This window comes from Klebsiella sp. GFKo11 (assembly GCF_056490265.1).
The window spans coordinates 3,095,369-3,151,246 of the sequence record NZ_CM151369.1; the positions used below are offsets into that span (position 1 = coordinate 3,095,369).

Here is a 55,878-nt window from a genome sequence, read left to right on the forward strand (position 1 = left end):
GAGCGTGGGCCTGTGCGTTGCATCACTTCAGTGCTGGGCGGTCACCGCCAGCAGCAGCGGCTCAGGCAAAAACGACTATATGTTTATTGAAAACCATGTCGATAACGAATATTTCGTGACTCCCGGAAGCCTGGACCCGCGCTTTACCGGCGCTAACGTCTGGACCCGCTACTCGACCAAACAGCGCAGTCTGGGATATATGGGCTACGTCAGCTGGAGCTATCGCTCCTATTACTATGACATGTGGCTATCGGACTCCCCGGTGAACTCACCGTTTATCGGGATTCGCTGTATGACGACCGGGGCTAACTGTCCAACACAGGGATATATCTCCGGTGAGGTTATTGATAATGAAGGATTTTATCATACGATGGCCGGTAGCAGCCTGGCAAACGGGGGGACCGGCTACGCCACGTTCTCCCCGGCAATGTATGAATATCTGCGTAATCGTCAGCCGGGAGAAACCGACGCTTTCGTACTGAATCTTTGTTATACAAAAACGGACTACGATGCGGCATCCGGCCAGCGTTGCCGGGATCTCGCATCCGGAGCGACATGGCGTTATTACACCATCAACGCCACCAAAGTCGGGCATTTGACGCTCAACAGCACAGGCGCGCTGGCGGAGATCTGGATTGCCAGCGATGGGACGCCCAGCGTGAATGTTGGCAGCGAACACTGTGAGGTGAGCATCGTTGCGGGCGAAAGCGGAATGACCTGTAAGATGGTGTCGTATCGCTACCGGGAAACCAAGCGCGTGACATCCTCTTTGTCATTTGAGATGGTGGTTGATACCGCTACGCTGGGCTTTAGCCCAGCGGCCAGAACGATCAAATATAGCGGCAATGGCTCAACCTGGTATAACTGGAGTTCTTCAACCACCTATTCCAATGTATTTACCGCCGAAGGTCAGTATGTTTATGTTTTCCTGTCGAAAACCTTTTTTCAGAATCTGATCCAACGTGGAATTAGCATTACCAATAATGATGAGCTGTTCACCTTTTTCTTTGATAACAGCAACACCGCGCAGTCAGGTTTTTATCAGTTTACGGCATCGAGTACGATCAATATTCTGCCGAAAGAGTACGGCATCAGTATTGTGTCAACGGATGGCAATTCTGCGCCAAAAGAGTCGGGTAATATCGGCGACCCGATGCCAATTGAATTTGAATATCAGGTGACGGTATCTTCAGCTCGTATGGCCGATGCGGTGACAGCTCAGGTGACGGGTGATGGAACGACAATTGATGGGATTTCGTACTGCCTGTTCACCTCGCAAGAGGGAGGCTGGCAGGTGCCGATCCCCGCACTGCTTTCGTACACTGCTTCTACGGGGGAAACGCTCAGCGCTCGTAATAGCTGCATCGATGCTGAGATCGACATGACCGACGCGCGCTGGACGCAAACGCCATGGAATGCGGCGATCGATGACGGCTACTTCTTCTCTACCCGCCTGAAGTTACAGTTTCCAATGGACGATCCGCGCTCAAGGCGCACGCTGGACGGCAGCGACTGGATGGGAACGGTCAACGCCAGCGGCGAGGTAAAAGTCACCGCAAAATGGCTGGGCGTCGACTGATGGCTATGCGAACGCAAGCGCCTGTCATGCTGGTGGCCGTCGCGCCGCTGGCAGTATCGGGGGCGTTTTTTAACGCTGTAATTTATGAGATGCCCTCTGACCAGACGTTTATCTCACAGCCGATGTATAACGACACGCCGCGCAATAATATGTACACGATCTCCGCATGGAAAATTGCGAAACCCGGTGCGGGGGATGAACCGGTTCTGCCCAATCAGGGCGAGCTGCTCTACGCGCCGCTGCGTTTCAATTTACCGCCGGGAAGCAGTGAATATTTCCGCCTCTATTACAAAGGTCCTGAGGATAACCAGGAACGTTATTATCGGGTGGTGTTTAAAGAGACGCCGATGACGCTATTGCCGCTCAGGGATACGCCGAAAAAAATGGATGTGCTGCCGGTGGTGGCCATGAGCACCATTCTGGTGGTCAGGCCGCGCCAGCAGCGGCTTGAATGGCAGCTTGATGAGCAAAAGGGGATACTTCACAATAGCGGAAATACGTTTTTCCGCGTGATTATTCACCAGGGATGCGCAGGTGATGACGAACGCTCCACGCAGTTTTATATGCTGCCTGGCGAACGCTATCGCGATGCTGCCTTGAGCGGGAAAAACAGAAAGTTCGTTGTGGCCAATCAACGTTACTTTACGCTAGGGAATGCCTGCGCTGAGGCTCGGTAACGTCTGATATAGCAATGTTTATTCCGATAGCAGCAGCGATTCAACTGCCAGTTGTACCAGGAGTAGCAGGACGGCAAGAAACGCAAGCCATTTCGCAGGACGAAGTTTGTTTTCCGGGATAGATGTGTTACGCAAGCGATTGAACCATTTTTTCTTTTTCATTGATGACGTCCTGTCTTTGATGTCTGTCGGCGATGTCGGCAGAAAATGAACTAATCATCTGATATTAATGGATTAGACGACAATATCCATTAATAAATTACGCTGGTTTAGGTTTCATTCAATAATTGGACTCCAATTAATATATTTAATAAATAATATTGATGGTCTGTATATAGCCGGCTATTTCAGACCATCATCCGCGTCCGATAAAAGATTAATCAGAATTCAAAGTTCATGATCCCACGGCGGATTCGCTCCTGGCCTTGAGACCGTCACTGCCGCCGCCCGCATACCGAGGTCAACGGCATGACGCACCTGCTCACGTGACAGCGTCACTAATTTGCTTTTCTCAAGGCATTGCGCCTGAGACAGGCTGGCTAAAATCCCGGCATTGACCGTATCTCCGGCACCGACGGTGTCAGCAACGTGCACGCTAACGCCGGGAACATGCAGTTTGAAGTTAGCCGTCCACGCATCAGCACCATCCGCACCACGGGTCACAACGATAAGTTTTGGACCCAACGTCAGCCAGCGGGCAATAACCTCATCTTCGCTTGCGCGCTCGCCAAACCAAGCAAGGTCTTCATCCGACAGTTTGACAATATCCGCCAGCGCTATCATCCGCATCATACGGGCCAGATGCTTCTCCCGGTCCTGGATAAAGATTTCACGGATATTGGGGTCGAGGAACATCACCCGGCGCGGGGCTTCTCTCACCATCAATGATTCATAAACGCTGCCGCACGGTTCAGCTATCAGGCTGATGCAGCCGAATAAAACGGCGGTAACGTCGTCGCCCAAATTGGGCAGATTGCTTTCTGCCAGCATTCTGCCCGCGCTGTTTTCATCGTAAAAGGTATAGCGTGCCTGTCCGTGTACCAGCCTGACGAAGGCCAGCGTCGTCGGCAGCGGCGCTCGTGTGGAAGGTGAGAAATCAACCCCGGAAGCTTCAAGAGACTGGCGCAGCATATCGCCCATAAAGTCATTTGAGAGACCAGAAAACAGGCTCACCGGCATTCCCTGGCGACCCAATGCGATCGCGGTATTAAACGCCGCACCGCCGACGCAGGGAATAAATGCTGAGGCATTCTCGCGGGTTCGACAGGGCAGCATATCGATTAAGGCTTCTCCACAGCACAGAATCATTGGTCGTCTCCTTTGCTCACTGATATGTACGGCGGCGTTTCCAGTTGATTGGCAATATGCATCCAGTTATCGGCAAATATTCCGCAGGCAGTTTTGATATCAACCCCGACAGGCAGTTCTGGGCACTCGTTTTCGCCGTTACTTCCCCAGTTGACCCATCCTGACTGACGGCGTTGGACTATCTGAAAAGCGCCGGAGGGTTGAGAAGTCCACCAGATCATTGCCCGACCGCTTGCTGAATCATATTCGACGGTTTTACTGGCCGGACCGGGAAAAATGGTTTCATCGGGCACGGCGGAAACATCCACAGGCGAATCGGTGAGTATCCACTCCCGTTCATTCAGATCGGCCCTGAGGTGCGCTCTGGCGCGGACTAAGCCAAGTCTTTCACGGATCTCAGCTTCATCGAGCACGTTCTCCCAGCGACAGAACATTCTCCAGTAAAGATCCCAGTGAGCAGATGCCATATCACAAAGCTGTTCGCGGAATTCGGCAAATTTCGAGCTTTGATTCTCTGAGGTAGTGACGGTATGGGCGACCATCGCGACCAGCTCTTCGGCGTAGGGGTCGCCTGCGCGATAGCGGGTGCCGCCGTGAGCGGCGAAGCGATCGAATACCAGCTTTCCGGGGCCGCTTTCAAACTCGTCGCCAACGGTAATTTTATTGGTCACCGAGCGTCCGTTAATCACGGTTGAAAAATCATCTACGCGGTAGCGGCGCTGAAACCAGGGGGTATTCCAGCTGAACTTCCAGTCAATAGAAAAGCGCTTACCGCGCAGTTCCGGTAATAAACCATCGGGGATCGTTCCATGCATTCGATAGTGATGATAGACCGGACCTTCTTCGATCGTTTCAATATCAACGAGGGTATGTTCAGGCGGGTTAATCAGGCCGTTTTCGGGGGTAAAGAACGGGCCGTAAAATCCGCCGATGGCATTATTTCCGGAAGGAAGGAGTTCGATGTTGTCCTCCCGGCGGCGGAAGTGGCGCAGACCCCACTTGGATGAACCCACCCCCTGAGCGGTTCCCCGGCACATTTCCAGATCAAAGCAGCCGGTATTAAGACGGGCAAAGCAATCTGCCTCTTTACCGTTCAGTTTTTGAATGCCCGTGGCCTCACGGGTTTCGGCATCAGTGCAAGGACGCTCAAGTCGTAAACGAAGCGTGCCGGTAAAGCTGACCGTAGCGATGAACGTTGTACTATTTTCCACCACCGAATGGTTAAGCCGTTGGCAAAGGATCCGCTCTCCCGTTTCGGCAGTGGCCCACCACAACGGTTCTGGCAAAATGTCCGGGATAGTGAACGTAATGGGTTCATGATCCCGAAGGCCGTTGAGCGGGTCTTTTAGCGTAATTTGGTATGTCATGGCCATATACTCCATCAGAATTTAAGCAAGCGAAAACCCGCCGCCTGAGCGGCGGATAAACAAAGCGTCATGGAAAGTTAGCGTGGTCGGGCGATCTCTTTTTTCCGCCAGAAGGTGAACAGCTCCGGATGCTGCTTCAGCCCGTCTATCGCCACGGCGAGTATGATGACGATGCCTTTGATTAAAAGTTGGGTGAAGAAGGGGACGCTCAACAGGATCAGTCCAGTGCTAAGTACGCCAAGGATCACTGAGCCTATCAGGGTGCCAATAATCCGCCCGCGTCCACCGGCAAGGCTGGTGCCCCCCAGGACAACCGCCGCAATCGCGTCCAGTTCATAGCCTGTCCCGGCGGTAGGTTGGGCGGAGATGACCCTCGCGGCAAAGATAATGCCAGCCAAACCTGCGCAGACACCGGCAATCATATAGACGGCGGCAAGAACACGTTTCACCCGTACACCGGCCAGACGAGCAGCCTGAGCGTTGCCGCCGACGGCATAGATATGACGCCCGAATCGGGTACGCTCAAGGATGAACCACGCCAGCAGATAAACCACCAGCATGATAATCACTGGAACAGGGATACCGGCGATATAACCATTTCCCAGTTCACGGAAGCTGAGACTACTCGAAACAATGGGTTGTCCTTCGGTAATGGTGTAGGCCATACCGCGCAGAAACGTCATCGTGCCGAGGGTCACAATGAAGGGGGCGAGGGCGAGATAAGCGGACAGGACGCCATTGAGCAGCCCGCAGAGAGCACCAACGCCGATGCCGGCCAGAATCGCCAACGGTGCCGGGATACCGGCCATCGCAGCAACGACCGAGACCACGCCGGAGACGGCGACGATAGAACCGACGGATAAATCAATGCCGCTGGTTAAAATCACGAAAGTCATGCCTGCTGCCAGGATGGCGTTAACGGAAATCGATCTGGCAATATTCAACAAGTTATCGACCCGATTGAAGTTAGGGGCAAAGGTCGACATCAGGATCAGCAGTACCAGCAGAACGATCAGGATCCCCACCCGATCCCACCATTTTGCAAAATCAAACGGCGCGTTGACCGGCAGTTCCGTCACTGGTTTATTGTTGTCCATGGCATTCTCCGGGTTGACTGGTGAAGGTTCCTGTTGCGTGCAGCATCACTTCTTCTTCCGTTGCTGAATGTGAAGGTAACTGGTGAACGATACGGCCAGCGCGCATGACCAGTAGTCGGTCGCTGATCCCAATGGCCTCGGGCAGGTCGGAAGAGATAACCAGAATGGCTTTTCCGGCGCGGGCGAGCTTGTCGATCAGTTCGTATATTTCTCTTTTCGCGCCAATATCGACGCCGCGCGTGGGTTCATCGAGGATCAGCAACCGTGAGTCGCGTAGCAGCCAACGCGCCAGCGCCGCTTTTTGTTGGTTACCGCCGGACAGGGCGCTGACCGGCAGCTCAACTGCATTTTCTCGCAACCGAAGTCTGCGCATCTGTTCGAGAACCGCCGTGCGGATGGATTGACGTTTGACGACACCGCTGGCGACAAAGTTATCGAGAGAGCTAATATCAATGTTGTGCTCAACCGAGTGCCCCAGGAACAGCCCCTGCGTTTTTCGGTCTTCAGTCACCATCCCAATACCTTCTGCGATGGCGGCGGTAGGGTCTGAAGGGTGGATCGCCTTGCCATCAATATGCACGCTACCGTGGGTTCGCGGATCGGCACCGAACAATAGCCGGGCGACTTCGGTGCGCCCGGAACCGACCAGTCCGGACATGCTGACCACTTCCCCCGCCCTGACGTCAAAAGTCACCGGGCCGGTTGCGCTACCCGCGAGTTCTCTGACATCCAGCAGCACATCTCCAGGCGTGCGGGGGTCGTGTTGATACAAGTCGACAATTTGCCTTCCCACCATCATGCGCACGATATCAGTGGTGGAGACGCTGCCCATGGTTTCCGTGCCGATCCAGGTGCCATCGCGGAACACCGTGACCCGATTGGCCAACTGCCATACTTCTTCCATGCGGTGTGAGATATAGACCATCCCGACGCCGTCCTGACGCATCTGTTCAATCAAGCGAAATAACTGCAGCGTTTCCGTTCGCGACAGGGCCGCTGTTGGCTCATCAAGCACGAGCACTTTGGCGTTTTCACTGACGGCGCGGGCGATTTCCACCATCTGCTGGCGCCCGATACTGAGCGACCCGAGCGGTGCATGCGGGTCAATATCCGCATTGATGCGATCCAGCTTATGCTTTGCTTCCCGGTACATCCGTTTCCGGTCGAGAATACCGGCAAAGGTCGTAGGCTCCTGACCGAGAAACAGATTTTCCGCCACCGTCATATCCGCAACCGTATTCAGTTCCTGGTGGATAATGGCGATACCCTGCTTGCGAGCATCACGAGGTGTGCGTATATCAATCTCATGCCCATCTTTAAAAATGGCACCGCTGTCGCGCTGCTCATTTCCGGAAAGAATTTTCATCAGCGTGGATTTACCCGCCCCGTTTTCACCCATCAGGGCGTGAACCTCTCCGGCAAATAAATCAAAACGTACATTGTTCAGCGCCAACGTCGCGCCGTAGCGTTTTGAGATCCCCTCAAGCCGGAGCAGGGGTTGTGATGATCTGTCGGCCATTGTCTTTACCCTCCGGGATGAACCTGAAATTCATCCCGTTTATCGCATCTTGAAGTGATGTTTTTACCAACCCGGATAGCTACTCACGTTATCGCGCGTGACCAGTACGCTGGGGATTAAAATGGTATGGGAAGGTACGGGTTTATTCGCCACGATATCCTGAGCAAGCGATATGGCCTGGCGTACCATTTCTCCGGGGTTTTGCGTTGCGGTACCGATAAACGGTGAGCCGCTGCGTTTTAGCTCATCAACTGCTTCCGGGCTGCCGTCTACGCCAGTGACTTTGATGGTGTTTGCCTTGCCCGCCTGTTCAACGGCCAGTACGGCGCCCAGAGCAGAGGGATCGTTCATGCCGAAAATACCGGAGACATCCGGGTTGGCGGTGAGCATATCGGTGGTGACCATCAGGCCGGAAGCACGGTCGTTGCGTGATGCCTGCTGACCGACGATTTTGATATCCGGGTATTTTTTAGCGACGTTTTTACACCCTTTAATACGGTCGATAATCGTCTGGATCGGCGTTCCATCAACCAGCAGCACTTTGCCTTTTCCGCCCATCTGGCTGAACAGATATTCACAGGAGGTTTCTCCGGCCTGGATGGCGTTGGTCATGATGGCGGCGTCAGCACCTTTAGCGGGCGTATCGACCGCAATAACGATGATGCCCGCGGCTTTTGCCCTTTGAATTGCGGGCTCAATCCCGGATTCGTCAACCGCAGAGATAATAATGAGATCCATTTTTTGCTGAATAAAGGCATCAATCTGGGTGTTCTGATTTGCCAAATCGACCTGCGCGTCTTGTACGTTAATGGAGGCACCGATCTCACCAGCGGCTTGCTTAGCATTTCTCTCCATTGCCGAAAAGAACGGGTTGGACATGTCCTGCACCATTAGTCCAATACGGGCAATTTTTTTGCCCTCCTGGGACGCGGCGCTGGCGATGGGAGAAAATCCGGTCATGGTGGCGATGACCGCTGTAACCGCGACAGCCAGCCATGCTTTGCGAAGTTTAGTCATGTTCTGCTCCTGTAATTATCTCGTTGTATGACGGTACGGCCAGGTATGGGGGAACCTCAGAAATAATCCCCTGATGTTGTTTTGTAATATTGGCTGAACGCTCAGCCATTATTTAAATAGATGAAAATGCGTCTTTTATTTCTTATTAGTTTTGCTACAGCCGCAGGACTGGCGAACAACCAGCTCGGCGGGCACTCTGAGTTGCGTTGTGGTGTCTCCTTTTCCTTCTTCTTTTATTAATCGGATCAGCATTTCTGCAGCCTGCTTGCCAATTTCTTCACTATTTTCATTCAGTACGGTGAGCGGTGGATTTAGCAGCGGCGCCCAGTCAAATTCGTCATAGCCAATAAGGGCTATATCGTCGGGAATGGCGATTTGCCGTTGCTGAAGCTGTTGAAGCGACCCCAGCAGAATAGGGTTGTTACCGGCAATAAGTACGTCGGGCAACTGCGCCTGGCTATCGAGGTATTGACTCAGTTTTTCAGAAGCTGAATGCGCGTCATTTTCGGTTTCCAGCACCCGCAGCGTTGCGCCGCAGCGTTCTGCCGATTCGCGGATCCCGCGTTCGCGTTCAAAGCGTGTCGTCCAGCGTTCGGGGTAGATAAGCAGCAGCCAGTTTTTATATTCGTGCTGCGCCAGATGTTCACCGACTAACAGGCTGGCATGATAATTATCGGTGGTCACGCAGGGAAAATTATGATCGCCCCGAGGAGGGGAATCGACAAAAACCACCGGAATATCCCATTTAGCCAGCAGACTCAGGCTCTCCGGATGGAGCGTCACCGTCGAAATGATGCCCGCCATTCGGGATTCAATCAGACGGTTAATCATGCGATCTTCCTGGGTCCGATCGTAGATACCGTTTACTGCAATATCCCCAAGAACCACGGTCCATTGCGAAGGTTGCAGCATATGCTGAATCCCGGACATCAGGTTGAGGTAGTAGGAGTTGGAGGCGTGTGCGGTGATAACTGCCACGGAATCCCTGCTGGAACGGCGTAGCGCCTGGGCTGCACGATTAGGGACATAGCCAAGTTCCCGCGCCACCTTGAGTATCAGCTCCCGGCTGTCATCCGCAACGCCATCTCCGCCGTTTAGCGCACGTGAGACGGTAAACATTGAGAATCCTGTTGCCTCACTGACGTCCCGCATTGTCGCTTTTCGCATTTTCCACTCTCTATCTTTATGTGTATCAACTGGCGATATAAACGATTATTCCATTAACCTAAACGTTTATGATGTAAAACATAAACGTTTAGGTTTGTTAGATCAGTGAGCGGTTTCTCGTTTTGTGAACAAGATGTAATCAAGGTGGTTTGTGAATGAAATTTGATATTTATTGATTTCATGCATGATTGAACGCTCAATCATTTTGTTACTCTTGGCCTATTCGTTCGCAATCAGACAGGGTAGTCGCGTTGGAAATCTTTTTTTAACCCACTGAAAAGTATTCTCTAAATATTTTTCACATCGCAAAAAAATCACGGTCCGTTATAGACGGATCCGCTTTTGTATGGGTTAAAAAAAGGGTTACCATGAAAGTCACATGGAACGTCAGTCCTGTGGGCTACCAGCTGATTAGCAAACGCTGTCCCTCATGTCATGGGGCGCAGGATTTCACGCCATCCGGAGCCTTCCGGATCAATTCGCAAAAAAAGGTACTGGATGTCTGGAGTATCTATAAGTGCGTGCGCTGTGCCTACACCTGGAATATCAGCCTGTTCTCTCGTTTGCCGATCGGTAAAATCAATCCGCAACTCTATGGGCAACTTGTCGCTAACGCTGAATCTGCCGTTCAGCACTATTCTCACGATCTGCAGGTTCTGCGGCGCAACGGCGCAACGCTATCAGGTTCGCCTGAATTCGTTGTTGAAGAGCGGTGGCAAATCAGCCTTCTTCGCACTTCTCGCGTTAGGGTAAGAGTCAGACTGGAACGTACTTTTCAGGTCAGTTTGCTGGCGGTGCTGCGCAGTCATCTGGGCCTGAGCGGCAACGAAATCCGCAAGCGCCTTGATTCGGGAGATATTGCGGGTATTACGTTGAAGACGTTGAAAGCAAGAAGATTAAGGCCAGAAGGGTATACGCTTTATATCGCTACGGAAGTTCTCCTGGCGCACAGGCGTATTCAATTATCTGCAGGATCTGACCTGAGGAGAAAATAGCCAGTACCCCGGATAGTTATTCTATCCGGGGAGCTGCCTCGCAAAAATTAACTCTGGTTGCTATGAGAGGAAAAATAACCTTGCCTTTATTACTGGGTATTTATACAGTTTTAGCGCGTGTAACAACACGCCAATTGCGTCGATTGCAAGAGCGACGCCAGGCAATCCGAACGCCGTCACGGCGGAATCTGTGTTTACCAGAGTTTTCGCGGAAAGCCCCTTCCTTTGAGGTAGGGGATGTAGAGCGAAGCGCCCGCCAGGGCGCTAATGAGGCCGGTTCTGCTCTTCAATGTATTTCTTAATCACCTCAAGGGGCGCACCGCCCACACTGCCAGCGAAATAAGATGGCGACCATAGCGCGTCTGACTTCCAGGCGGGCTTGTGCAGGTCTGGATGATGCAATTTCATCTTGCGGCTACTAACCCCTTTCAGGCTGTTAACCAGCTTGCTGATTGACACCTTCGGCGGGAAGTTAAGCAGCATATGAACGTGATCCGACTCGCCATTAAATTCCACCAGTTCGCACTCAAACAGCTTGCAAACGTTGCGACAAATCCCCTCAAGCGTTTCCAGGTGCGTGTCATTAAAAACACGTCCGCGATACTTCGTAATGAAGATTAAATGACAATGCAGCATGAAAACACAATGCCGCCCCGTTCGATATGCCAAGCTCATAGACCAACCTTGTAAATATGTTTTAGGTGTGTAGTGTAGAGTGCTATGAGCATTCAGACCAAAACTTTATCAGTCAGAATTAAAGACCGCCACACCGCTATTTTGAGGCAAATGGCCTTTGAGGTTAATCAGGTCTTCAATCTGGCAAATGAGATAACCAGCGCGGCATACAGCAACGCTGGCGCTTTTGGTGCGCAGGTTCCAAAGTGGTTAACCGCGTTTGATGTTCAGAAGATGACAACCGGTATACAGCGTGAGCGCGGCTATTCCATCGGCAGCGCTACGGTACAGGAGGTGATCGCGCACCACGGCAAGGCACGCAAACAGTTTAAGCGTTCCCGCCTGCGCTGGCGTGTTAGTGGTGGCGCTCGCCGTTCACTGGGCTGGGTGCCGTTCAAGTCAAAACAGGCGCAGTTGCAGAATGGCTGCGTTAAGTTCGCCGGCCACTACTTTAAAGTTTGGGATAGCTACGGCCTGGCGGGATACAAATTCCGCGCTGGTAGCTTTTCAGAAGATAGTCGGGGGCGCTGGTACTTCAATATCTGCGTAGAGGTTGTGACCGTCCATACCACGGGCGCGACCGCTGTCGGCATTGACCTCGGATTAAAGGATACCGCCACAGTATCCGATGGTAGCAAGCTGGTAGCTGGTCGTTTTTATTGTGACCTGCAACCAGCGTTAGGCAAGGCGCAGCGGGCAGGTAAAAAAGCCCGTGTACGCGCCATCCACGCAAAAATTAAGAACCGCCGCAAAGATGCCCTGCACAAGTTCAGCACGGCGCTGGTAAACAGCCATGCGGGGATATTCGTGGGCGACGTGAGCAGCAGCAAGTTAGCCAAAACCAAAATGGCTAAGAGCGTTTTAGACGCTGGCTGGGCGATGCTCAAAACACAACTGGAATACAAAGCGATTGCGCGGTCAGTGGTGTTTGAAGTAGTCAACGAAAGGTATTCCACCCAGGCTTGTTCGTGTTGCGGAGCTATCTCCGACAACAGTCCGAAAGGTAGAGTAGGCTTGCGAATAAGAGAATGGACTTGTTGTGAGTGCGGAACCGCTCATGATCGCGACGTTAACGCCGCAAAGAACATTCTCGCGGCAGGACATTGCCGTCTGGCTGTAGGAATCCCCGTCCTTTAGGCGGGGAGGATGTCAAAAAGGAGAGAACGATGTCTTTGGATACCCGCAAAGAAGTGTTGTTTGTGCTGATCCCAGAGTATGCCGACTGGGAGTTTGCATTATTAGCGCCGGGGTTACGTCGGGGATTTGGCGTATGGGAACCGCAATATGACGTCAAAATCGTCGCACCGGATGAGGGCCCTGTCACCTCTATCGGTGGTGTTCGCTGCCTGGCGGACTATACCTTCCAGACGATGCCAGAAGATTACGCCGCCCTGGTGTTGGTTGGCGGGCTTAACTGGTGGGGTGAAGAGGCACTGCGAGTGGTGCCTCTGGTCAAGCAGGCGCTTGCCCGGCAGCTAGTGGTTGGGGCTATTTGTGATGCATCGGCATTTTTAGGTGCCAACGGTTTTCTCAATGAGGCCGCTCATACATCAAACGGTCTGGCCTATCTCCAGGGCAAAGCGGGGTCAGCCTATCGTGGCGAAGCGCGGTACCAGAACGTCCCTTCCGTGCGTGACGGCAACCTGGTGACTGCCAACGGTGTCGGTTTTGTCGATTTTACCTGCAATATGCTGGCCGCATTAGACGCGGCGCAGGAAAAGGAGATTGCAGCGATGAGAGCGGCGTTTACATCAGGAATGTTTCCTGAAGGTTGATGCGATACAAAGCGCGTCGGAAAGAGGGGCCTGGTTTTGCGTGCTTAGTGCACATCAGCATAATAAACGAACGCCAGCTTATTGCCGTCGGGGTCTCTGACGTAGGCGCTATAGAAACCTTCACCGTACTGCGGGCGGTGTCCTGGAGCCCCTTCATCGGTTCCCCCCAGGCTTAGCGCCAGCGCATAAAGCTGCTGAATGTGTTCAACGGAACGCGCATTCAGCGCAACCATCACGCCGTTGCCGGTTGTTGCCAGCTGTTGGTTAAACGGCCTGCCAACGCACAGGCCGGTGGTGCGGTTTTCGCTGAATGTCCCCCATGATGCGCCTTCATCGCTCCGACCGCTCTGCGGGTGTCCCAGCATTTCCATCAACGGGTCGTAAAAACGGATAGCACGAGGCAGATCGTTGGTGCCAAGCATGATATAGGAAAACATGGAGCCTCCTGGATTTTCGCCTGAGTAACATGTCAATCTAGCAGCTATGGCGGTGACGCAGGGCCTGGCGGGCCAAAAGTTCTACATTGCTCGTGATTAATCAGCGCGGGTTGTTATCTGTGGCAAGGTATTTGAACGCAGGTAAAGAAATTAACCTTATGAAATATAATGGTAAATGGATGTTTCAATCTTTTTGTTTATCGTAAAACGATAAATTATTATTGTTTTGCAGTGATTCTGTGTATTCTGTCATCACTTACTCAGAGAAATCACGAGGGATTGAATGTCTACTGATGCACTTGCGCGGTTCAGCCAAAGGATGGTTAGTATCACCCTGTTATTGATGGTGGCGATTATCGTGATGAATACGGCCGTTCTGTTCTTTCCATCGATATCATTGACCCATGAGCTGGCGGGGATCAATCTCTCGCTATCGGATCGACTACTCTCGACGCTTAACATTCGCTTACCGGATTTACCATGGTGGCAAGCCGTTGGTGCCGGGGTCATCAGCTTTCTGGTTGTGCTCCCTCTTTGCTACAGCCTGTTCCACCTGCGGGCGCTATTTCACTCCTATGCGCGCAGGGACTACTTTTCTGCCGGTGCGGCACAGCATATGCGCAAAATTGGCGCTTCACTGGGGGCCTGGGTCATCATGACGATCGTCGTGGACCCGCTACTCAGCTATTGGCTAACGATGCTAAAGCCCGCAGGCGAACGTGAGATATTATTCGGGTTTGAGCTGCAATCAATAGCCTGGCTTTTTGTTTCTGCCTGCGTCATGGCGGTGGCGAAAATACTGGAAAAGGCAACTGCGATCAATGAAGAAAATAAACTCTTTCTTTGAAAAATTGCAATAAGCGATGATTATTATAAATCCGGGTGTAATTTCCACCCGGAATACTCCAAACTCTCTCGTTATGGTGTTTTTTAATAATCAATGAAATGCATTATTTGAAACCAGTCTATTTTGCTAACAGGATGTTATTTATCCATTTGATATTGGCAATATTTTTCTATTGCCAACAGGAGTTCCTATGCTCGTAAAATATGCAGGCCTGGCTATATGTATTCTGACAATAACATTCGCCTCGGTAAGCGCAAGAGCCTTAACCAATCAGGCGGTCAGTGTCTCAGAAACAGGAAAATATGAAATATTACATCGGGGAGACTATCTCCTGTTGATGGCGGAAAAGAAACAGCGACTGGCCGAAGAACCGCACAACAACGCGCTGCGCTGGGAACTATCCCAGGATGAGCTGATGAGCGGAAACCTGGAGGATGCGGAAAAAAGCCTCGAGCCGCTATTGGCAGTGGCTGCCTGGCAGGGGAATGCGACTTATTCTATGGGACTCATTCACTATTCGCGTGGACAATATAGTGAGGCAGAAAAAAATTTCTCCGCTATCAAAATGGATTCGCCGTTTTATCAGAAAAGTCGCTCAGGACTTCTCTACGTCTATTACCAAACCGGGCAATATGCAAAAGCGCTACAAATATTCAATCACGACACTGAATTATCACATCTTTCCGATAATGAGAAAGCGCTCGTGCAATTAATGAGAGACTTTGGCGATATAAAATCTTATCAACTGCTGTGGCGGGAAAATAAGGCCAAACTTCCCTTTATTTCGATGAATAATCTGCCGGTGGTATCCGTCAAGGTGAATGGGCAACCCATTAATGTCTTCATCGATACCGGAGCCGATCTTTTTGTCATTAACTCTACGCTGGCTGAGAAAATCGGTATTAAGCCCATCGCCAGCTATGCCGGGATTTATGCTGGCGGTAAAACAGCAGAAACCCGCTATTCGCGTCTGGAACGTCTCGACTTAGGGGCGGTGACGCTGGGTAACGTGCCTGTCGACTTAGCGGAATTTCCGCCAGAGTGGATTTTTACCGATGAGAAAACGGGAGAGACGATAGAAGTTGACGGTATTTTATCGACCGGGGTGTTCCATCAGTTCCTCACCACACTGGATTATCCACAGAGACAGCTCGTTCTGAAACCCAGAAGCGGAACTACAGCTCATGTCAGCCCTGATGCGACAACAGCCGCCAGGCTCCCGTTTATTCTTGATGGTTCGCATTTCATGATTGTGAAAGGGGCGGTCAACGGTAAAGAGGGAATGACCTTTTTCCTCGACTCCGGTCTGGACGACCCGGAGGCTTCGATTCTACTGCAGCAAGGGGCTCTGGATTATGTCGGGATTAAGCGCGATCCGCAGGATGCCTTTATGCCGGATAACAGTAAAGGCGGGCTTGGCGGCGGTGGCTTTGAGATAACCCGATTAAGCATTGATAGCGTTGCTTTAGGTCCGCTAAAGCAGACAGGGTTAACCGGTCTCTTTGGTGTTCTGCCTGACGCGTTGTACCACACTGAGTCGGGGATGATTCTGGACGGTTTTATAAGCCATCAATTCCTCAGGCACTATAAGTGGACGATTGATTTTGATTCGATGGCTATGACATTTGAGTAGAAGCAGAGGCGGGAGGGTGCCCTCCCGGCGTCTCAGCTCAGGTCGTGCAAATCTTTACCATTCGGCGGCAGCAGCGAAAGGTCGTGGAAATCGACCTTAAGTCCACTGCGTTGCGGCGTACAGCACATCACGCCGACCTTTGCCATCCCGGTTGGAAAAGGGCACAGGCGCAGCAGCGGCCAACGGTGACCGTCTGTGGAATATTGCAAACGTAGTGCTTCTCCCTGACGGGTCAGGCGCAGCCAGAACTCTCGGGGATCTCCTGAATAGTTGCCGGTTGCCCAGTCTGATTTCCCCAGCGTCAGTACGCTGCCGATGGCGGGTGCGCCGTCGTTATACTCAATGCCGGCCTTAAGCCAATGTCGCTCATCCTGCATCAGCATAATCCCCGCCTGGTCATACAGGGTGTCGAAATCAGCGCGAACCCGAACCTGGAAGGTGAAATCGCTGGAGATTTCCGTTGCGTAGATATGCCCGGAAAAGCGCTCAAACCCGTACCAGGTTTCACGCCAGAAGTCAGTTTGCGCGTCGGTTACCACGCTGAGGACGCCATCCTTATCGGCCCATGTTGTCGGTTCGTTAATCCAGTGACATGCCTGATGCATCATGCCTCCTGTTTCTGCTGAATAAGGGATATGAATAGTTCTGCGGCCTCGGCTGCCTGCTGCGCAAGGCATGCGTCCCACGCCTGGCTATCGGCATCACAAAAGCCGTGCTGTGCATTGAACATTCGACAGGACACAGACGGCTTTTTCTTAAGTTCATTTTGCATTATGCGGGGATCGAACGCGGGCTCATCGCTGGCAATAATAACAAGCGTCGGGCAGGGCGGCGCAATGTCACTGTGCTGACGGATCCGTGAGCCATAATGGCAAATGACACCGTCGCAGAGTCCGCTTCTGGCGGCCAGCCAGCCTAAGGTTGCGCCCACGCTATAGCCGATCACCAGTACCGTGCCATATTTTTCCCTTAGCCCGGCTAGCAGGGACTCGACACCCGCCGTATCAAAGCCGACGTTATCGCTAAAGTGGCGGTAGGCTTCATCCTGCTGGTCATAGCGGAAAGGCGCTGAATGGGGAAAGAGCATTGGGGTATAAACATCGAAACCGCGTCTTTTCCATATATCAGCGGTTCGCTGAATATGCGCATTGATGCCATAGATTTCATGCAGCAGAACGATGGCTTTATCGCAATCAGGTAACATAAACGCGCCTCTGTTGGATAAAAATGAGTTTGTCAGAAATTGAGAACCATCCCGAACTGGGTCAGTGTATCAGAGCCCGTCAAGATGGTTGCTCGCTTCTGATTGTTTCTTGCCTGTACGCCTACCTTTCCGGCGCAACCGTGCGCGACATTGCAGCAACGATAAGCATCAACAAGGTGATAAAAATAAACGCATAGGTCAATGAGCTAAGATGCGCGACATAACCAATCAACGCAGGTCCCGCCAGTACGCCCAGATACCCCATGGTGGTAATCGCAGGAACGGCTACGGATTGTGGCATGACCTGCTGACGCCCCACGGCTGAGAACATCGCCGGGACAATATTGGCACAGCCTGCGCCGACCAGCACGTAGCCAAGCAGCGACAGCGACCAGGCGGGGACGAACGTCACCAGGCAAAAACCGATGGCGGCCAGAATGGAACCGCCAAATACCACCGGTACAAAGCCGAGGCGAGTGATAAGGCGGTCGCCGCTCAGGCGGACTGCGGTCATCGCTATGGCAAAGAAGGCAAAACCCAGCCCGCCCAGGTTTTCCGGCATGCCGCGAACTTCGGTGAGAAAGACGGCGCTCCAGTCGAGCACCGTGCCTTCGGCCAGAAAGACCGCAAAGCAGATTATGCCGATCAACAACACGATGCCTCGCGGGATAGCAAATGCAGGCCCGCTGGACGGGTTGGCCCACGGTAAAAGCCCTTTGGTACAGATGAGTAACAGCCCGGTGACGATCAGTGCAACAGTGATGGTGGCGGAGAGAGCGGCAAGTCCGGCGGTCAGCAGGAGAGTCATCACCCCGGCACCGGCAATTCCCCCGACGCTGTACATCCCATGAAAGCCGGACATTAATGGTTTGTTTGCCTGGCGTTCGACGATAATCGCCTGAATATTCATGGCGCAGTCCGTCACGCCGATGCCCACACCAAATATCAGCAGCATAAAACCGAGCAGCCGGGCATCGCTAATGATGGCCAGTAAAGGCATGGACACGATAACGATAGCCACTGACGACACAATCACCCGACGACAACCGTAGCGACTGGTCAGTATGCCGGTCAGCGGCATGGCAATAAGCGCGCCCATCCCCAGGCACAGCAGCAGGGTACCGAGCATGGCGTCGTTAACTGCCGTGTTGCTTTTGGCGAATGGCACGATCACCGCCCAGGTTGCGGTGGCAAAGCCTGAAATGAAAAACGCGATACGTGTTGCCAGGGACTGGCTGGCATTTAGAGCAGAAGCGTGCATTGATGTTCCTTGTCGTAAGATCGTAAGGCTTCCCTGTACTCAGTTGGCATCACGCCGATACCTTCAGAGAGGACTAATCATTCAGGTGCTCAATATTGCTCGAATGGTGTTTTCAGGGTGGTTTTGTTGCTCGATTTTGCAATATTAGCGCAAGGGCAGCAAGCGTTGATTAGCTGAAGGCACTGGTCAGGATGTCCGTAGTATCACAGTCTGTTGCATGCTAAAGGGGGATTATCATAATAACTGTGAATACTCTGAGCATGACTCCTGCGGTAACTCACAGTAAAGGAACATCTTGCTTATTTTTCAGGGAGAAATTCATGTTCGATCATACCGGCATCACCGTGACTCATTTTGAACGTAGTAAAGTTTTCTATACCTCGGCGCTCTCGGCCCTGGGCCTCGGGATCAGTAAAGCTCCACCGGGCGAGCGGGTGGGGTTTGGCAATTTACAAAAGACCGGGCTGGAGCTGGCGGCGGAAACCTTCTGGATAACCGTCGGGATCCCTTATGTACCCCGAACCCATATTGCCTTTCGTGCGTATTCGGAAGAAGAGGTCGTGGCGTTTTATCACGCCGCTCTGAAAGCAGGTGGCCGTGACAACGGTTTGCCCGGTCTACGGCCCCAGTACGGCGCCGGCTACTATGCTGCATACGTTCTCGACCCCGATGGCTACAATATCGAAGCCGTTTATCGATACTAATGCGTCTGGATCTCTGGTCGCGCCAAATGGATATACAAGTTGTGAATCGGGATAAATTACTTCAGCTACTTAATAATCTGCATATCGATTATCGCTATATTGAACATCCGGCAATGAACAGCGTCAGCGATCGAGAGCGCTATGCGGTGAAGCTTCCTGCGCAACTGCTTAAAAATATGCTCTTAAAAAACAGCAGCGGACGCCATTTCTATCTTTATATTCTCGATGGTGAAAAGAGGGCCGATCTGAAGGCGTTAGCCAGAGAAATTGGTGACTCCCGTCTCTCCTTGGCAACGCCTGGCGAGCTAAAGCAGCTTTTGGGACTGGAGCCGGGCGAGGTCACTCCCTTTGCGCTGCTAAACGATCCGGCTCATAAAATTAAGGTGCTGATTGATGCCTCGGTTGATGAACTGGGACCATTAGGTATTCACCCATTGGTGAATACCGCCACAGTGTGCATTTCACTCAGCGCGCTCCATCAATTTTTACACTACTGTACGCATGCATCTCAGCAGGTCGGCGATGTTGCCGGTCACTGCGGCTAACCGCAATGACCGGTATTTTTAATACACTAACGTTGCGTGATGCTGATCAGACGGTTGCAGCTTTCAGACGGGCAGCAAAGGCTTTCAGTTCTGTCAGCATGGCATCACGATCGTCAACATGTTGCTCAATGATCTTCACAATAGCAGAACCAGAAATCGCTCCGGCGGCGCCCGCTTCTAATGCATCCGCAACCTGGCCCGGGGTTGAAATTCCGAATCCCTGTAGCGCCGGGACAGCCTGGTATTCTTTAAGCTTCGCCACCAGATGTTGCAATGGCACTGCGCCACGATTTTCCGCACCGGTTACGCCCGCTCGCGACAGCAGATAGGTGTAACCGCGACCGTGCGCGGCAATCTGGCGCAGTAGCTCATCGTCAGCGTTGGGCGGACAGATAAAAATAGGCGCAATGTTGTGGCGTATTGCCGCCTGGCGGAACGGGGCTGATTCTTCGAACGGGACGTCCGCCACCAGTACCGAATCGACTCCGACGCGGGAACAATCGGCATAAAATGTATCGATCCCTCGGTTATAGACCAGATTGGCGTACATCAGCAGGCCGATGGGGATAGTCGGATATTTCGCGCGGATAGCCGCCAGCATCTCGAAGCAGCGGGCAGGGGTGACGCCTGACGCAAAAGCACGCAGAGCGGCGTTTTGAATGGTCGGGCCATCAGCCAGCGGATCTGAAAACGGGATCCCCAACTCCAGCGCATCAGCACCTCCGGCAACCAGCGCGTCAATGATTTGCAGCGATAGCCCCGGTTGCGGATCGCCCAACATGACAAAAGGAACAAATGCGCCTTCTCCACGGTTTTTCAGCTGCGTAAACAAATCGTTATAGCGTTCCATCACATTTCTCCTCGCGCTTGCAGAATGTCGTGTACGGTAAAGATGTCCTTATCGCCGCGACCGGAAAGATTCACCACCAGCAACTGCTCTTTGTCCGGATTTTCGCGCATCATCCTCAAGGCATGAGCCAGCGCATGGGATGACTCAAGTGCCGGAATAATCCCTTCAGCGCGGCTCAGGGTTTTAAATGCTGCCAGCGCTTCATCGTCGGTCACAGAGACGTATTCTGCGCGACCAATGCTGTTCAGATAAGCATGTTGTGGCCCGACTGATGGGAAATCGAGGCCAGCGGAAATAGAACAGGACTCTTTGATCTGGCCGTCATCAGTCTGCATCATGGGCGACTTCATGCCGAAGTAAATGCCGGTGCGACCGTGTTTTAACGGTGCTCCGTGCTCACCGCTCTCAATGCCATGTCCCGCAGGCTCAACGCCAATCAGCCCGACCTGTGGGGTATCGATAAAGTCCGCAAACATGCCGATGGCGTTGGAGCCGCCGCCCACGCAGGCGATAACGGCATCCGGCAGGCGTCCCTCTTTTTCCTGTATCTGTACTCTGGTCTCTTCGCCGATCATGCGCTGGAATTCACGCACGATGGTTGGAAAAGGATGCGGCCCCGCGGCGGTGCCGAGCATGAAGTGGGCGGTTTCATAGCTTCCGGACCAGTCGCGCAGAGCCTCGTTCGACGCATCTTTCAGGGTGGATGAACCGCTGTGAACGGGGATCACTTCCGCACCCATCAGGCGCATACGGAAGACGTTAGGCGACTGGCGTTCAATATCTTTCGCGCCCATATAAATGCGGCATTTCAGGCCCAGCAAGGCACTAGCCAGGGCCGATGCTACGCCGTGCTGTCCGGCACCGGTTTCGGCGATAATCTCCGTTTTGCCCATACGCTTTGCCAGCAGCGCTTGGCCAAGAACCTGATTGGTCTTATGCGCGCCGCCGTGCAGCAGGTCTTCTCGTTTTAGGTACAACGTTGTGCGGGTTCCTTGCGTAAGATTGCGGCATTTTGTTAGCGCTGTTGGACGACCGGCGTAATTTTTCAGGAGATGGGTAAATTCAGCCTGAAAGAGCGGATCTTCGCGAGCGCTGACAAACGCCGCTTCCAGCTGGCGTAGCGCCGGGATCAAAACCTGCGGAACATACATACCGCCGAATTCGCCAAAGTAGGGGTTAAGTAATGTGCTCATTATTGCTCCTTAATATATGCGCAGTACCTGAGTCGGGTTCCATCTCTCCCGGTGAGGACTCTGCACGTGAAGTGAAATCGGGTACTGCGCAGCGGTCGCGGCTATTTTCCTGCGCCGCATACGTAAAATCTGGACAAAAAAAAGCCCGCTTATTGGCGGGCCGGGTATCGGTGTGCAAACTGCAGACGTGACGATACTGCCCGTTAACGGGAAGTGCGCCACCAGCTGTGCAGAGTCATCATGATCACGAGTTGCATTTTTCGATACCTGGAAAATAGAGTTTGTACTAGTAAACTAGTTCTTGAGGTCAATGTCAACTTTGGAATTATTGGTACCAAGAATCGATCATTGCGATTTTTCTCGTCAGCGCAAACGTGAAACAGCGCATTGCTTCAATGCATCAAGTCGAGTTACCGTGGTTTTTTCAGCTGATTTTCTAACACGTTAGCGAGACCGTATGAATCTGAACCGTGCCGATATGGCCGATCTTATCTATTTTTGCGCCATCGCACGCCATCACAGTTTTAGCAAGGCAGCCATCGAGCTTGGTGTCAGCGCCTCGACCCTCAGCCACGCCCTGAAGGGGTTTGAGGCGCGACTGGGCGTACGTTTGCTGAACCGCACCACTAAAAGCGTCACTCTGACGGCGGCGGGTGAGAGCTTGGCCCGCGCGGTGAGCGAACCGGTAGCCACAATCGATGCGGCGATCGAGCAGCTTAATCAGTTCCGCGACTCACCCGCAGGACGCATTCGGCTTAACGTCGCCGTTGAAGCCGCCACGCTGCTCCTGGCTCCCATTTTGCCGATTTTTGCTGAGCGCTATCCCGACATTGAACTAGATATTGCCGCCAGCAACCGCATTATTGATGTGACGGAAGAGCGTTTTGATGCCGGGATCCGCTACGGCGGAACAGTACCTGAGGACATGGTGGCCCAGCGCCTCTCCGCCGATGTTCGCTGGGTTGTCGCAGCGTCTCCGGCCTATCTCGCGCGGTTTGGAGAACCTCAGCATCCAGACGATCTGCATCACCATCGCTGCGTTAGCAACCGGCTGGGGAATAATCGTATTTACAAGTGGGAGTTTGAGCGCGGTGAGGAGCAGCTCACCATAAAGGTCCCCCCTTTGCTGACGGTCGATCAGGCGGAAACCGGGGTGGTGGCGATATTGCAGGGATTTGGTTTGATGTACCTCCCGGAACCGCTGATTTCTCAGCACGTCAGCGAAGGGCGTCTGCGCCTGGTCCTCACCGTCTGGGCTTCTTCCGGGCCGGGGTTCTATATCTATTACTCCAGCCGTCATCAGCTTCCCGCAGGGCTGCGCTTATTGATTGATCTTGTCAGAGAGTTAAAACCGCTGGGCCTGTAGCCTGATTGATGAAAATTACTCACAACCCCATTCGATAAGCGGGGCTGGCTCCTTCGCAATGCACGCCTTACCCTTGAGGCAAAAGAGAAGGAGACCTCAATGAAATTACAACGCCGCAGTATCCCTGGACTATTTTGCTTTTTGGCCGCCATCATCTTTTTTATCGGCTCTGTCAGTACCCGCGCGGTCGCAGAGACGAAAACCCTGGTGATTGTTTCTCACCCTTATCCTGAACAATCGGTCATGACCAAAGGTCTTGAGACCGCAGCGCAAAGCGTACCCGGCGTGACCGTGCGCAATCTGGAGACGCTTTACGGTTATGACGCGCGAAAAATCAATGCCGATGAAGAGCGACGCCTTATGCGTGAACACTCGCACATTGTTTTCATTTTCCCCACTCACTGGTTCAACATTACGCCGATGATGAAAGCCTGGATGAACGATACCTGGGGCAGCGTGGGACCAGGGTCGTGGCAGGGCAAGGAAATGCTGATTGTGACCACCGCAGCGGGAGGCGACACGACCTACGGCGAGTCCGGTCGAATTGGCGTCAGCCTTGCCGACGTATTTATGCCGATGAAGGCCAGCGCCCTGCATACTGGAATGACCTGGCTTCCACCGCTGGTGTTTCAGAGCGCCACTCGCAGCCAGTTGCCTGAGTATCAGCGCCAGCTAGTGGAAAGACTCTCAAATTAATTTGCCCACAAGGAGTTGACCATGAAAGGTTTTATTGCCGTTGCTGCGATGTCACTTATGTTGGGCGATCCTGCCTGTGCTGAAGAAAAAAGAGGTACCAGTATGACTCCATTTACTCCATCCGCATTGTCGACTACGGATATCCAGTCGGTCTCCCCGGCGCTTGCACGTTTTGGCAATGAAGTCCTAGCTGAGGATCTCTGGAAGAGAAATGAACTCTCGCTGCGCGACCGGAGTATCGTCACCATCGCTATTCTTATTGCCCGCAATCAGCCCGCTGAGCTGAAGCATTACGTTGAAATCGCCCTCGATAACGAGGTCACCCCGGCTGAAGTCTCAGAGGTGATGACTCACCTGGCCTTTTATTCCGGCTGGCCAAACGCCATGTCCGCCATCGCCGTGACGAAAGATATTTTTGCCGCTCGTGGTATTAGCCACGAGCAGCTGGCGGCGGCCTCACCGGCGCTGCTTCCCCTCAATCAGGAGGTTGAAAACCAGCGTTCGGCCACGGTAGAAAAGAGCGTCGGCCCCATTTCCCCAGGGCTTGTAAAGTTCACCACCGATCCGCTTTTCCTTGACCTGTGGCAGAGACCGGGGCTGAAGCCGCGCGATCGCAGCCTGGTAACGGTGAGTGCGCTGATTGCTGCCGGGCAAAGTGCGCAGATTGGCTATCATCTTAATCGGGCGATGGACAACGGTCTTACGGCGCAAGAGGCCGGGGAGATAGTGACTCACGCGGCGTTCTATGCGGGATGGCCCAATGCTTTTTCCGCCGCGCCGGTGGTTGGCGAAGTTCTGCGCGCTCGCGGTCTGGTCGGATGAGCCTATGTTTAAAACTCTCAGCACCGCGCTGTTTATCTTTGCCGCGCTGACGGGTGTCGCATCGGCTAACGGGCAGGAAAACAAGGTGAAAATTCAGTTTGTTTTTAACGGGGTTAAAGTGGTTGGCTCTCTGGAGGAGAGCGCCGTCACGCGCGAGTTTTTGGCGCAGTTACCGTTGACGGTGAAGCTTGAGGATTACGGCTCAACCGAGAAAATCGCCTGGCTACCGGCGAAGTTGCGCCAGGCAGACGCCCGAGAATCGATGACGCCGAAGCGGGGTGATATCGCGTATTACGCACCTTGGGGGAATCTGGCTATTTTTCGAGAAGATTACCGCCATTCGCCGGGTTTAATAAAGCTGGGTAGGGTGGAGCAAGGGCTTACCTCACTTAATCTGTCCGGTGCTGAAGTGGTGACTATCACGCGTGATGAGGAGCTATAAACGACTCCCTGCTCTGGCGATACCGCGGACATGTTATTTTTTAACCGTCAGGTAACCGCTAATTCTGTAGGCTTCTTGCTAAGAAAAGCGTTGGGCCCTCCGGCATAGATTAAATCTGGCCGGAGGACCTGCTACTTAAAAGACAGGGACGGCATTATGCAAAAGCATCACCGCCAAGCTGCAATGTTCCATTGAGGGATGAGGTTTTTATCACGAAATTCTGCCCGCCGGGCCAGACGACGGCGTTAGTTGCGTCCGTTACCATGCCAGAAATAGACGGGAGCTTATCCGTGGTACCGCTGCCTGCAATTCTCGCAATTAATTCGGGTATCGCGGCAGCGACCCCCAGAACCAAAGCAACAATGATCGCAACAACAATGCGCACTGCACCCTCCAGCATTTTAGCAACGCCAAACGTAATACACGCAGCAATAATTCCGGCAATGACTTCGGTGATAATGACCCATGTCGCTTTTTCAACCCAGCTGTTTTTATCAGCTGGCCGCAGATCATAATATGAGAGCGTTTGTTCACCTTGATCATTGTTACCTAGCTTAACGCCCAGATAGCTGGTGGACTCGGCATAGGCATCTATACCTGGCAATATAGGAATATGCACTTTCATATACACCACCAACGTATCACCCTGCACCATCATCCAGAATTGTTGGCAAACGGGATAATAATCGCTCAGGGCATAGGTGATTTTCTTCATCGGGACATCTTTGGTATTGACGATCTTGGTATTATTCCCCGTAAGCTGAAAGTAGCTGTCGTCAACATTGTTATCCCACGCATTCGCCAGGGTCGGCAAGGCCATCTGTTGTAAAAACATTGATTGTGAGATCGAAAAACCTGATTGCTGTCCGTCGGGGACTGCCGCCGGGGCAATCTGGTTAGCCAGTCCATCAACGCTGTGATCAAGTACCATGCATAGCACGCCAAATAGCTGATTATTGCCGGCGGTATCCTGGTAATAAGCATAATCAGTCGTTGTGGGTTTAAGCCAGGCAAAAGCACCGCTGGATGCCTTCATATTTAAATTAACCGTATTAAAAACATAGGTTATTTGCTCAAGATGGGCGTTGAGATAACCTTGAATGGCCGCTTTTAACAATGCATTAAGCGTTTCATCGCCAGAGTTGGGATTATCTATTTTCAGAACCACGACTGGCTCGACGCCAGAACCTGGACTGCTCTGGTTGAGTTTTAAATTATAAGGAATACCATTTTCTTCCTGTGCATTTTGCTGCTCAAGGTACTTCAATGTGACCTGGACTGTGGCGATCACTCCATTAATACTGAGAGGATTGCCCCCCACTGGCGTCAGCGTCCCATTGGCGACCGGTATTTTCATATTCATCAAACCGCCTGTTCCGCCAGCAGTAATTAACCATGGGCCAAAGTTGCCATTAATAGTTAATGTTACTAACGACCCTTCAAGGGTGTAATCAAAATTTGTTGGGTACTCGCCAGAGGCGGAGAAAACCTCATTGACTTTATCAACCGGAACAGCAAAAACAGTGTCCCAGCCCAGGGTAGTAAACGTCATCGGATCATATAACGATTCACCTTGTAAAGTTGTCGCCAGACGATGGCGCCGGGTCAACAATTGTTTGTTGGTATGCTCGGAACGATTGATTAACTGGCCGCTGAGCAGCGAGGGGTTATTTTCATGGTCAGGAAATTGGAACCGTAATGCACCACGATAAAGGGCATCTTCGGGTAATACCGTTTCAGTAGACATGATGAACTCCTAACATTGGGTAGCTATTTCAGCGGTGACCTATGCGGTGATAAATGCATTCCCACCAAACTGGAATGTTCCATTCAGTTGGGCGAGCGTAGGGGTAAATGATGTGCCGTCAGGCCAGCTGACTGGATTGGTCATATCAATTACCAAACCCTCAACCGAAGGCAGATGATCTGCGACACCGCCACCAACGATAGTGGCGACCAGACTGGCCGTAATAGCAGCCGCCCCCATCACAACCGCAATGACGCAGGCCACCACAATACGTGCGGTGGTCGTCGCCAAAACGCCCACGATGGTGCTGATCACTGCGCCCAACAATGCAATCAGTACTTGAGTAATCACAATCCAGTTTGCGATGTCTACCCAGTGATTTTGGTTAGGGGGAGCGGCTTCTACATAGCCAAGTGTGCTGGTACCATCTTCTTTCGTTACCAACTGAAGCGAGAGATAACAGGTTTCTTCGTAATAAGCATCTATGCCAGCTGAAATATGACAGTGCACCTTCGAGTAAATACAAATCATATCAGCATCAATCCAAAGTCGAAATTGCTCGATTTTAGGATGGTAGTTAATTGCTCCATATTTTACGGGGGCCGTGGGAAGTTGCCTATTCGCAATAATGGTGGTGTCGATTGCTAATAACTTAAAATCATCTGCTGTGGTATTTTGACCAAATGCTACAGGTAAACCGGGCAAAACCATTTGTTTCATAAATAATGGCTGGGAAACTGAAAACCCGGATTGTGATTCTGGAGGAATAGCCATTGGACCGAGTTGGTTAGCCGCAGTCCCCGGCTCATTATCTTGTACCATACAAAGAACACCAAATACGGCGTTATCAATACTGGCAGCATCATAATAGGCGTAGCTACTGTAAGTTGGTTTAAGCCATTGGAAACTTTCTTTATCGGCCACCATATTGAGGTTGATAGTATTAAAAACGTAGGTAAACGCAGACAGGTTTTGATTTAAATAGGCCTCAAAAGCCGCAGAAGCCGTTGCCAGTACCGCTGGGTCGCTGGAAGCAGGCAATTCAACTTGCAGGACTGTGACTGGATAAAGACCGCTTTGTGACTGAGTATTGAACCGTAGGGCATTCAGTGTGCCATTCTCAGGTATCTGCGGTTGCGGAACATAAACCAAATTTACCGAAATGGTTACTTTTCCCCCTGCCATATCAATTGGCTGCACACCAACGGGGGTGAAAGTACCGCTACTAATTGGAAGCGCCATGCGTACAATTCCGCCGCTTCCCCCGGTCGTGAGTGCCCAGGCACCGAATTTACCTTTAATATTGACGTTAATAATCGAACTATTCAGCGTGTAATCAAATGATTCAGGGTATGCCCTGGAAGCAGCAAAGGCCGTATTCACATTTTTTACCGGTACCGCAAATACGGTATCCCATCCCAGGGTATCGTTTTGTTGCACGGTCCTCAACGCCGTATGGCCAGCGATTCCGGGCGACTGTGGGCCAACCGCGCCGAGTGATGCGGCGCCGACATGCGGGGCGCCAAAAATGCCTGGAATTTGAATTCTGACCGAACGTTTAGTGGGGGCAGTGTCATCTTGAGAAACAGGATCTTTAATTTCACTCATACTATAACTCTCCGATGATGTTGTTTAAATACATGACTGTTTTAATCCCCAAATACTGTCGACGGTATTAAACTACGCGTGAAAATATTTCACTGAACTTACGTAGCTAACCTGTCTGGAACGATAAATGTCTCCAGTTAACCATTCCCGGGGAGTGCCACAGATTATTTACTGGTCATCACAATCGCATCTTCCATTGTAACGGAATCAGCAACAAAACTACTTGCTCCAATAAAATGAACGGATGAAGGAGGTACGGCAGGAAAAAAATTCCCGGAGATCTTATCTGATAAATCTTTGACCAGAGCGCGGGCAATGAGACTGACTACCGCGGCACAGATACCATAAATAACTGGCCCAAGTGGTATCCAGTACCAAGGGATGTCGATGTCATAGCCCGAATTTGGATTCGGATCTGATAAGAAACTGATGGTTTTATTATCGCTATTAAAATAGAACGAATTATTGGCAGTAACATTCCAGCTACCACTCAAACCAGCATAAAAATCACAATCTCCACTAGCCTGAACATTGAGTGAATTATTGTGTGCGGTAGCGACCATACGTGACATTCTGGGGTAATAGGTAATTGCGGCCTCTTTCATTCCCCCAAGAGATATTGATGTACCTGGCCTGAGAGAAAGCGAAGTCACTGCCCCTGAATTAATGACGAAAGCATCCGCTGGCGTTCCAGCCGGTAATGAGGCTAATAATCCGGGCAAAATAACATTTTTAAAATAAAGTAGGTTAGAAAATGCAAAACCCGAGGAAGCACTGCCTTGCTTCACCAGTGCTGGATCGCAAATAAGGGGAAGATTATCGATTGACTGAGCACTTGATAATAGTACCAGATAACCGCGTTTAGGGCTATTCAGTTCAAAGTATGCATAGGCAACATTTTGTGGTGCCAGCCAGCTTTCCACTCCCGGTTGGACGGGGTTAATGGAGGCAAATATAAAACTGAGTTCGTTGGCATGATCGACTAGCGCTTGCGCTAATGCATTAAGAATAATGGCCTGGACATCCACAGCCGGAGGTAATTTTGAAAAGCCTAACGGCAGCACCAGCCCTGGATATCCTTGTCCTCCAAGAGTCCCGGCTTTTTCGAAAGCAAACCGCAGAACCTTTACCGCCGGATCTGTTGGTGAAGGAAGTAAAGCCAAAGATATCTGCATTAATGCTGCTGCCCCAGCCAGATCGATTGGACTGCTATTAGACGAGGTTAATGTCCCGGTCTGGAAGTTAATTTCCAGGTTTAGTAATGCGCCATTACTACCGCCCGTGACGATTTGCCATTGGCCAAATTTCACCTCGATATTGAAATCACCTAGCTGACTATGGATCTCACTATTAAATCCGGGAATTAACGTTGATGCGGTTTGCGACAGAGCATTATTAGCCTCACGGATATCTACCGCATAAGCGGTATCCCAACCAAATAAATTCATTTTGGCAGCCCTCGATAGAAAGTATAGGTATTTAATGGAGAACATTCCTACTGGATTAGTGATAGTTCAGCGTTGTGCGAGTGTCAATAGATTGTAATGTAGCCGATACGCATCTTTTTTAATGCCAGTGCCGTCTTGTAAATAATTACTTGTTGAAATTCAAGTCTAATTAATAAAATGCAAATTATATATATGTTTAAATGTCAGTTAAGTTCGTATAAAATAATAAAATAAATATTTCAGTGGGTTAGGTTTCATAAAGAAGTCCGTTAACAATCATTATCTATTGAAAATTCAGCGAGCTAATGAAACTGGAAAAAAACATGAAAAAAATGCTCCTTGCTAATAACTGCATTGTATCTACAATTGAAGATTCTTACCCTATATCACGTGCTTTCAAATTGAGTAAAGAATGCTGTGTTTATGTCCGCAGATATATACCCTAAATAATTCGAGTTGCTTAAAGGTGGTAAGATTCATTATCACGTAACACGACACTCATCCCGATCAAGCATCTGGTGCCTTCAAACGCACAATGAAATGTGAACCCCCGCATCGCCAAAAATCATCTACACTTTTTCAGCCAAACCATTTTCATGCCCACGAGACGTGATAGCCACCAGACAGAACACCCGACTCACTGCAGGCGTCAGCCAGCAGCCTTGTTTTCTCAATAGAGGAGTTTGTAGCATGGCATTTGTGACAACCAAAGACGGCGTTAATATTTTCTATAAAGACTGGGGTTCCAGAGATGCGCAGCCCATTGTATTTCACCATGGCTGGCCGTTAAGTGCGGATGATTGGGATAATCAGATGCTGTTTTTCCTGGCAGAAGGCTTCCGGGTGATTGCTATTGACCGGCGCGGTCACGGTCGCTCAGACCAGGTGAGTGAAGGTCATGATATGGATCATTACGCCGCGGACGCTTCGGCTGTGGCGGAACATCTGGATCTGCATAACGCCGTGCATATCGGGCATTCTACCGGCGGCGGGCAGGTTGCGCGCTATGTTGCAAAGTACGGCCAACCACAGGGACGCGTCGCCAAAGCGGTGCTTATCAGTTCGGTTCCGCCATTGATGGTCAAAACGGACAGCAATCCAGGCGGGACGCCTGTTGAAGTTTTTGATGGTTTTCGCCAGGCGCTGGCTGCTAACCGTGCGCAGTTTTATCTCGACGTCGCTTCCGGGCCTTTTTATGGCTTTAACCGCGATGGCGCAGAGGTGTCGCAAGGTACCATTCAGAACTGGTGGCGGCAGGGTATGATTGGCAGTGCGAAGGCACACTATGAGGGGATTAAGGCGTTTTCTGAAACCGATCAGACCGAGGATTTAAAAGCCATTACGCTACCGGTGCTGGTTATGCAGGGGGATGATGATCAGGTTGTTCCCTATCAGAATGCGGCGATATTGCAGGATAAACTCCTGTCTGATAGCCAGCTAAAAATTTACCCCGGCTACCCGCACGGTATGCATACCACCCATGCTGATGTGATTAACGCCGATCTGCTGGCGTTTATTCGATCGTAACTGAGAAATCAGAAAGGCCGCCAGATGGCGGCCTTAATCGAAGCGTCAGGCCTGATTCAGGCTCTCATGCTGGAGGATTTTCAGTAACTCATCCTTCAACAGAAGTTTTTCTTTCTTCATATGAACAAGCTCAAGACTGTATCCTTTGCCGTCAGCTCCTTCTATCCGGGAAATATCGTGATCGAGCGCGTTATGTTTTTCGAATAGCGATTGAAAGCGCGAGTGCGAGGTTTTCAATCGAGAAATCAACTCTCTGTGTTCTGGAAACATGTACCTTCCTTGTTGATAGAAAAACGTGTGTACGAAGACACACACGTTTAGATTAACCACAGCAATGAAATGGTAATGAGAACAGTGTCGCGTTTATGTTACAGGCAGAGGAATTTCAGGCGCTGGGGAGGGGGGCCGTAACTAAGAGCCTATCCCATTAGGCTCTTAGCCGCTGGTGGGGTTTTAGTAATTAAATGGAATCCGCCAGGCGGTCGACAACAACTCTTCCACTATTATCAAACTGCGTTATGCGGTAATTCACACAATACGAACGACGGGTAGTAAACTGATTAAATAAGGCCACGCGGCCTTTTTTGTCGCCGTTGCTATTGATAATGATCCATTCAGTGACATCCGTTGCGTTTATCATATCGTCGCTTGCGCATTGTTGTTCAACCAGGCGATCTTCTTCTTCTACCAACAAAAAATCTCGTAACATTTACTTATCTCCGCTCATCATTGTTTTTAACAATACTCCTTTTATCGATTCATTCAATTAAACATTTTAATCAATTAACGTAATTATTAGCCGGAAACTTATCGTCTTGTTTGAGTGCTCATTGTTTTGTTTTTAAAGGAAAAATAATTAATTCATGACGCAAAAGGGCAGATTTAATTCCATTAGAATAACTTTCTCTTTGATAAAATCGTATGTGACAACGTCACATTCTCTGAAATGCAAAAAGCGTGTTCAAACGATAAGTGGGCACGCTCGACGGGTTAAAACTTGAACATCAGACCTGGCTCACAGATAAGAATTTTGTATTATTGATGCGAACTTGATCACTTGACTGGACAAGTGGCGCTCGCCTATGTTGAAAGCACCTTCTTATCCGTTCCAGGGAGCAAGAAACATGGGCATCATTCGTACCTTAAACGGCGACATTGCCGCTAATCAACTGGGCGTGACCTACAGCCACGATCATATCTACTGTATTCCGCCTTATTGGGCAGAACGTCAGGATGACGACCTTTTGCTGGATGACCCGCAGGCTTCCGAGCGTGAGTTAAGTGATTTCCGTCTGGCTGGTGGCAACGCTATCTACGACGCCACCGCCCCGGATTACGGTCGCCATGCGGCAACCGTCGCCGAAATGGCCCAGCGTCAGCAACTGCACATTATCGCCACCGCCGGTTTTAACAAAGGCTTTCTGTGGAGCAGCCTGCGTCCAGGTTTTTCACAAAGCTTTGCTGACTGGATTGCCAACTCAGAAATTGATGAACTGGTTGAGCACGTCTGCCACGAAGTCACCGAGGGGATCGAAGGAACCCCGCATCGGGCCGGGGTGGTGAAGTGTGGTACGGGATATAACACGATTTCTCCGTTAGAGAGAAAAACCATGGAAGTCATTGTCCGCGCCCAGCAGCGCACTGGCGCGCCGATGCACAGCCATACGGAAATGGGGACGATGGGATTAGAACAGGCGCAGATTTTTACCCGTCTGGGGCTGGATCTTTCCCGCTTATGTTTCGCTCACATGGATCGCAACCCCGAACCCTGGCTGCACCGTCAGATCGCCAACACCGGGGCGTTTCTCTCTTTTGACGGTATCAGCCGCATCAAATATTACCCTGAACATATCCGCACCCAGGCCATTCTGGCGCTGTGCCAGCACGGTTATCAAAAGCAAATCCTCATCGGCGGCGATTTTGCCCGCAAATCGATGAGCGCGCATTACGGCAAAGGGGGATTGGGGCTGAAGTTTATCCTCAGCGACTGGCGGCCAAGATTCGTCGAAGAGGCGCGGGAGGCCGGGTTTGACGGCGAAGCGTTGTTGCATGACTTCTTTATCGAAAATCCGGCTCGCTATTTTACTTTTAGCTAAGGGGGCGCGATATGAAACTTCACCATCTCAATGAACGCGAAGCCCGGCGGGCGTTACAGAAGGCGCAGATTGCCTTGCTGCCGCTGGGTGCGGTCGAGCCACACGGTGATCACCTGCCTCTGGATACCGACAACCTGCTGGCCGAGCGCTTTTGCGCCCGGCTTGATGAGCAGTTAGGCGAGTGCGCGCTGAGCCTGCCCGTTATTTCTTACAGCCAGGTGTGGTCGCTGCGTGGTCATGCGGGGGCCATTGATATCGGCAATGAACAACTGACGTCGATGCTGGTGTCGCTGGCGGAGAATATGGCCAGCTACGGCATTACTACCACGGCGGTGATTAACGCGCATTACGGCAATTTTGATGCCATTAAAGCGGCTTCCCGCCAGCTTAAGGAGAAAGGCATCACGCTGCTCAGCTACAGCTGGGCAGGTATGGAGCAGGAGGTGCAAAAGCGGCAAACCTCGGCGGTGGCTTATCCCGGCTATATGCATGCAGACGAGGTCGAAACCTCGCTGATGCTGGCGCTAGCCCCGGAGTTCGTCACCATGGCGAACGCCCGTGCGCACTATCCGGTATTTCCACAGAATTTCCGCTATCAACCGATACGCTGGACCGAGTTTTCTGATTACGCCGTGCTAGGAGATCCAACCAGGGCCTGCGAAGAGAAAGGCCACGCTTTCGTTCAGCAGGCGCTGGAGACCACCCTGGCCTCTATTCGCCATCACTTAACGCAAGGAGCAGCCGATGATCGAAAGTCAGTCGATAAAGGTTGATTGCCCGGCCAGCAGCCCGGAGGAGGCGATCCGCGAAGCGGGGAACGCGCTCTGTCGCGCGGGAGCCTGTAGCCCGCAATACGTTCAGGCCATGGTTGATAGCTACTGTGAGCTTGGCCCCTATTTTGTCATTGCGCCAGGGCTGGCACTGCCTCACGCCCGCCCCGAACAGGGGGCAATTAAGGCGCAAATCAGCCTAATCAGGCTGCGCGAGCCGCTGGCATTTGGTCATGCGGAAAACGACCCGGTGCAGGTGGTGCTGGGGCTTTCGGCAACCAGCAGCGATGCGCATATCCATCTTATCCAGCATATCGTCACCGTGCTGAGCGATGAACATAACCTGCATACCCTGATGCACTCTCACGATCCTGAACAACTTTATCAGCTGTTAGCCAGCGCATCGTAGGCTGCTCGCAGCGTTTGTAGCTTAATTAACACGGAGTTAATAGCGATGAAAATTCTGACAGTCTGTGGTTTAGGTATGGGCTCAAGCCTGATTTTAAAAATGAACGTCGAAACGGTGTTAAAACAGCACGGTATTCAGGCCTCCGTTGAACATATGGATGTTTCTTCAGCCGCATCGGCCAATGCCGATGTAGTGATCACCAATGCCGAACTGGTGGACAATCTAAAACATCTGTCCTGCCCGGTGGTGGTGGTGAATAACTATATCGACAACGCTGAAATAATCCGGGCATTGACGCAGGCCAATATTCTGCAACCGGGAGCGTCGTCATGAGTGAATTTGTTGGCGTTCTGCGCTGGATAACGATCAATATTTTTGGTGAGGCGTCGATTTTAATTGGCCTGATTGTGTTGCTGGGCTTGGTGCTGCAAAAGAAACCGCTCGCTGATATTGTTTCCGGCACTCTGAAAGGGATCCTGGGCTTTCTGATCATCGGCGCGGGAGCCGGGATTATCGTTTCCGCTTTACTGATATTTCAGCCTATCTGGACCGAGGTATTCGGCCTCAGTTCGATGAACCTGACCAATATTATCGGTCAGGCGCGTTTTAGCGAGCGCTACGGCAGCAGCGTGACGATCGCCATCGCTGGGGGATTCGCCATCAACCTGCTGCTGGCCCGGCTCACACGCTTTAAATATATCTATCTCACCGGGCATATGATGTTCTGGACCACAATGATTTTTGCCGGGGTAATGGTGAACACCGAGCCCGGTATTTCAGCGGTGCAGTTAACGCTAATGCTGACGGTGATTATGGGCCTGTACTGGACGTTACAACCCGCGCTGGTCCAGCCCTGGGTACGCAAAATTACCGGTAACGACAACGTGGCGCTGGGGCATACTTCGGCCTCGGTGGCTCTGCTTGGGGCGCTGTTTGGACAGCTATTTGCGCGTAATAAAATCAGTTCCGAGGATATCAAAGTCCCGAAAAAGCTCGGTTTTCTCCGCGATTCCAACGTGGTGACCGCATTAACGATGTCGCTGCTGTTTTTTATCGGTACCTTTATTCTGCAAATAAAAGGCACGGCGAAGGCGGCTGAAATTCTCGCGCAATCTGGCGACCTGAGCTTCTACATCTACGCGCTCAAGCAGTCGCTGATGTTTACCGGAGGCATCGCCGTGGTGCTGCTTGGCGTGCGCATGTTTATTGGTGAAATGGTACCGGCGTTTAACGGCATTGGTTCGCGGCTGGTTCCCGGCGCAAAACCAGCGCTGGACTGCCCGATTCTGTTTAACTTTGCGCCAAACGCGGTGGTGCTGGGCTTTGTCGGCGCGTTTGTTGGTTCGCTGCTGTGGCTCACCCTGATTGGCCGCTACACCGGCTACGTATTTATTCCCAGCATGATTGTGATTTTCTTCCACGCCGGAACGGCAGGCGTTTTCGGCAACATTACCGGCGGCTATAAAGGTGCGCTACTGGCGGGATTTATCACCTCGACGGTGGTCGCGTGGGGGCAATATTTCTGCGTGACTGGTTTTATCAACAACACCATTCCCGACACCGCATTGTGGGCCGGCGACAGCGATATGTTTGTTCTTGCGCCGCTTATTCACCTTTTGACCAGCATGCTGACGTTCTGACGGGGAGAAAATAGATGAGCGATGCATTGAAGCAGTATTACAGCCAAATCCGCCAGAAGCTGGCTTTTCTCGAACAACGTCCAGATGAGCTACTGCAGGCAGCGGAAATGATGGCGCAGAGCATCCTGGCACAGCACAATATCTTTGTTTTCGGGGCCAGCCACGCCGGAATTCTGGCGGAAGAGATGAGCTATCGGGCAGGCGGTCTGGCCATTATCAATCCGCTTTTCACTCCCGCACTGATGCTTAACGTCAGGCCATTAACCCTGACCAGCGCGGTGGAAAATGTGGAGAATCTGGGGCGAGTGCTGGTTGAGCAGTCGCCGCTGCGTGCGGGTGATACGCTGTTGATTCACTCAGTCTCCGGGCGAAACGCGATTACGATTGATGTCGCGCTGGCGGCGAAATCCGGTGGGGCAAAGGTTATTGCTATTACCAGCCTCGCAACGGCGGCGCGGGTGACGTCGCGCCACTCCAGCGGCAAGCTGCTGGTCGATATTGCCGACATCACCATCGATAACCACTGCGAGTACGGCGATGCTTCCGTTAGCCTGCCGGGCCTGGCGCAGAAAGCCGCGCCGTTATCCACCATTATGGGCGCGACGATTGCCAACAGTCTGGTACTGCGCATTTGCGAAATCATGCTGGAAAATGAGTGCACTCCGCCTATTCTCGCCAGCGCAAACATAGACGGTAATCAGGCGATAAATCAGGATATACTGAGCACATACAGGAGCCAGATACACTACCTCTGAGTGGAGCACAAGTATGTTTGAGTCGGATGGACTCCCTCTCTATTTAAGGATAAAAGACGTTATCCTGCAGCGGATCCTCTCTTTTACCTATGACGATAAACTCCCGGGTGAGCTGCTGCTCGCCGGGGAGTTCAAGGTCGCGCGCGGCACCATTAAACAGGCGATAGATTCGCTGGCCAGCATTGGCATGGTGTATCGGGAGCAGGGGAAAGGGACCTTTATTAACCGCGATGCGTTGCAGAAATACTACACCGACCTCCCGGACGTACTGACCACCTTTGATGCGCCAGGGGCCGTCGAAGTGGACGTGCTGTCGCTAATTTCGACCATGGCCGATCGCCAGGTGGCGGAGCAGATGGGGTTGGATTTAGGCAGCCAACTGATGCGCCTGGAGCGGCTGTTGGTGCAGGGAGAAAAACCGGTCGGCCACGTTCTGACCTGGCTAAATGGGCGGATTTATAATGATTTGAGCCACGTTGACGGCAGCCGATCGCTGTATAAGCAGCTGCGGGAAACCTTCGGCTACTCGCCAGCCAACGCCACGGAGCGCTATACGCCGGTTTCCTGCGATACCCGCACGGCGGGATTGTTAAATATTGAGCCGGGGCGCCCGCTGTTTCGCATTGAGCGAGTCGCCCGCGATCTGGATGACGTGGTGCTTGAATACAGCGTCACGCATACCCTTGATGCCAGCCTGTCGCTACAGATCGCTACCAGCCAGAGCAGCGTGAGCCAACAGTGGAACTGTATGATTGATAAAGGGCGTTAATCCGCTTCCCAGGCGAGAATATCGCCTGGCTGACACTCCAGCGCCTGGCAGATTTTTGCCAGCGTATCAAAACGAATACCTTTCACCTTTCCCGATTTGAGCAGCGACAGGTTCTGCTCGGTGATCCCGACATAAGCCGCCAGCGCCCTGGACGTCATTTTTCTCTCCACCAGCATTTTGTCCAGATTAACCACCACTGCCATAGTCAGATGAACCCCTTATTCTCATTTTCTGTTCAGATCTCCGGAGCATGGAGCGAAACGTCAAAAATAACAAGCCGCCCGTTAGCAGCAGCACAAAATCGCTAAGCAAAAGAATGATCTGGGCATAGGGATGCGGCCAGAAATAGACCAGCGGGACCAGAAATCGAAACAGCGGCAGCAAAACGCCCATACCCAGCATCGCCAGCGCTATAATAGCCGACTCGTGAGTCAGGATCGTCGGTTGCAAACCTCGGTATCATCCCCTGGCTTCCCGCAATTTTCTGGCCATTGTTACCTTTGCCAAAAATCTCTTTACGCCATAGTGTACACATTCTTCTTTTTCATGGAGGTTGGAATGTTAAAAGTCATCGCCGAAGATTTTATAAAACCTGAGGATATTGAGGCTGTTATGCCTTTGTACCGCGAGTTAATAGCGTCCACTAAAAAGGAACCTCTTTGCATCGCTTATGATCTGTATATTGATGAAAAAGATCCGGGTCATTTCATTTTTATCGAAGAGTGGCCGGATCGGGCGGCGCTTAACCTGCATTGTGCAAGTGAACATTTCAGGCGACTTGTGCCGTTAATAGATCACCATAAGCGGAAAGATGCTCAATACATACTGATGAGTTGCCAGGTAAGTGAGGTAAGCTCTTGAAATTAAGAAGAAATGGTTCTCAGCGACCTGCATTTTCCTGCGTGGGGCATTACCACGCAGGAAAATGCAATGACTATCGCCAGGAGGTGGATAGGGGGAAAAACAGGTAAATCGCAACTATCACCGAGATATTAAGTATCACGCTGATGATGAAGTATGATTTAAGTCGAATTATATCCAGGTCAGGCTTAAGGAAGAAGCCTCTGCTATGGGTCAAATTCGCGGCTCTACAGGATGTTTATACTGACGAATAATGTTGCGGACAAAAGGCCCCGTCAAAATGAATCCATATGAAAAAGAGTATCGGCAACGGGTTGCAAATGGCGCTATCGCGTGGGCTGGAGATGGCTATCTCAGGGCAAAAGAACAACAGGAACGTGTTTTTAACTGGCTCAATCTGCATCAGCTCTTTCCCAAACCTGGGGCGCAGATACTTGAACTGGGGTGTGGGAATGGTGCAATGGCAGCACAATATTTTGCTGAACGCGGGTATTCGGTGTGGGGAGTAGATATATCCGAAACCGCTATTCAATGGGCTGAAGAGCGTTTTCAACAAGCCGGTCTCTGCGCAAAGTTTTTTGTCGGAGATGTCTGCCATATCCACCAATGCCGGGATTCATCGTTTGAACTGATTATTGATGGTAGCTGCTTACATTGCCTGATCGAGGATGCCCGGCACCTCTGCTTTGCAGAGGTGCGACGGTTGCTGAAGCCCGAAGGGCGATTTGTGATCAGCTCCATGTGCGGGATGCCTCGTTATTCTAAAGATATTTCTGCTTACGATCCCATTGGGCATCATTTATTAAAAGAGGGTAAGCCCTGGCGGACACTGAAACCCCTTCAGGCACTACTGAATGAGGTGCGGGATGAGCAATTCAACGTGCTTGAGATGAGCGTGAATGAGAACTCATGGTGGGATCATGCCACTCTGGTATGCTCAGTAAATGAACGTTTTGACCAACAGCCAGTTGATTAGCGCACAGTATTAGCGAGCAGCTGTGCCCTAAAACCCAGACAGCGGAAACATCTCGTCTGTTCTTAAACATTTCGACCCGTCCTGGCGTAATCGTTAATCGTCACCTTGTCGCCGTGCTCGGTCGCTCCCGCTCTACCGGACCGGACCTGCTTATCGAAGAAAGTAATGAGCATAGTCTGGAGAGGTGAGTCCCCCTATAGGCCTGATGATAACGTCACTCGAGCGAATGATTTTAATATTGATCGTGCGAGCTTCAAAAAACATGGGTCGCCAAAGTTGTCCGCTTAACCGTGGTGGCGTAATATACGATACATATATAAATCGTTACGGTACGTATAAATGGGTATTGTGAAAATTTCTGACCTGCTGCATGACGACATCCGTGATGCCAGTAAGGCGATGTCGCGTTCGGTCAACGCGCAGGCGGAGTACTGGATCCGCCTTGGAATGATGAGCGAGCTTTATCCTGAGCTTAACCATCAGCAAATTAAACTGATGATGCTGAAGTCCGGCTCCGATCGTTTGCTGGAGGTGATCAATGCTATCAATTCCCATTAAAACCACTGACGAACTCGCCCGCCAGCGCCACGCAGGCGAACTGCTGGCCTCGGTCTTTGACATGCTGGATACCTTTATTCAGCCTGGCGTCACCACCATGGCCATCAACAATCGGGTTGAGGATTTTATCGTCAACGAGTTGCATTCGCGCCCGGCCAGTAAAGGTCAGTATGATTTCCCCTACGTACTAAATACGTCGATCAATGACGTGGTTTGCCACGGTATGCCGAAGGAAACGGAACATCTGAAATCCGGCATGATTGTTAACGTCGACATTACGCTGGAAAAAGGCGGGCTAATTGCCGACTCCAGCAAGATGTACCTGATTGGTGATGTTTCTCCACTGGCTCGTCGACTGGTGAAGAAAACCTATGAAGCGATGTGGAAGGGGATCAAGGTTGTTAAACCCGACGCAACCTTGGGCGACATCGGCCATGCGATCCAGTCCTATGTTGAAAGCAACGGCTACAGCGTGGTCAGAGAGTACTGCGGACACGGCGTCGGTATAGAGATGCACGAAGACCCTCAGGTGTTGCACTATGGCAAACCCGGTACCGGTGCCGTACTTAAAGAAGGGATGGTATTTACCATTGAACCGATGGTAAATCAGGGCGATAGCCGGATAAAAAACAAAAAAGACGGTTGGACGGTGGTCACCCGCGATAAGAAACTGTCGGCGCAATGGGAACACACCATTGCCGTCACCGCGCAGGGGTTTGAGGTATTGACGCTGCGTAAAGGTGAAGCGATCCCGGACTAAGCCTGACAACAGGTTTCAATCCTGCCGACTGAAACCTGTTTAACTCCCGCCAGCGGCGACTACAACGCCGTTTCTTTACGCCCCATATAGCGCTCCTTCCACAATGCACCCGCCACGCCGATATCGAGGAACGGGGAGGGCGGCATAAAGTTTGCCTGCCCCAGCGACTGCATCGCCGCGATCAGCGGGTTATCCTGCCCGAGAGCCAGGTCGGCGAGCAGCGTCCCGGCGATGGTTTGTTTTGACACCCCGGCACCGTTACAGCCTCCGGCGGTCCACACCTGCGGCGCAAGTCGCCCCCAGACCGGCGCACCGTTGCGGGTCACGCTAATAGTCCCGGACCAGGTCCTTTCCAGCGGCACATCTCGCAGTTCCGGGTAGGCATTGTGGAATAACGCCAGATGCTGGCGCGCGGCGTTGGCGGTTTGTCCCGCAGTGATGACGCCCCGCAGCGCCGGATCAACATGCTGGCGAATCAAAAAACGATGATCTCGGGTATAGCGCAGCGTGGCCCCGGCGATGGCATTCACCGGCGTCAGCCCCCAGCTTTCCATTGCGGGCAGACGCTGGCGCTGTTCAGCCGTAAGCGGGGCGGTGATGCTGGCATAGGTCGCCATTGACGCCTGGCGACTTATCACTGGAGAGAGTTCACGAGAAAGCGCATTAGTCGCCAGCATAATCTGCCTGGCCTGAATCGTTCCCTGTAGGGTTGTCACCCTGATGCCGCCGTTTTCGTTGTGAATAGCCAGCGCTGGCGTCTGATGGTAAACCGTGACGTTTTCCGGGAGATGGCGCGCGAGGCCCGCAATCAGTTTTGCCGGATTCACCAGAATACAGCTGGGGGTATAGATGCCTTTACTGTAGATCCGAGTTCCCAGCTTCTGATACAGCTCTTCGCTATTCAACAGGCTGTAGGGTTCCTGCATAAGCTGAAGGTTATCAACGTACTCCTGCATAATGGCTTCGCTGGATGGGTCAATCTGGCAGTGATATTTGCCAACGTTTTCCCACTCACACTCAATCTGCTGTGCAGTCACCGTTTCTTCTAGCAGGCGGATCCCTTCCTGGAGCAGGGCGCGATAGTCCTGCGCTTTTTTCAACTCGGCGGTAGAGCTACCGATATTATGCGGCAGGCCAATAACAAACCCTGAATTTCGGGCAGAGGAACTGGTCGCCGCAGATTCGGCGTCAATAAGCACAATTTTCAGCTGCGGGTTGAAGCTGGCTAACCGGCGGGCAAAACTCACGCCAGCATAGCCGGAGCCAATGACGACCCAATCAGCGTTGATGTCTCCACTCAGCTGCGGTTGTATTTGGCGGTCAATCTCATTAAGCGGCCATCCCACCTGATTTTGATTGAAAGGGATTGATGCAAATTTCACGGTTATTCTCCCTGTGGCAAAAACACCTGCATGGCAGATGTGAATAAGCTCGCCGGACTTCGTTTTGTTGGTCTGGATATCGAGTCGGCAAGTACAGCATGCTGCCAGGACATCCCCTGAATAATCAATATTCTGAATGATAATCACCTAAGCAACAATTTTGCAGAATAACAAGGAACAGGCAAAATAACACCTCTTACCATATGGATATAAATTCATCTTGCGCCCCCCGCAGAATTTTATGACCCTCGCGCAGGCGCAGGCGCAGGCGCAGGCGCAGGCGCTGGAGGTGGAGGTGGAGGTGGGGCAGTTGGAAGCTGAATGAATCGCTGGTGTCAATGTGACAATCGGTTATCGTTGCGCGGGTTCATCCACTATTTTTTCGCATAGCCAGTTGAGACTCTCTTTAATCGATTTCCACCCCTCATCCTCCTGAATGGCGATGCCACCAAAGGTGGGGGTGCTTCTCGACTTCAGCATAAAGTACTGTATTCCCGCAAACAGGGTGGTAATGATGATATTCAGCTTCTCAACGTCGCCGGGGTAACCTTCTGCCAGTCGTACTTTAACGTCCAGCCCCCAGCGCTCCAGCGAAACGTTGAGGATCTCTGTCAGTACGTTAGGGCTGCTGACTTCCATCGCCAGGATTTCCTGCGTCAGCGGACGAGCACGCAAGGCATCAATGATCTTATCGATAAACAGCTGCAAGCGCGCGATGAAAGGCATGGCGGCAATATCATACCCGGCCAGAAGTTCATCGACGGAAGGCCAGAAACCGCCGTATGATCCAAACGCGGTCAACAGCTCATCAAGGCCACCAAAATATCGGTATATCAGGACCTTATCAACACCCGCTTCCCTGGCAACTGCGTTAATGCCAAGTCCTGCCGCCCCGTCACGGATTAATATATTGCCGACCGCATTAAGGATAATCCCCCGCGTTTTATTACGATCGCGCGGGGAATGGCGTTTTGCGGATTCTCGGGAAGACATTGACGCTCCAATTAAATGACCAGGTCAGGAAGGTTTCGGCGCGGCGAGAGCGGCGCAGGGTCAGCATACCCTATACGGGCAAGCATCTGTACCGTCTCTTTTTCTGGCATAACGGTTAAGACCTGGTAGAGCTTCTGCTGGCTTTCAATCATCGCAGGATAATCTTCCAGCGCTTGTGACATTGGCTGCAGGGCGATACCGAGCTGCGTGGCCCTTAAATGTAAGCGGACAAAGGCCCGTCCAGCTGCAATCTGCTGCGAGCGAGAGTTGCCTGTAGTGACCAGCCACACCCACCCCGCAGCGCTGCTTGCCTGCTGCTCACCCATTTCACGCATGCTTTTCATCATTGCCGAGTTTTGCTCGGGTACGCGGTCGCGTGGAAACATCCCCAGCCGCTCGGCCAGTTCGGGCAGGAATCCCTGAATGACGATACCATCACGGTAATGTTCTATCTCACGCCGTCCGATACGGGTGACCTTAAGCATTTCCAGCATGATTTCCGGTTGTTGCAAATCTATTCGCCAGGCCTCAGCGACCTGGGCGCTGATTTCAGATATTTTCCTGGTTTGCACGCTACCGTGGGCGACGGCGTCCCGGCGACTCCCGGCGGCGAGCAGCAGAGACAAGCGCTCCTCTGAAATTGACGCTGTCTGATGAAATGTCTCTCTATTGACCCGACGCGAAGCAGCGAAAGGCAACAATCCGTCCGGCTCCTGCGCGGCTTGCATCCGGGTAAAGATGAAGAGGGCGACAGGCTGATTTACATCTTTATTGGGCGCTAGTTGTTCCACCTCGCAGTGAACGCCATCGGCATTTGCCGCCATACACAGCAGTTCAATAAATCCGCCCAGGGAGATCATGGTTTGCCGACACTGCGGATCGGCTGCGGGTAACAGACTCCCGGTGTCGACATACAGCGCCATTTTGTCCGGTCGGGAAGTCAAAGCGACCTTCCAGGGCTGCATATTGTGCGAACTGGGGGCCCGTGCGGCCACCGCCAGCCAGCGATAGCGGGGATCGCCATCGTTGACTGGCGCAGCGATTACAGTTGATTTCAACGTGTTGCCGCAGCCGTTTAGCAAAGGCAAGAGCAGAATCGACGCGCCCCCCAGCAGGCGAAGAAATCGACGACGCCCTGTATTTTTATTTGTATGAGTCAACATAGTACTTCCCTTTATCACCAAGTGGTGATATTTACATTGTCACTCGTCGGTGACAATGTAAACACGGAAGGTAAAAAACTCTCGATGAGATCCAGGTTTTGTTGGCAGGAGGTGTATTCTTCTATTCACTGCCTGTTTCCGGCGAGCCGCCGCGAACGGCCGACAGGACGTGCAGTATAAAAGCCAAATTTGTCGTATGGCCTTTTTTGCTGGTATCGCTGCTTATTGGGCTGGCTTATTTGCAACCAACAATTAAGCTTACGACTGTTATTATGATCTTGGCGGCAATCGTGTTGATTGCCGGGAAATATTCCTCCCATAAAAGCCAATCAAACGATAAGCCGCTATTCGGACCTTTCACCTTTGATGAAATCAGCCCTGACTAACGGCGTTAAAAAATATATCTATTTCTTCCATATCTGCGATGCCATGATCGCCCGTAGTCCTCTCTCAACCGCACGATTATTCATTGTATCAAGGGATAAATTGCCAGACATCAATCTCAAGCTTCTGCATCTCGATCGGCATATCATCTACGAGCTGATTAGCCATTTCACGATCATTTTTTAAACAGTGGGTAAAGTAAGCATAAGATTTTTCATTAATTATGACTACATCTCAAACAATATGTATTAGGATTTTTCCTAGCGATAATTCCTAATACACTTCGCTGTAAAAAAACAATCATAAGATGTTGATTTTTATTAATTTAATTAAATTATCCTCAGCCAATCCTGGCCTTCAGGTATATGAGAATTAGAATATAACAAATTTACAGTCATACTTTTACACATATTGTCGTATTTATTTGCATAAACAGCATTTTATTCTGCATATTTTTATTAAAAAAAATTATTTACTCGCAATCGCTTTGTTGGTAGCGACTTGTATTTAATTGTAAGAATTTTCGCGTTAGTATTAATTCGCTGTCAGGAATAAACATAACTTAAGAAGTTGAGTATTTCCTCTGTCTCAATAGATATGAGCATCACTCTTCGTAAGTTATTTTTCAGGATGGTTATCCAGTAACTTTTAATATAACGGAATGTATTATGAAAATTAGCAAAATCGCATCTGCTGTTGTTCTTACTATGGGTGTCGCCTCTTTCGCAGCTCAGGCCGATCAGGGAAGCGGCAAGGTCACCTTCTGGGGTTCCATTATTGATGCACCGTGCTCAATCAAAAATGGTTACGGCGATCAGCGTATTGAACTGGGACAGATTTCCAATACTCATTTGGATAACGGCGGTATTTCTACTCCTCGTCCGTTCGACATTCAACTGGAAAACTGCTCTTTTGAACTCGACCCAGCGACGCAGGATCCACTGTATAACACCGTGAAGGTCACTTTCGCTGGCGGCAATGTCCCGGGTGACATGACAATGCTGGCAATCACCGGTCAGGCTGCTGGCGCTGGCGTGCGTATTCAGGATTATGCAGGTCAGCCGATTACTTTATTGACTCCGAGCGCTGGCCGTGGCCTGGGCATTGGCGACAATACCCTGAGCTTTAGCGCTTACCTTGAAAAAATCTCCACTGTAGCTAACGTGACGCCTGGTGATTTTGAAGCAGTAACCAACTTTACCCTGGCTTATGAATAAGGCGAGCCCTGTTCTCATGTAGCTTTATTCGGGCTGCATCTGCAGCCCGATATTCAGGAGCACAGTCATGGTAAAAAAATCGCGTTTCCTGGCATTGAGTTTGTTATTAGGGATATCTCCGTTGTCGGTAGCATCCGATCAGGGAATGGGCCTTGTCACGATGAATGGTCAAATTCAGGAGTCGGCCTGTTCTATTCATACTGACGACGTCTGGCAGGAAATTCCATTTGGTGTGATCTCTTATAACGATCTGAACCAGGAAGGAAAAGCAGTGATCAAGCCCTTTGCCGTACGTCTGGTGAACTGTTCACTGGAGCGTAGCCAGGGCGGCCTGTGGCAGAGCGTGAATATCACATTTGATGGGGAGACTGAGACTTTTCGCCCGGATATTTTTAGAGTACACGGCGATGCTCAGGGGCTGGGACTACGTATTCACAACCAGATTGGCGATCTGGCAAGGGCAGGGGAACCGATGCCCGAAGTCATGCTACAAAATGACAATAACGAATTACGCTATTTATTTTCGCTGGTGCGCAGCGGTAAATCGTTGTCGGAAGGTGACTGGTACGGAATTATTCGTTTTATGGTGACCTATCAGTAACGGAAAATACCATTGGATAAAAAACGGGTAAGCATATCTATGACGACTTATTCAGGTTATTTCCGGAATTGACACTTTCCCTTCGGTGAATTCTACCAGGCAATAAATGGATTAAAAAAATGAAAAAAAGCAGACCACCAGCTTTCTACCTGCGACGTCTGGGTATTTACATTGTTATTGCCATTTTTGGTTCTACATCACCGGTAGTGGCAGTAGAGTTCAATATGGATATTCTGGATTCAGAAGATCGCGAAAATATTGATTTATCCCGTTTTTCGAGGGCTGGCTATATTATGCCCGGGACCTACACGCTAAGTATGCGTCTGAATGAGCATGGTATATCCGATCAGGAAATTTCCTTTGTTGAAAGAACCCACGACGACCAGGTCGTTGTTGAAGCCTGCCTGACGCCCGCGCAGGTCGAATTACTCGGTCTGCGGGAAGATGCACTCAAAATGATCCAATGGCTCGACGATGGTCGCTGTGCTGATTTTATGGCGCTTGACGGACTCGTCCTGCGTGGTGACTTATCCGAATCCTCCTTACATGTCGCGGTACCTCAAGCCTGGTTGGAATATCAGGATGCCTCCTGGCTACCCATTTCCCGTTGGGAGGAGGGGATCCCGGGGATACTGGTCGACTACAACCTGAATACCAACGTCACCTGGGCACGCCAGGGTAACCAGAACCAAAATGCCAGCATTAGCGGCACCACGGGCGTTAATCTTGGTGCATGGCGTCTGCGTGGGGATTACCAGGGGAGTTATTACAATACCACCGGGCGCTCAGATAGTACCTCGCGCAATTTCGACTGGAGCCGTTTCTACGCCTATCGCGCACTGCCCGGCATTATGTCAAAGTTGACCGTCGGCGAGGATTACCTTTCTTCCGACCTTTTTGATTCGTGGCGCTATACCGGCCTGTCGCTGGTCAGCGATGAAAGCCAGCTACCGCCAAAGCTGCGCGGCTACGCACCTGAAGTATCCGGTATCGCGCGGACGAATGCTAAAGTGACCGTCAGCCAGCAGGGTCGGGTTATCTATGAAAGTACGGTTGCGGCCGGGCCATTTCGCATTCTGGAGCTGAGCAGCGCCCTGACCGGGCGACTGGATGTGCGGGTGGAAGAGCAAGATGGCTCCGTTCAGACATTTTCGGTTGATACCGCTCAGGTTCCTTATCTGACGCGACCAGGCCAACTGCGCTATAAGCTGACGACTGGTCGCCCGCGCGACTACAACCACAACACTCAAGGGCCGTACTTTGCCACGGGTGAGCTTTCGTGGGGTCTCTCTAACGCCTGGTCACTCTACGGCGGCGGCGTTTTCTCCCAGGACTATAACAGCGTGGCATTGGGGGCAGGGCGTGATATGAGCGTCTATGGCACCATATCCGCTGACGTCACCCATGCCAGTGCACGTTTTCCGGGGGATAAAAACCGACACGGGAGATCCTGGCGACTCAGCTATTCCAAACGTTTTGACGAAATCAGCAGTGAGGTAACGTTTGCAGGTTATCGCTTCTCTGAACGCGACTATCTCACCATGAGTGAGTACCTGGATATGCGCTACAAAGATGGGTATATCGGCAACAGTAAAGAGCTCTATACCATTCAGGCGACCAAGAATTTCGAAGATTTGCGCCTGTCGACACATATCAACTGGTCCCATCAAACTTACTGGAACCGCGCAGCAACCGATCGCTACAGCGTATCGCTTAATAAGTATTTTGACCTTGGCGACTGGCGACATCTGTCGCTGTCTCTAAACGCTGCGCGCAGTGAGTTCAACGGTCGCAAAGACGACAGTGCCTATATCTCACTCACCATGCCACTAGGGTCAGGTACCGCTGGCTACAACGGCAGTATGAGTCGAGATCGTTATACGCAAAATGCCAGTTGGAGCCAAAGACTGGATAACAACGATTATTACAGCATTAACGCCGGTAACAGTATTGGTGGTGGTCAAGGGACTCGTAGTCAGATGAGCGGCTACTACTCGCACCTGGGCAGCATTGCGGATGTAACCACCAACGTTAACTGGGCGCAGAGCCAATACACCTCTTTTGGTATCTCTGCCACCGGAGGCATGACCGCCACGCTTGAAGGGTTGGCGCTGCACTCCGGCGGCGTGCAAGGTGGTACGCGACTGATGGTGAGTACTGATGGCGTGAGCGGCGTACCGGTTGGCTATCAGGGTTATACCAATGCTTTTGGTATCGCGGTGATCCCCGGGGTGCCTAATTATTACCGAACCAGCGCTGAGATTGATGTTAACCGCCTACCGGACGATGTGGAATCAGCGGGCTCGCCTATTGCCGAGCTGGCGCTGACAGAAGGCGCTATCGGTTTCCGTCGTTTTGACGTCCTGAAGGGTGCCAAGGTCGTGGCGATTCTCAGTCAGGAGGACGGTCGCCATCCGCCGTTTGGCGCAACGGTACATAACGCAAAAGATCGCGAACTGCGCATGGTCAGCGACAGCGGTCTGGCCTGGCTAACCGGGGTAAATCCGGATGAACGCTTAACCGTGCACTGGGGCGGTTCCGCTCAGTGTGAAGTCGTACTGCCAAGAGTGCTCCCTGCACAGCAGTTGTTACTGCCTTGCAAGCCGATCGCTCGCGGCTGATAAAGTGAATGGTGATGTTATGAAAGTAAATAAAATGGCGATGACTATGCTGCTGGGGAGCCTGGCGGTGGGTCTTGTGAACGAAGCCGGGGCAGCGATTGCCCTGGACAGAACGCGGGCGATTTTCCCCGGTTCGGAAAAAAGCATGTCACTGAACATCACTAATGACAGTACTTCAATGCCATATCTGGCGCAGGGATGGATCGAGGATGATAAAGGGGCAAAGATTAGCGGTCCTCTGGTGGTTGTCCCCCCGCTGCAACGACTGGAAGCGAAAGGCAAGAGCTCAATGCGTATCAACGCGATGCCGGATGCAGCTATGTTGCCCCAGGATCGCGAGACCCTTTTTTATTTCAACGTGCGCGAAGTCCCGCCAAAAAGCGATCGACCGAATGTGATGCAACTGGCGCTCCACACCAAAATAAAATTGTTCTACCGACCGAAGTCTATCCTGCCGGAGAAATATAGCCGTTGGGATAACCAATTGGTGCTGCATAAAGTGAGCGGCGGTTATCGGGTAGAAAATCCTACGCCTTACTACATGACGGTGATTGGGATTACGGCAGCGCCAAAAATGGCCGTGGCAAAGGGATTTCAGACGGTGATGGTGCCGCCGAAATCGACAGCAATGGTCAATAGCTCGCACTATACCGCGCCGCACGTGACGACGATTAACGACTTCGGCGGTAAGCCAACTCTGCCGTTTAGTTGCAACGGTAATCTCTGCCGGGCTGCAGCCTCCCCGAGATCCTGATGGGCACCGGGGTTGTACACAGGAGAAGCCTGATGAAAAAAGGATTTGGTCGAACCACCCTGATGTTGTGGCTGTTGACCGCCGGGACTATTTCTACGGCAGGTGCCGCAAACTGGGATACCGATGGCCTCAATGGCGGACTGCGTGCTACCGGCACACTGGTCGCCTCACCGTGCGTGCTGTTACCTGAGTCAGCAGAACAACATCTCGATTTAGGCAGCACCGTCGCATGGGGGCTGGAGCAACCGGGGAGCACCACGTCGCCGGTGCAGGTTTACATCAAATTAGACCGCTGCCCTGGCGAATTTCAGTTTATGCGTGACCGCCAACTCATGCGGGGCTCAATGATGCTGAACGGGCAGTCCGCTGTGAAAATGACTATCTATGGCGAAGTGGAGCCCACGGATGGGCGCTTTTTCCGGGTACACGGCGGCGTGGAGGGCGTAGCGCTTCGTCTGAGCGACCGCCAGGGAGAACTTTTGCGACCCGGCATGCAGAGCCGACCACAGGTGCTTAATCCCGGTCGTAATGATCTGGTGTTTCAGGCCCAACTGTGGCGTCTTCCAGCACCGCTGATGGCCAACGAATGGCGCAGCGTGGTGAATATCGGGTTGGAGTACGAATAATGAAAAGACACATAGCGCGTACACTGAGCCTGACAGTTTTTCCCCTGATGCTATTGCTGACAGGTACTGTGGCCACTCATGCCGATACAGATGTTTATTTCTCCGGCAATCTGATTGCCGATCCTTGTGAGCTGCATGTGGACTCAGAAGATCAGATTGTCGATTTTCGCAACGTACCATCGAAAACGTTTATTCAATACCATCGTAGCGAACGTGAGCGTTTTTCAATCTGGCTAACGGAGTGCGATTTGTCGCTCGGAGACACGGTAACGGTGACCTTTATAGGCTCTGAGGATCTCTATCAGCCTGGGTTATTTGCCGTTACCGGAACGGCTGCCGGGATAGCCATTGCGCTTGAAGATGAGAGTGGCACCCCGGTGAAACCCAATGTCCCTATGCGTCCATCAGCATTGGTCGCAGGTGACACTTTTTTGAATTTCCAGGCTTTTATTTCTGCGCCAGTACATAGCCTGGTAAGGGAAGGGGATTTTGAGTGTATAACTACTTTTCTGCTGGAATATGATTAAAGACAGTTGGTTGTAAAAAAGCCATATATTGGCCTGACTTTAAAGCAGTCAGGCAATGTTATCAATGCGTTAATTATAGCGAATTAAGCATTTATATATTTTTATATCAAGATCTGTTTACTTCCTGATATTTGAACTGCAGGGAGTGATGGAATTAATAAGAAATAACTCTGGAGTTAATAGAAACAATGTTCAGATTAGGATGGATCGCAACGATCATTGCAGGCACATTTTTAACCGGCTGCGTCCCACAAAAGGCGCCATCTCTAGTCACGTCCTCAATTGAGGACGTAGCGCCGCCAACCAATGCAGATGGAGAGTTGGATATGGTGCAGTGTGAGAAAGAGCTTAGTGCTTTGGCGTCGGTAAACCAGGCAAGGCAAGTTGATCTCAAAGCTCGCTTTGAACGAGTGATGCACGGCGCATCGGGCTATACCGACGTTCGTGGTTCAATTAATCCAGAAACACGCAATGCCATTGATGCTTTGTATAAGTTTCAGGCGGTAAAATTGTGTTCGGAGATACGTGGAGAAATGCTGAACAGCCTGGCGGTAAAACCTACAGGTGAGCGTGTCGAATGAGCCGTAGAGCAGGGAGTGCTGTAGTTTTCATTCTCGGCATTGTTTTGATCCCCTGCTCCAGGGCAGATGTTTTGAACTATGCGCGTGAATGGACGTCTCGTGATAGTGAAAATAAAGCCGTCACGCAACCGCCAGTGCAGGAAGCGAAACCGTCCGCTCAGCGCCCAAAGGCTCAAGTACAGAGAGTCACCCCCACCAGGGATAAACCTAAGGAAAGAAAACCGGCTGCCATAAAGGAAAAAGCGGTCTTGTCGGCGACTACCGATAGTCAAGTTGCAAAAAGGACACCCGCAATGAAAGCTGACAGGCCAGTTATAGCGAAGGATGCCAATAGCCAAATGGATATAAAACTGCCTGACGCCAGAATTTTAGGCGGATGGATTAAATCCTTGATACGACATATATCACTTAACCCCTCTGATGCTGAAATACGTCATCTCTACCAAATGCAAAGTGATGAGTTACAAAGAGTTAATACTGCGTTGTCTAATAGCGACCAGGAAATGAGTCGCCTTACGAGTAAAGAACAAGAATTGCAGTCACTTATTGTTCGCGCCAGCGAAATGGAAGAAAAGAATGCACAGTGGCAAGTATTAACGCAGAAGTTACAGCAAAGTCTCAAAGAGGCGCAATATCCTTCATTGCCATCCACTGATGACGGGCTAGCGGATTTTGCTGCAGGTATGGCTATGGGGGTTGACGTGCTGGAAGTCCTTAAGCAACGTGATGAACAGGGGGTTTACGTTGATAAGTCACTATTTCTGGCAGGAATTTCTGAAACGGTACGCGGCGAGCGACGTCTGCCCCAGGAGCAATTTGAACGCCATCTCTCGCGGGCAAATTTGCGGGTAGAAGATGCCATGCAGAAATTAATTAAAGAGAAAGAAGTGCGGGATAACGAATGGTTGACGAAATTCATTAACGATAAAGACACTCTGAGTGCTGGGAAGGAAGCCTGGTATAAAATAGTTTATACCGGTGAGCAATTATTTCAGGGTGACCACTTAGCTGGAGAATTAACAATTTCGGTAAGCCGCCGTCTTTCAGACGGAACGTTGATTGCAGATTCCGATCTTTCCGGCCTGGTATTGCAGGAAAAGTTTATTGACCTTCCTGACTGGCTCCAGGTGGTGGTTAACGCGGTTCGTCTTCACGGGGAAGCTGAATTAGCGGTGAAAGTGAATGAATATGGTGACCCTTGGGAGCAGGGTACTCATGTGGAACATTGGCGAATTCGCGTGAGTGAACAGCAGGCAATGTAAATATCATGAACCAAACTTTACGTTACTTTTAATATATTGCGAACATCATCGCGATAGTTCATTAAATATTAATTGTATAATTATCCTAATGATTTATTTGTAAGGGTAACACTACCATCAAATCTTAAAAGGAGTAGAGAATAGTACATTATGTAAACAAAACACAGCTTCCCGTTCATATTGCGACTGAGAATAATTATTTTTCTCAGGGTATTATTTTTCTGCTAAAGGAGTTGTTTGAAGACGAGTATGGCGAGAATATTTCAATATATTTAGTCGAGGAACTAGAGGAAGCGGACCTGATCGTAAAAATGCAATCGCCGGGAGAAAAGGCATTTAACTGGGTGGATTGTGAACAGTTCAGTACGCAGGGTGACTATAAGCACACATTACTGAGCAAAAAGTGGGTCAGCGTCTATCCACGTAGTGAGCACTATGACCGAAATTTTCATTGCCCTGTAGTGAGTTCTGTTATCGCAATGAGAAACTCGGTTGCCACTATTCGTCGAAAATTATTCATGCTTTTTTTCGCCGACCTGATGTGTGGACCTCCGGACTTACGCAAACCGGGTTGTAGTACATGTCCTGGAACCTACCATTTGACATGGCGCGAGCAACTTCTATTAGGCTATTTAAGCAAGGGCTTAGGCCATAATGAAATCGCCATGAGAATGGGGTGTAGCATTAAAGCACTGAGTAGTTATCGCCGTTCTATCATGCGCAAAGTTAATATTGACAGATACAGCGATTTCGTTTTATGGCTGGGAAATAAATCCATCTCTGATAAATATTCAAAAGTTGTTAATCACCAGGCTCATGACGGTGGTGAATTCCAGCTTATTTGGGATATATCCTTTTCTGGTGATGTTGTTGAAGGTCTTGATGATAAAGATCGGGTATTACAAAGTATAAAGCGTTTAATTAATAAACGGTTAGGAAAAAGCGATTTTGATGATGAGGTCTGGTTAACAACTCGTGAAATTGCAAATGAAATGGATATCAGTATCTATAGCATGCGTTATTTATTATGCCAGATGGAAACTAACGGCAAAGTTGTAAGTATCAAAACGGGTAGAGGCAGAAGTAACACTCTACGTTGGAAACTAGCGAGTTGATTATTGCCCTGGCGATTTGACGCATTGTGGGCAGTATTAAAGCAACAGATTAATAGTGCGCTGGCTTTCAGGAAGTTTAGGAATGTTCATCGATGCTTTTCTGAAAATAGGCTGCGCACTAAGAAACCAATATGTACAGATATGCATAAATTGTAAATTATCTGAAAATGAAATGGATTTCACTCTTTGCTATCAGAGATGAAATATTTATGGTCCTGTAAGTGATACGACAGGTGAAAGTATGAAACTGAAATTAATGTCTTTTTTGGGTATTCTGCTGCTAACGGGAAGTCTGCATTCAGTTCAGGCTGCATTATCTGTGGAGCGCTCTCGTGTCATTTTTAATGAAGATGATAAATCGGTTGGGTTAAACGTAAAAAATAACAATATCCAGGATCCTTATCTTGCTCAAGGATGGATGGAAAACGAAAAAGAAGAAAAACTGAGTGGCCCATTGATGATATTGCCGCCCGTACAGCGTATTGAGCCCGATGGTAGAACGATGATCAGAATTCAACGGGTCGCTGATACCTCGAATCTTCCCAGCGATAGAGAAAGCGTCTTCTGGCTTAACTTACGCGAGATCCCGCCAAAATCAGATAAACCCAACGTTTTGATGCTAGCGATGCAGACTCGCATGAAAGTGTTCTGGCGTCCAAAGGGAATTAAGGTTGATCCGCTCCTTGACGTGGTGCCTGGCGCAGAAACGCTGACCCTGATTCGTAAGGGTGATAGCTATGAGGTCGTTAATCCGACAGCCTATCATTTTTCATTTGTCGAAGTGCGAAGCAGCCTGCACGGAAAAGGGCTAGATGACTTTGAACCAGTCATGGTTTCTCCGAAAGATAAAGCGGCGCTACCGCTACCCGCCTCCCGGATGGGAATTAACCCGGTGTTGATGTTTATCAATGACTACGGCAGCGCACGGTTGCTGCCTTTTACCTGTACTGGCAACCTCTGCCGAGCAGGGAAAGTGGCACAACCAAAGGAGGGCTAATATGACGCGCCAACACTCAACAACATTTCGGATGTGCCTGATGATGGCCGGAGCCATCCTGCTTCTTTCTGGCGAGCGAGTAACTGCTGCGGAAGGAGATACCACCACCATCAACGTCACAGGCACTCTGCTTGACGGCCCTCAGTGCGTTATTGATGGAAACGATACTGTAGACGTGAGGTTTGGCAATGACCTGATCACGCGCCTGGTCGACGGGGTGAATTATAAAAAAGAGATTCAATATGGTCTCACCTGTACCGGCCTGAACAGCAATGCACTCAAACTGACTATACGCGGCACTCTGGCGAGTTTTGGCTCCGGGCTTCTGCTGACCAACAAGGGAGGACTGGGCATACGCCTGTATAGCGGAAGTTCAGGTACCACACTCATGACCCCCGGTAGCTACGTTAACTTCAATGGGACAACCAATAAACCAAGGCTGTGGGCTGTACCCGTGGCTCAGAATAACGCCACGCTTACCGCAGGTCCGTTTGCTGGCACCGGCACTATGGTCATTGACTATCAGTGAAGCAACAGGAGAGATACACCATGAAA

At 51.0% G+C, this 55,878-nt stretch carries 61 protein-coding genes and 1 other annotated feature (2 of these 62 only partly in view); of the genes, 37 read left to right on the top strand and 24 right to left on the bottom strand.

The genetic code is table 11. The features are described 5' to 3' along the window. Together AC07P6_RS15115 and AC07P6_RS15120 are read left to right on the top strand one after the other, a co-directional pair. A protein-coding gene (locus tag AC07P6_RS15115) for a fimbrial protein (protein WP_478316845.1) crosses the window boundary here: on the top strand, positions 1–1,579 show its 3' portion. Its footprint begins 35 nt before the window's first position; 1,579 of the gene's 1,614 nt are visible here — the last part of the coding sequence; the start codon falls outside the window, past its left edge; the stop codon is at positions 1,577–1,579. 5 nt (positions 1,580–1,584) lie between these two features. Further along, a complete protein-coding gene (locus AC07P6_RS15120) occupies positions 1,585–2,256 on the top strand; it encodes a fimbrial biogenesis chaperone (RefSeq protein WP_478317016.1) in 672 nt (223 codons plus the stop codon). A gap of 18 nt (positions 2,257–2,274) precedes the next feature. On the opposite strand, the gene AC07P6_RS15125 is transcribed toward AC07P6_RS15120, so the two are convergent. The 7 genes from AC07P6_RS15125 to AC07P6_RS15155 all read right to left on the bottom strand — a co-directional run bounded on the left by AC07P6_RS15125 (position 2,275) and on the right by AC07P6_RS15155 (position 9,731). Further along, positions 2,275–2,418, bottom strand: coding sequence for a hypothetical protein (locus AC07P6_RS15125; RefSeq protein ID WP_434658926.1), 144 nt, complete (start codon positions 2,416–2,418; stop codon positions 2,275–2,277). Positions 2,419–2,643: 225 nt separating this feature from the next. Then, positions 2,644–3,564 carry a carbohydrate kinase family protein gene (locus tag AC07P6_RS15130; protein ID WP_434658925.1) on the bottom strand — a complete coding sequence of 307 codons (921 nt, stop codon included), beginning with the start codon at positions 3,562–3,564 and terminating at the stop codon, positions 2,644–2,646. Next, positions 3,561–4,931 carry a hypothetical protein gene (locus tag AC07P6_RS15135; protein WP_182238579.1) on the bottom strand — a complete coding sequence of 457 codons (1,371 nt, stop codon included), beginning with the start codon at positions 4,929–4,931 and terminating at the stop codon, positions 3,561–3,563. The genes AC07P6_RS15130 and AC07P6_RS15135 overlap by 4 nt, the downstream gene beginning before the upstream one ends. Positions 4,932–5,008: 77 nt before the next feature. Continuing rightward, positions 5,009–6,028, bottom strand: coding sequence for an ABC transporter permease subunit (locus AC07P6_RS15140; RefSeq protein ID WP_182238582.1), 1,020 nt, complete (start codon positions 6,026–6,028; stop codon positions 5,009–5,011). After that, a complete protein-coding gene (locus tag AC07P6_RS15145) occupies positions 6,015–7,547 on the bottom strand; it encodes a sugar ABC transporter ATP-binding protein (protein ID WP_182238584.1) in 1,533 nt (510 codons plus the stop codon). The genes AC07P6_RS15140 and AC07P6_RS15145 overlap by 14 nt, the downstream gene beginning before the upstream one ends. 63 nt (positions 7,548–7,610) lie before the next feature. Then, positions 7,611–8,564: an ABC transporter substrate-binding protein gene (locus AC07P6_RS15150; RefSeq protein WP_478316847.1), complete on the bottom strand. Its 954-nt coding sequence runs from the start codon at positions 8,562–8,564 to the stop codon at positions 7,611–7,613. A gap of 135 nt (positions 8,565–8,699) precedes the next feature. Next, a complete protein-coding gene (locus AC07P6_RS15155; RefSeq protein WP_434658920.1) occupies positions 8,700–9,731 on the bottom strand; it encodes a LacI family DNA-binding transcriptional regulator in 1,032 nt (343 codons plus the stop codon). Positions 9,732–10,099: 368 nt separating this feature from the next. Between AC07P6_RS15155 and AC07P6_RS15160 the strand changes: the two genes are divergently transcribed. Beyond that, a complete protein-coding gene (locus AC07P6_RS15160) occupies positions 10,100–10,726 on the top strand; it encodes a DUF1062 domain-containing protein (protein WP_478316848.1) in 627 nt (208 codons plus the stop codon). Between the two features lie 264 nt (positions 10,727–10,990). Here AC07P6_RS15160 and tnpA read toward each other — a convergent pair whose 3' ends face one another. Beyond that, the gene (gene tnpA / locus AC07P6_RS15165) at positions 10,991–11,401 is read right to left on the bottom strand and encodes an IS200/IS605 family transposase (RefSeq protein ID WP_478316849.1); all 411 of its coding nucleotides are present in this window, start codon (positions 11,399–11,401) and stop codon (positions 10,991–10,993) included. Between the two features lie 45 nt (positions 11,402–11,446). Between tnpA and AC07P6_RS15170 the strand changes: the two genes are divergently transcribed. Beyond that, a complete protein-coding gene (locus AC07P6_RS15170) occupies positions 11,447–12,538 on the top strand; it encodes an RNA-guided endonuclease InsQ/TnpB family protein (RefSeq protein ID WP_478316850.1) in 1,092 nt (363 codons plus the stop codon). Between the two features lie 29 nt (positions 12,539–12,567). Then, a complete protein-coding gene (locus AC07P6_RS15175) occupies positions 12,568–13,176 on the top strand; it encodes a DJ-1/PfpI family protein (RefSeq protein ID WP_478316851.1) in 609 nt (202 codons plus the stop codon). 44 nt (positions 13,177–13,220) lie between these two features. Here the strand turns inward: AC07P6_RS15175 and AC07P6_RS15180 are convergent, their stop codons facing one another. After that, on the bottom strand, positions 13,221–13,613 hold the full coding sequence (locus AC07P6_RS15180) for a VOC family protein (RefSeq protein ID WP_478316853.1): 393 nt from the start codon (positions 13,611–13,613) through the stop codon (positions 13,221–13,223). A gap of 283 nt (positions 13,614–13,896) precedes the next feature. On the opposite strand from AC07P6_RS15180, the gene AC07P6_RS15185 reads away from it, so the two are divergent. Together AC07P6_RS15185 and AC07P6_RS15190 are read left to right on the top strand one after the other, a co-directional pair. Continuing rightward, positions 13,897–14,460 carry a DUF2975 domain-containing protein gene (locus tag AC07P6_RS15185; protein ID WP_304259034.1) on the top strand — a complete coding sequence of 188 codons (564 nt, stop codon included), beginning with the start codon at positions 13,897–13,899 and terminating at the stop codon, positions 14,458–14,460. Positions 14,461–14,797: 337 nt separating this feature from the next. After that, entirely contained in the window at positions 14,798–16,093 is a 1,296-nt protein-coding gene (locus AC07P6_RS15190; RefSeq protein ID WP_478316855.1) for an aspartyl protease family protein, read from the top strand. Positions 16,094–16,125: 32 nt separating this feature from the next. On the opposite strand, the gene AC07P6_RS15195 is transcribed toward AC07P6_RS15190, so the two are convergent. The 3 genes from AC07P6_RS15195 to AC07P6_RS15205 all read right to left on the bottom strand — a co-directional run bounded on the left by AC07P6_RS15195 (position 16,126) and on the right by AC07P6_RS15205 (position 18,558). Further along, a complete protein-coding gene (locus AC07P6_RS15195; RefSeq protein ID WP_478317018.1) occupies positions 16,126–16,698 on the bottom strand; it encodes a DUF1349 domain-containing protein in 573 nt (190 codons plus the stop codon). Continuing rightward, entirely contained in the window at positions 16,698–17,297 is a 600-nt protein-coding gene (locus AC07P6_RS15200; RefSeq protein WP_478316856.1) for a dienelactone hydrolase family protein, read from the bottom strand. The genes AC07P6_RS15195 and AC07P6_RS15200 overlap by 1 nt, the downstream gene beginning before the upstream one ends. A 121-nt stretch (positions 17,298–17,418) precedes the next feature. Continuing rightward, positions 17,419–18,558, bottom strand: a complete 1,140-nt coding sequence (locus AC07P6_RS15205) for an MFS transporter (protein WP_434663915.1) — start codon at positions 18,556–18,558, stop codon at positions 17,419–17,421. 320 nt (positions 18,559–18,878) lie between these two features. Here AC07P6_RS15205 and AC07P6_RS15210 point away from each other — a divergent pair, with 320 nt between their 5' ends. Together AC07P6_RS15210 and AC07P6_RS15215 are read left to right on the top strand one after the other, a co-directional pair. Further along, positions 18,879–19,262 carry a VOC family protein gene (locus tag AC07P6_RS15210; RefSeq protein WP_181486251.1) on the top strand — a complete coding sequence of 128 codons (384 nt, stop codon included), beginning with the start codon at positions 18,879–18,881 and terminating at the stop codon, positions 19,260–19,262. Positions 19,263–19,288: 26 nt separating this feature from the next. Beyond that, positions 19,289–19,807, top strand: a complete 519-nt coding sequence (locus AC07P6_RS15215) for a prolyl-tRNA synthetase associated domain-containing protein (RefSeq protein ID WP_478316858.1) — start codon at positions 19,289–19,291, stop codon at positions 19,805–19,807. A 46-nt stretch (positions 19,808–19,853) separates the two neighbouring features. Here AC07P6_RS15215 and trpA read toward each other — a convergent pair whose 3' ends face one another. Both trpA and trpB read right to left on the bottom strand, forming a co-directional pair. Further along, a complete protein-coding gene (gene trpA / locus AC07P6_RS15220) occupies positions 19,854–20,657 on the bottom strand; it encodes a tryptophan synthase subunit alpha (RefSeq protein WP_434663912.1) in 804 nt (267 codons plus the stop codon). Next, positions 20,657–21,850, bottom strand: coding sequence for a tryptophan synthase subunit beta (gene trpB / locus AC07P6_RS15225; protein WP_182238603.1), 1,194 nt, complete (start codon positions 21,848–21,850; stop codon positions 20,657–20,659). Before trpB ends, trpA begins: the two co-directional genes overlap by 1 nt. 135 nt (positions 21,851–21,985) lie before the next feature. Next, positions 21,986–22,080, bottom strand: a sequence feature (Trp leader region). 227 nt (positions 22,081–22,307) lie between these two features. On the opposite strand from trpB, the gene AC07P6_RS15230 reads away from it, so the two are divergent. The 4 genes from AC07P6_RS15230 to AC07P6_RS15245 all read left to right on the top strand — a co-directional run bounded on the left by AC07P6_RS15230 (position 22,308) and on the right by AC07P6_RS15245 (position 25,176). Continuing rightward, positions 22,308–23,216, top strand: coding sequence for a LysR family transcriptional regulator (locus AC07P6_RS15230; protein ID WP_478316860.1), 909 nt, complete (start codon positions 22,308–22,310; stop codon positions 23,214–23,216). Positions 23,217–23,315: 99 nt separating this feature from the next. Beyond that, the gene (locus AC07P6_RS15235) at positions 23,316–23,912 is read left to right on the top strand and encodes an NAD(P)H-dependent oxidoreductase (RefSeq protein WP_478316862.1); all 597 of its coding nucleotides are present in this window, start codon (positions 23,316–23,318) and stop codon (positions 23,910–23,912) included. Between the two features lie 21 nt (positions 23,913–23,933). After that, a complete protein-coding gene (locus AC07P6_RS15240; RefSeq protein WP_478316864.1) occupies positions 23,934–24,734 on the top strand; it encodes a carboxymuconolactone decarboxylase family protein in 801 nt (266 codons plus the stop codon). 4 nt (positions 24,735–24,738) lie between these two features. Further along, positions 24,739–25,176 (top strand): cyclophilin-like fold protein, encoded by a 438-nt coding sequence (locus AC07P6_RS15245; protein ID WP_478316866.1) that lies wholly within the window; start codon positions 24,739–24,741, stop codon positions 25,174–25,176. A gap of 154 nt (positions 25,177–25,330) precedes the next feature. Here the strand turns inward: AC07P6_RS15245 and AC07P6_RS15250 are convergent, their stop codons facing one another. The 3 genes from AC07P6_RS15250 to AC07P6_RS15260 form a co-directional block, all read right to left on the bottom strand. Beyond that, positions 25,331–26,923 carry a TULIP family P47-like protein gene (locus AC07P6_RS15250; RefSeq protein ID WP_478316868.1) on the bottom strand — a complete coding sequence of 531 codons (1,593 nt, stop codon included), beginning with the start codon at positions 26,921–26,923 and terminating at the stop codon, positions 25,331–25,333. Positions 26,924–26,962: 39 nt separating this feature from the next. Then, positions 26,963–28,531 (bottom strand): TULIP family P47-like protein, encoded by a 1,569-nt coding sequence (locus tag AC07P6_RS15255; protein WP_434663895.1) that lies wholly within the window; start codon positions 28,529–28,531, stop codon positions 26,963–26,965. A gap of 164 nt (positions 28,532–28,695) precedes the next feature. Next, positions 28,696–29,979 carry a TULIP family P47-like protein gene (locus AC07P6_RS15260; RefSeq protein WP_478316870.1) on the bottom strand — a complete coding sequence of 428 codons (1,284 nt, stop codon included), beginning with the start codon at positions 29,977–29,979 and terminating at the stop codon, positions 28,696–28,698. 690 nt (positions 29,980–30,669) lie between these two features. Here AC07P6_RS15260 and AC07P6_RS15265 point away from each other — a divergent pair. Continuing rightward, positions 30,670–31,506, top strand: a complete 837-nt coding sequence (locus tag AC07P6_RS15265; RefSeq protein ID WP_182238619.1) for an alpha/beta fold hydrolase — start codon at positions 30,670–30,672, stop codon at positions 31,504–31,506. Positions 31,507–31,551: 45 nt separating this feature from the next. Here AC07P6_RS15265 and AC07P6_RS15270 read toward each other — a convergent pair whose 3' ends face one another. After that, complete coding sequence (locus AC07P6_RS15270; RefSeq protein ID WP_080828775.1) at positions 31,552–31,776, bottom strand: HP1242/YdcH family protein; 225 nt, start codon at positions 31,774–31,776, stop codon at positions 31,552–31,554. Between the two features lie 190 nt (positions 31,777–31,966). Continuing rightward, positions 31,967–32,215, bottom strand: coding sequence for a hypothetical protein (locus tag AC07P6_RS15275; RefSeq protein WP_478316871.1), 249 nt, complete (start codon positions 32,213–32,215; stop codon positions 31,967–31,969). 415 nt (positions 32,216–32,630) lie between these two features. Between AC07P6_RS15275 and AC07P6_RS15280 the strand changes: the two genes are divergently transcribed. From AC07P6_RS15280 to AC07P6_RS15310, 7 genes are read left to right on the top strand one after another with little or no spacing between them, the layout of a single operon-like run. Further along, entirely contained in the window at positions 32,631–33,602 is a 972-nt protein-coding gene (locus AC07P6_RS15280) for a phosphotriesterase family protein (protein WP_478317020.1), read from the top strand. An 11-nt stretch (positions 33,603–33,613) separates the two neighbouring features. Beyond that, entirely contained in the window at positions 33,614–34,375 is a 762-nt protein-coding gene (locus AC07P6_RS15285; RefSeq protein WP_478316872.1) for a creatininase family protein, read from the top strand. Then, positions 34,347–34,781 (top strand): PTS sugar transporter subunit IIA, encoded by a 435-nt coding sequence (locus tag AC07P6_RS15290; RefSeq protein WP_478316873.1) that lies wholly within the window; start codon positions 34,347–34,349, stop codon positions 34,779–34,781. Before AC07P6_RS15285 ends, AC07P6_RS15290 begins: the two co-directional genes overlap by 29 nt. 45 nt (positions 34,782–34,826) lie before the next feature. Beyond that, positions 34,827–35,114, top strand: a complete 288-nt coding sequence (locus AC07P6_RS15295) for a PTS sugar transporter subunit IIB (RefSeq protein WP_110274637.1) — start codon at positions 34,827–34,829, stop codon at positions 35,112–35,114. Next, positions 35,111–36,421 carry a PTS ascorbate transporter subunit IIC gene (locus AC07P6_RS15300; protein ID WP_478316874.1) on the top strand — a complete coding sequence of 437 codons (1,311 nt, stop codon included), beginning with the start codon at positions 35,111–35,113 and terminating at the stop codon, positions 36,419–36,421. The genes AC07P6_RS15295 and AC07P6_RS15300 overlap by 4 nt, the downstream gene beginning before the upstream one ends. A gap of 14 nt (positions 36,422–36,435) precedes the next feature. After that, positions 36,436–37,176: a sugar isomerase domain-containing protein gene (locus AC07P6_RS15305; protein WP_478316875.1), complete on the top strand. Its 741-nt coding sequence runs from the start codon at positions 36,436–36,438 to the stop codon at positions 37,174–37,176. Between the two features lie 13 nt (positions 37,177–37,189). Next, complete coding sequence (locus tag AC07P6_RS15310; RefSeq protein ID WP_478316876.1) at positions 37,190–37,945, top strand: GntR family transcriptional regulator; 756 nt, start codon at positions 37,190–37,192, stop codon at positions 37,943–37,945. Here the strand turns inward: AC07P6_RS15310 and AC07P6_RS15315 are convergent. Next, positions 37,942–38,148: a helix-turn-helix domain-containing protein gene (locus AC07P6_RS15315; protein WP_181486231.1), complete on the bottom strand. Its 207-nt coding sequence runs from the start codon at positions 38,146–38,148 to the stop codon at positions 37,942–37,944. The genes AC07P6_RS15310 and AC07P6_RS15315 overlap by 4 nt on opposite strands. After that, complete coding sequence (locus AC07P6_RS15320; protein ID WP_434663868.1) at positions 38,132–38,395, bottom strand: hypothetical protein; 264 nt, start codon at positions 38,393–38,395, stop codon at positions 38,132–38,134. Before AC07P6_RS15320 ends, AC07P6_RS15315 begins: the two co-directional genes overlap by 17 nt. Before the next feature lie 108 nt (positions 38,396–38,503). Here AC07P6_RS15320 and AC07P6_RS15325 point away from each other — a divergent pair, with 108 nt between their 5' ends. The 4 genes from AC07P6_RS15325 to map all read left to right on the top strand — a co-directional run bounded on the left by AC07P6_RS15325 (position 38,504) and on the right by map (position 41,100). After that, on the top strand, positions 38,504–38,806 hold the full coding sequence (locus tag AC07P6_RS15325; protein WP_478316877.1) for a putative quinol monooxygenase: 303 nt from the start codon (positions 38,504–38,506) through the stop codon (positions 38,804–38,806). A gap of 280 nt (positions 38,807–39,086) precedes the next feature. Then, the gene (locus tag AC07P6_RS15330; protein WP_478316878.1) at positions 39,087–39,782 is read left to right on the top strand and encodes a class I SAM-dependent methyltransferase; all 696 of its coding nucleotides are present in this window, start codon (positions 39,087–39,089) and stop codon (positions 39,780–39,782) included. Positions 39,783–40,121: 339 nt separating this feature from the next. Further along, positions 40,122–40,340, top strand: coding sequence for a ParD-like family protein (locus tag AC07P6_RS15335; protein ID WP_004102160.1), 219 nt, complete (start codon positions 40,122–40,124; stop codon positions 40,338–40,340). Beyond that, positions 40,321–41,100 (top strand): type I methionyl aminopeptidase, encoded by a 780-nt coding sequence (map, locus tag AC07P6_RS15340; RefSeq protein ID WP_478316879.1) that lies wholly within the window; start codon positions 40,321–40,323, stop codon positions 41,098–41,100. The genes AC07P6_RS15335 and map overlap by 20 nt, the downstream gene beginning before the upstream one ends. Positions 41,101–41,159: 59 nt before the next feature. Here map and AC07P6_RS15345 read toward each other — a convergent pair whose 3' ends face one another. From AC07P6_RS15345 to AC07P6_RS15355, 3 genes are all read right to left on the bottom strand, one after another. Continuing rightward, positions 41,160–42,482, bottom strand: coding sequence for an NAD(P)/FAD-dependent oxidoreductase (locus AC07P6_RS15345; RefSeq protein WP_478316881.1), 1,323 nt, complete (start codon positions 42,480–42,482; stop codon positions 41,160–41,162). A 351-nt stretch (positions 42,483–42,833) separates the two neighbouring features. Continuing rightward, on the bottom strand, positions 42,834–43,475 hold the full coding sequence (locus AC07P6_RS15350; protein WP_478316883.1) for a TetR/AcrR family transcriptional regulator: 642 nt from the start codon (positions 43,473–43,475) through the stop codon (positions 42,834–42,836). An 11-nt stretch (positions 43,476–43,486) separates the two neighbouring features. Next, positions 43,487–44,638, bottom strand: a complete 1,152-nt coding sequence (locus AC07P6_RS15355) for an Acg family FMN-binding oxidoreductase (RefSeq protein WP_478316885.1) — start codon at positions 44,636–44,638, stop codon at positions 43,487–43,489. 1,052 nt (positions 44,639–45,690) lie between these two features. Between AC07P6_RS15355 and AC07P6_RS15360 the strand changes: the two genes are divergently transcribed. From AC07P6_RS15360 to AC07P6_RS15415, 12 genes are all read left to right on the top strand, one after another. After that, positions 45,691–46,239: a fimbrial protein gene (locus AC07P6_RS15360; protein WP_434663856.1), complete on the top strand. Its 549-nt coding sequence runs from the start codon at positions 45,691–45,693 to the stop codon at positions 46,237–46,239. A gap of 67 nt (positions 46,240–46,306) precedes the next feature. After that, on the top strand, positions 46,307–46,840 hold the full coding sequence (locus AC07P6_RS15365; RefSeq protein WP_478316886.1) for a fimbrial protein: 534 nt from the start codon (positions 46,307–46,309) through the stop codon (positions 46,838–46,840). Positions 46,841–46,959: 119 nt separating this feature from the next. Next, positions 46,960–49,461 carry a fimbria/pilus outer membrane usher protein gene (locus AC07P6_RS15370; protein ID WP_478316888.1) on the top strand — a complete coding sequence of 834 codons (2,502 nt, stop codon included), beginning with the start codon at positions 46,960–46,962 and terminating at the stop codon, positions 49,459–49,461. 19 nt (positions 49,462–49,480) lie between these two features. After that, on the top strand, positions 49,481–50,215 hold the full coding sequence (locus AC07P6_RS15375; RefSeq protein WP_434663850.1) for a fimbria/pilus periplasmic chaperone: 735 nt from the start codon (positions 49,481–49,483) through the stop codon (positions 50,213–50,215). Positions 50,216–50,247: 32 nt separating this feature from the next. Then, positions 50,248–50,841, top strand: a complete 594-nt coding sequence (locus AC07P6_RS15380; protein WP_434663848.1) for a fimbrial protein — start codon at positions 50,248–50,250, stop codon at positions 50,839–50,841. After that, the gene (locus AC07P6_RS15385; protein ID WP_478316890.1) at positions 50,841–51,368 is read left to right on the top strand and encodes a fimbrial protein; all 528 of its coding nucleotides are present in this window, start codon (positions 50,841–50,843) and stop codon (positions 51,366–51,368) included. The genes AC07P6_RS15380 and AC07P6_RS15385 overlap by 1 nt, the downstream gene beginning before the upstream one ends. Before the next feature lie 188 nt (positions 51,369–51,556). Continuing rightward, the gene (locus tag AC07P6_RS15390) at positions 51,557–51,949 is read left to right on the top strand and encodes a hypothetical protein (RefSeq protein ID WP_434663843.1); all 393 of its coding nucleotides are present in this window, start codon (positions 51,557–51,559) and stop codon (positions 51,947–51,949) included. Further along, positions 51,946–53,211 (top strand): FKBP-type peptidyl-prolyl cis-trans isomerase N-terminal domain-containing protein, encoded by a 1,266-nt coding sequence (locus AC07P6_RS15395; protein ID WP_434663840.1) that lies wholly within the window; start codon positions 51,946–51,948, stop codon positions 53,209–53,211. Before AC07P6_RS15390 ends, AC07P6_RS15395 begins: the two co-directional genes overlap by 4 nt. Positions 53,212–53,444: 233 nt before the next feature. After that, positions 53,445–54,326: a LuxR C-terminal-related transcriptional regulator gene (locus tag AC07P6_RS15400; RefSeq protein WP_478316892.1), complete on the top strand. Its 882-nt coding sequence runs from the start codon at positions 53,445–53,447 to the stop codon at positions 54,324–54,326. A gap of 241 nt (positions 54,327–54,567) precedes the next feature. Beyond that, the gene (locus tag AC07P6_RS15405; protein WP_478316893.1) at positions 54,568–55,323 is read left to right on the top strand and encodes a fimbrial biogenesis chaperone; all 756 of its coding nucleotides are present in this window, start codon (positions 54,568–54,570) and stop codon (positions 55,321–55,323) included. A 1-nt stretch (position 55,324) separates the two neighbouring features. Next, entirely contained in the window at positions 55,325–55,852 is a 528-nt protein-coding gene (locus AC07P6_RS15410; protein WP_434663833.1) for a fimbrial protein, read from the top strand. A gap of 20 nt (positions 55,853–55,872) precedes the next feature. Continuing rightward, a protein-coding gene (locus AC07P6_RS15415) for a fimbrial protein (protein WP_478316895.1) crosses the window boundary here: on the top strand, positions 55,873–55,878 show its start. It continues 480 nt past the right edge of the window; only the first 6 of its 486 coding nucleotides appear in the window; it begins with the start codon at positions 55,873–55,875; its stop codon lies beyond the right edge, outside the window.

Coding starts and splice junctions, on each gene's coding strand:
- AC07P6_RS15240 (WP_478316864.1), top strand. CDS start 23,934: ATGAAAGGTTTTATTGCCGTTGCTGCGATGTCACTTATGTTGGGCGAT.
- trpB (WP_182238603.1), bottom strand. CDS start 21,850: ATGAGCACATTACTTAACCCCTACTTTGGCGAATTCGGCGGTATGTAT.
- AC07P6_RS15270 (WP_080828775.1), bottom strand. CDS start 31,776: ATGTTTCCAGAACACAGAGAGTTGATTTCTCGATTGAAAACCTCGCAC.
- AC07P6_RS15310 (WP_478316876.1), top strand. CDS start 37,190: ATGTTTGAGTCGGATGGACTCCCTCTCTATTTAAGGATAAAAGACGTT.
- AC07P6_RS15145 (WP_182238584.1), bottom strand. CDS start 7,547: ATGGCCGACAGATCATCACAACCCCTGCTCCGGCTTGAGGGGATCTCA.
- AC07P6_RS15285 (WP_478316872.1), top strand. CDS start 33,614: ATGAAACTTCACCATCTCAATGAACGCGAAGCCCGGCGGGCGTTACAG.
- AC07P6_RS15185 (WP_304259034.1), top strand. CDS start 13,897: ATGTCTACTGATGCACTTGCGCGGTTCAGCCAAAGGATGGTTAGTATC.
- AC07P6_RS15150 (WP_478316847.1), bottom strand. CDS start 8,564: ATGACTAAACTTCGCAAAGCATGGCTGGCTGTCGCGGTTACAGCGGTC.
- AC07P6_RS15200 (WP_478316856.1), bottom strand. CDS start 17,297: ATGTTACCTGATTGCGATAAAGCCATCGTTCTGCTGCATGAAATCTAT.
- AC07P6_RS15350 (WP_478316883.1), bottom strand. CDS start 43,475: ATGTCTTCCCGAGAATCCGCAAAACGCCATTCCCCGCGCGATCGTAAT.
- AC07P6_RS15230 (WP_478316860.1), top strand. CDS start 22,308: ATGAATCTGAACCGTGCCGATATGGCCGATCTTATCTATTTTTGCGCC.
- AC07P6_RS15125 (WP_434658926.1), bottom strand. CDS start 2,418: ATGAAAAAGAAAAAATGGTTCAATCGCTTGCGTAACACATCTATCCCG.
- AC07P6_RS15180 (WP_478316853.1), bottom strand. CDS start 13,613: ATGTTTTCCTATATCATGCTTGGCACCAACGATCTGCCTCGTGCTATC.
- AC07P6_RS15265 (WP_182238619.1), top strand. CDS start 30,670: ATGGCATTTGTGACAACCAAAGACGGCGTTAATATTTTCTATAAAGAC.
- AC07P6_RS15170 (WP_478316850.1), top strand. CDS start 11,447: ATGAGCATTCAGACCAAAACTTTATCAGTCAGAATTAAAGACCGCCAC.
- AC07P6_RS15175 (WP_478316851.1), top strand. CDS start 12,568: ATGTCTTTGGATACCCGCAAAGAAGTGTTGTTTGTGCTGATCCCAGAG.
- AC07P6_RS15210 (WP_181486251.1), top strand. CDS start 18,879: ATGTTCGATCATACCGGCATCACCGTGACTCATTTTGAACGTAGTAAA.
- AC07P6_RS15280 (WP_478317020.1), top strand. CDS start 32,631: ATGGGCATCATTCGTACCTTAAACGGCGACATTGCCGCTAATCAACTG.
- AC07P6_RS15135 (WP_182238579.1), bottom strand. CDS start 4,931: ATGACATACCAAATTACGCTAAAAGACCCGCTCAACGGCCTTCGGGAT.
- AC07P6_RS15335 (WP_004102160.1), top strand. CDS start 40,122: ATGGGTATTGTGAAAATTTCTGACCTGCTGCATGACGACATCCGTGAT.
- trpA (WP_434663912.1), bottom strand. CDS start 20,657: ATGGAACGCTATAACGATTTGTTTACGCAGCTGAAAAACCGTGGAGAA.
- AC07P6_RS15385 (WP_478316890.1), top strand. CDS start 50,841: ATGAAAAGACACATAGCGCGTACACTGAGCCTGACAGTTTTTCCCCTG.
- AC07P6_RS15390 (WP_434663843.1), top strand. CDS start 51,557: ATGTTCAGATTAGGATGGATCGCAACGATCATTGCAGGCACATTTTTA.
- tnpA (WP_478316849.1), bottom strand. CDS start 11,401: ATGAGCTTGGCATATCGAACGGGGCGGCATTGTGTTTTCATGCTGCAT.
- AC07P6_RS15160 (WP_478316848.1), top strand. CDS start 10,100: ATGAAAGTCACATGGAACGTCAGTCCTGTGGGCTACCAGCTGATTAGC.
- AC07P6_RS15235 (WP_478316862.1), top strand. CDS start 23,316: ATGAAATTACAACGCCGCAGTATCCCTGGACTATTTTGCTTTTTGGCC.
- AC07P6_RS15355 (WP_478316885.1), bottom strand. CDS start 44,638: ATGTTGACTCATACAAATAAAAATACAGGGCGTCGTCGATTTCTTCGC.
- AC07P6_RS15365 (WP_478316886.1), top strand. CDS start 46,307: ATGGTAAAAAAATCGCGTTTCCTGGCATTGAGTTTGTTATTAGGGATA.
- AC07P6_RS15305 (WP_478316875.1), top strand. CDS start 36,436: ATGAGCGATGCATTGAAGCAGTATTACAGCCAAATCCGCCAGAAGCTG.
- AC07P6_RS15395 (WP_434663840.1), top strand. CDS start 51,946: ATGAGCCGTAGAGCAGGGAGTGCTGTAGTTTTCATTCTCGGCATTGTT.
- AC07P6_RS15325 (WP_478316877.1), top strand. CDS start 38,504: ATGTTAAAAGTCATCGCCGAAGATTTTATAAAACCTGAGGATATTGAG.
- map (WP_478316879.1), top strand. CDS start 40,321: ATGCTATCAATTCCCATTAAAACCACTGACGAACTCGCCCGCCAGCGC.
- AC07P6_RS15195 (WP_478317018.1), bottom strand. CDS start 16,698: ATGCATCAGGCATGTCACTGGATTAACGAACCGACAACATGGGCCGAT.
- AC07P6_RS15155 (WP_434658920.1), bottom strand. CDS start 9,731: ATGCGAAAAGCGACAATGCGGGACGTCAGTGAGGCAACAGGATTCTCA.
- AC07P6_RS15315 (WP_181486231.1), bottom strand. CDS start 38,148: ATGGCAGTGGTGGTTAATCTGGACAAAATGCTGGTGGAGAGAAAAATG.
- AC07P6_RS15290 (WP_478316873.1), top strand. CDS start 34,347: ATGATCGAAAGTCAGTCGATAAAGGTTGATTGCCCGGCCAGCAGCCCG.
- AC07P6_RS15205 (WP_434663915.1), bottom strand. CDS start 18,558: ATGCACGCTTCTGCTCTAAATGCCAGCCAGTCCCTGGCAACACGTATC.
- AC07P6_RS15300 (WP_478316874.1), top strand. CDS start 35,111: ATGAGTGAATTTGTTGGCGTTCTGCGCTGGATAACGATCAATATTTTT.
- AC07P6_RS15405 (WP_478316893.1), top strand. CDS start 54,568: ATGAAACTGAAATTAATGTCTTTTTTGGGTATTCTGCTGCTAACGGGA.
- AC07P6_RS15190 (WP_478316855.1), top strand. CDS start 14,798: ATGGCGGAAAAGAAACAGCGACTGGCCGAAGAACCGCACAACAACGCG.
- AC07P6_RS15245 (WP_478316866.1), top strand. CDS start 24,739: ATGTTTAAAACTCTCAGCACCGCGCTGTTTATCTTTGCCGCGCTGACG.
- AC07P6_RS15380 (WP_434663848.1), top strand. CDS start 50,248: ATGAAAAAAGGATTTGGTCGAACCACCCTGATGTTGTGGCTGTTGACC.
- AC07P6_RS15375 (WP_434663850.1), top strand. CDS start 49,481: ATGAAAGTAAATAAAATGGCGATGACTATGCTGCTGGGGAGCCTGGCG.
- AC07P6_RS15130 (WP_434658925.1), bottom strand. CDS start 3,564: ATGATTCTGTGCTGTGGAGAAGCCTTAATCGATATGCTGCCCTGTCGA.
- AC07P6_RS15370 (WP_478316888.1), top strand. CDS start 46,960: ATGAAAAAAAGCAGACCACCAGCTTTCTACCTGCGACGTCTGGGTATT.
- AC07P6_RS15215 (WP_478316858.1), top strand. CDS start 19,289: ATGGATATACAAGTTGTGAATCGGGATAAATTACTTCAGCTACTTAAT.
- AC07P6_RS15260 (WP_478316870.1), bottom strand. CDS start 29,979: ATGAATTTATTTGGTTGGGATACCGCTTATGCGGTAGATATCCGTGAG.
- AC07P6_RS15410 (WP_434663833.1), top strand. CDS start 55,325: ATGACGCGCCAACACTCAACAACATTTCGGATGTGCCTGATGATGGCC.
- AC07P6_RS15360 (WP_434663856.1), top strand. CDS start 45,691: ATGAAAATTAGCAAAATCGCATCTGCTGTTGTTCTTACTATGGGTGTC.
- AC07P6_RS15330 (WP_478316878.1), top strand. CDS start 39,087: ATGAATCCATATGAAAAAGAGTATCGGCAACGGGTTGCAAATGGCGCT.
- AC07P6_RS15120 (WP_478317016.1), top strand. CDS start 1,585: ATGCGAACGCAAGCGCCTGTCATGCTGGTGGCCGTCGCGCCGCTGGCA.
- AC07P6_RS15255 (WP_434663895.1), bottom strand. CDS start 28,531: ATGAGTGAAATTAAAGATCCTGTTTCTCAAGATGACACTGCCCCCACT.
- AC07P6_RS15275 (WP_478316871.1), bottom strand. CDS start 32,215: ATGTTACGAGATTTTTTGTTGGTAGAAGAAGAAGATCGCCTGGTTGAA.
- AC07P6_RS15250 (WP_478316868.1), bottom strand. CDS start 26,923: ATGTCTACTGAAACGGTATTACCCGAAGATGCCCTTTATCGTGGTGCA.
- AC07P6_RS15140 (WP_182238582.1), bottom strand. CDS start 6,028: ATGGACAACAATAAACCAGTGACGGAACTGCCGGTCAACGCGCCGTTT.
- AC07P6_RS15295 (WP_110274637.1), top strand. CDS start 34,827: ATGAAAATTCTGACAGTCTGTGGTTTAGGTATGGGCTCAAGCCTGATT.